Origin of the sequence: Pseudoalteromonas sp. T1lg23B, from assembly GCF_002964665.1 — a bacterium.
GTDB lineage: Bacteria > Pseudomonadota > Gammaproteobacteria > Enterobacterales > Alteromonadaceae > Pseudoalteromonas.
In genome coordinates, this window is sequence record NZ_PQBZ01000042.1 from 230,686 (window position 1) to 288,356 (window position 57,671).

The window sequence follows — 57,671 nt, forward strand, 5'->3', positions numbered from 1 at the left end:
TGTTATCCCATGTAACGTCAGATGAAGTTACATCCGCTAATCTAATCCGCTTGTAATGGCATTTCAACACCCATGATTAGCATCTTAAATTTGAATATGCTCTAATACCCCAAAAATTATTCGTGTCATTTATGCTTTCGCAATTTCAGCAGTTGCTGGACAACAATGTCCTGAGCCAAGATACAGCTCAACTGCACGCTCTTCATGCACTTGCACAGTTGCAAACTCAACTCGCCCAGCAGCAACGTGGCAAGGGTATATATTTACATGGTCCTGTTGGACGCGGCAAAACCATGTTGATGGATTTGTTTTACCGCACCTTGTCTGGAGTCCCAAAACAAAGACTGCATTTTCATCACTTTATGAGCCAGGTACATCACGAACTCAATGCGATACAAGGCCAAGTAAATCCTTTGGCACAGATAGCGCGAAGCTGGGCCGATAAAGTCACAGTACTCTGTTTTGATGAGTTTCATGTGAGTGATATTGGCGATGCCATGATTATGGCAAGGTTATTTGAACACCTGTTCGCATCTGGGGTTACGCTCGTTGCAACTTCTAATTGTCATCCACAAACGCTCTATCGTAATGGCCTACAGCGACAGAGATTTCTGCCGACTATCGATTTACTCGAACAACACTGTGAGGTTATTAACGTGGCGGGCGAAGTCGACCATCGATTCGCCAACGGCTTTGATAGTAAATACTTTTTCGTAGATGAATTGGCGCCATTTGCACGTTTGTTTACACAATCAGGTGGTCAGTTTTTAGAACAGTGCATATCAGTATGTAATAGACCGGTTGCCACAATGGGAGCCGCTAAGCGCGTCATCGCTTTTGATTTTTATGCCCTGTGCTCAGCCCCTAGAGCCACTGCTGATTACATTGCATTGACCGAACAATATCGAGCGATCTTTATTGCTAACGTGCCTGCTATGGGCTCAAAGGCATTGCAGCACGTTACAACTCAAGGGATTGAAGACGGATATCAACGCGACCCACACTTCGACCGTGTACATCAACTCGATGATCACGCACGACGATTTATCGCTCTTATCGATGAATGTTATGAGAAAAAATGTCTGGTTGTAGTACACGCAGACACTCAGTTGCATCTGCTTTATACAGGAAAACAACTCGCTTTTGAGTTCGAACGAACAAAAAGCCGATTGGTTGAAATGCAACAATGGACTGAGCTATTAGTAGACACCATCGCTAATTGCTAATTAGCGATGGTCAAGCGCGGCTTAGATGCGCTCATTGACGTTAAAAATAATGCTGATGTTGGCCTGTTAACTGTAAATGAGGCGGTTGCAAATAGCTGCGATACAAATAACGGTATTCTTTATTAACTGTTGCTCGCTGATTGCGTTGAGGCTGAGGTTCAGCACTTACTAATGTCGCTAAAAACGCCTTAAAGGTATCTTCATGTTGTTCTGCCAATTCAGCTAGCTTATCGTTATATCCCGTATAAGAGTCGTCCCTAAGGCTACGTTGTAATGCTCTCAACCCAGCAAGATCATGTTGCGACAAATACCGAATCGCTAAATATGACCATTGATATATTTGCTCAGTACTTTGCCCGTACTCGGTAGCAAATATATTCTGCAAACTTGGCCATTGTTGCTGTTGTGTCTCTTGTAGTACTTTAATGGCCTTTGGGTTTTCATTACCCTTTGCGATGAGTTCAGCAAGCCCTTCACTCCACCACACTAGCTTTTCTGGAAAGTGTCCAAAGCCACCATATTTGTTAAAACGACCATCGAGATAATGGACATACTCATGGTTTAAGTTCCAAACTTTGAACTTGTCTGCTGTCCAAAACGCCTGAAAACTATAAAATGTGGCTTGATTATTCGGATCACTCGGCGTGCCTTCAATGTACATGCCACCGTTGTCAGTATGAATATCAAATAGCAGCTGCCCATAGCGATTATAATCACTGTAGTCATCAAATATTACCACCTGTAATGCGTGATTGTAGTCATCTGCCACACTGCGCATTTTGGTGGCAAACAATTGATGAAAGTCCTGTTCTTGTGATGTTAGCCTCTTACAGGAATAGGCTAGCTGTTCCTCATCCAATGAAGTGGCGCGGATCCAAAGTCGTGCCGAGCATTGATGCTTAATCGGTAGTACGGTATCCATATCCACACTCATACAACGCCCTAGCTGGCTCTCGTTACATTCGCTTAACCCGCGAAAGCTATTTACTAAATAGTTGCTTGAATACCAGATTTTCTTATCGTCTGTGGTTGCGTTATTGACCTCTTGCAGCTTTGACCACACCCTTTCATCTAGCTGTTGTTGCTGGGTTTGTGGTAGTAGTTGATGAATATAACCAAGGCTCCATAAAGCATGGTCTCGGCGCCATGTTGACTGCGAAATCTCCGCAATCAGTGTATTTATAAGCTCAGGCTGTTCTGAAAATAACTTCGATAAATCAGCTTCTCTGCGTGCCATAAACGCACTAAAACCAATCGCTCTGAATAGCTCCCAGCGTGCGTAGTCATGCGCGATACCCCCAGCACCGCCTATTGCTTTGAACAATGTAACAAGGGATGTCAGTTGCTCAGACCAATCCACCAGCTGCTTTTCTTGAGTAAGCAAACGATACACCAGCACCGCATAATTCTCTACAAATCGCGCTTCGCTCACAGTTGGGCGTTCATGTTTAAGTAACTTTAACAATGTCTGAGATAAAGATTGGTAGTCATCAGCGCTCAGGCTTGTTAGGTCGGCAAAATAGCTAAAGCCCCTCAAGTCATAAAACAGGCCATTTATGGTCGTCCAGTCAGGGCTTTCCAATGATGCTTGATAATCTAGATAAGTGAGAGCTTCATCAAAGTGTTGTTTTTTTACACTCTGATGCCACCAACCTTTGGCAGGGCCAGCAGGTAGCAACTCAGGCCCAGCGGACGAAGGTTTTACACTGTTGCAGGCACTCAATATGGCTAACAGCGAGATAAATATGACTTTTCTTAGCATGGCATGACAGGTTAATTCACCCGCTCCTTATTATTTTTAATATAATATACAATATACCAAAAGTAAGTTTCAATCTTAGTTGTTGCTTTTTACCAATTTAAGGTAAGGTGGGTCGCTTAACAATTGAGGTCATGACATGAAAAAAATCGCTTTGTTTGTCGATGTGCAAAATATCTACTACACCTGCAAACAGTCTTTGGGAAGGAACTTTGATTACAATGCCTTTTGGAAGCAAGCCCAACAACTTGGCACCATTGAGCTTGCTTATGCGTATGCAACCTATAGAGGTGATGATAAGCAGACTCAATTTCAAAACATACTTCGGGCTATTGGTTTTCAAGTAAAACTAAAGCCTTATATACAGCGTGCCGATGGTTCCAAAAAAGGCGATTGGGATGTCGGGATCACAATTGATATGATGGAAGCGGCCAAGCAAGTTGATGAGGTAATATTGCTCTCAGGTGATGGTGACTTTGCAATTTTGCTCGCGCATTTACGTAATCAATACGGCATAACCAGTCGAGTATATGGTGCTTCTAAATTGACCGCTCAATTACTGATTGATAGCTGTGATGTGTTTCAACCCATTGATGATGCATTATTGCTGCGCTGAATTTTGATAAAGCATAGCTTTTTTGTCGCTCACTATTATCTGTATAACAAAAGCGCAAACTAGACGACGAACAAAATGTGTTTAAGTTAAGTTTGGTTCTACATATAATACGTCACGACCTTTATTACTTGAATATTGCCCTTTAATTTTAATTAATATTAGGTTTAAAAAACGCTTTCGATATAATAAATTAACCAACATAAAAATCCTACGCAACACTCAACACAATTAAAAACACAATGCTAGAGATAGCGAACCGACTTTTGCCAAAATAAAGAATCATTTGAATTGGCATCCTGAAAAATGCAAAATACCCTTGGCATGAATAATCTTTTTAAAGACAGAAATATTAATTACTTCATTATTATGCTCCCCCCTTTTATAACTTTAAGGAAATAAAATGAAAAGAGGTTTTCTTTTTACACTTTCAGCTATTAGCTTAAATCTAAGTGCAAATACAGTAGTTGATTTCAATACTCTACAAACAATTGAGCTCGATTTTTTATTAGATGGGCAAATAAATAGCAGCTCAAGTACAAAAGATTATGACCTTAGTGGTAGCAAAAGTCTGTTTATTGGCAAACTTGAGAACACCGTTTTGGCAGGTTCTACTAGCGCAGACGAAAAGTTGATTAAATTCGAACTTTCTCAGCCGGATACAGGTGAAATCCATTATTTTGTTGGCAAGCTGACGATTGATGATAGTTATAAAGGTACTTGGTTCAGCAATAGTGGTGGCGAAGGTGACTGGCAGATAAACATCTCATCTCCAGCTGTTTATCAGTCGTGTAATGAAATTCTGCAAGCTGGGCAAAGTCAAGGAGACGGTGTTTATTCAATTCAGTCGCAAAATGGAACACCTATTTCTGTGTATTGCGATATGACCACAGATGACGGTGGCTGGACATTAGTTGGCAGTTACCCAAAAACCGCCCCTGGTGGACAACTCAGAGTGACTGATTATAGCAATGAGCCAGAAACCAACCCTGATAATCCAACTAGGTTATGGCTTTATCAAGGTAGTTTAAGTCCGTTTTCAGCAGCCCGCGAGCAGATATCATGTGCAGCAGCAAAATGTACTGATGGTAACTATGCCTATGCTGACAATTTAACAGAAGTAGAACTACAAAAAGTACGTTATTCGTGGGGTGCAAACGACCGAGTTGAGCAAATGCCAAGTTATCGTGATATGCCTACGTGCCGCAATGCATATGATCCACAAGCAACAGAGTTTACAGGTTGTGTAAGACCAGAATACCTTGATGTTTATACTACCAACAGTACAGTGGTTGGCTGGCAGACGGCGACAGGTAGCGGCTATTGCTGGGCAGCTAGAGGAACACATAGCTCTGGTTCGCTTGGCTCTGGTCGATGTGGTTATAATCTGGAACCAAATGGTACCAGATGGGCGTTATTGTGGATGCGCTAAGCACCTACATAAGCCAAATACTTAGAAAATCGGAGTGCTTTCATGTAATACGAGCTGCATGAACTTTACCTTTGAGTACCCTCTTAGAGGTAAAGCAATATCGGCTATTAGGAAGCGCTCAGTCATCAAATGGCTCACCTTTTAGTGAGCCATAGCCAAAAAATTCAGGTTATTTATCTAAACCTAACTTTTTACCCTTTATTTGCTTGCGTACATTGGCAATACGGGCTCGATTCTTAGCCCTTGCTTCACCACTAGCTTGATTACTAGGGCGGTTACTACGGGGCTGACGACGCTGGTGTGCAGGCTTTTTAGTCAGCTTTTTGATCAAGGTATCACGACTGCTAACTTCATAGCCCGGTAAGTAGTAACGTTTGATCTGTTGCTCAATCAACTGTTCGATGTGGATAAGCACTTGCTCTTCTTCACGAGAAACAAATGAAATCGCCTGTCCTTGATTACCTGCACGACCTGTACGACCGATACGATGCACATAATCTTCCGCAAGGTATGGCAAATCAAAGTTCACTACGCGAGGTAGGCCTTCAATGTCGATGCCTCGTGCCGCCACTTCAGTGGCTACCAACACACGATATTTACCTTCTTTGAACTCTCTTAGTGCTCTGCGACGAGCGCCTTGCTTTTTGTCGCCATGACAAACAATCGCTGGAATACCATCAAGGTTAAGCTCTTCCACTAGCTCATCAGCCACATCTTTCATATTGACGAATACAAGAACCTGTTGCCAGTTTTTCTTACCAATAAGTTCAGAAAGAAGTTCGGTTTTACGCCCTTGTTCAACAGGATAAACTACGTGGCGTACAGTCTCTGCAGTAGTATTCTCTGGGGATACTTGTACGTACTTTGGATGACGTAGCACGCGGCTCGCAAATTGTTTCATTGCCGGAGGGAAAGTGGCTGAGAACAGTAATAATTGACGCTCATCGTCGACTAAATCTATCACCTGCTGCATGTCGGTAATGAAACCCATATCGAGCATACGATCGGCTTCATCCAACACCAGATGCGTCACTTTAGCTAAACTTAAATTGCCAAGGCGAATATGATCTAATAATCGACCCGGTGTCGCGACCACAATATCAGCCCCCTGAGCAAGTAATTGCGCTTGGCCATCGGCACTCACACCACCGAACAAAGCAACTGTTTTTAATGCTGTGTGTTGACTAAACGCACTACAATTTTGTGCAATTTGTTCAGCAAGTTCACGTGTTGGTGCAACAATCAATGCACGCGGCTGTCGCTCACCTTCGCTTTCATTTTCAAGTAGTTTCTGAATAATTGGCAAAGCAAACGCTGCGGTTTTACCGGTGCCAGTCTGTGCGGTTGCCAGTACATCATGCCCTTTGCGAACCACAGGGATTGCGGCTTGTTGTATTGGAGTTAGGGTATGGAAATTTAATTCGTCTAATGCTTGTAACAGCAAAGGTGAAAAGCTAAAAGATTTAAAGTTCATGGTAAAAAACCTGCGGCCAATACTTAAGGGCCGCAGATTATACGTTATTTGTGCAGACCTAACAAAGCTTTAATAATGTTTCGTCGATCACCTGTGCTTTACCACCAACTATATCCGCTTCATTAAGCTGATTGATGAGCGCGATTCCCTGTGCTTGCTGCTCACTATTTAACGGTACATAGGGCAGTCGAAATACAGGATTAACTGCACCGGTCATGATCAGCGCGGTGTTAATCGCGATAGGATTCGGTTCACAGAACAGCCACTGCATCAATGGTTGTAGCTGAGAATTCAACTCTTTGTTTTCTTTATCCATTAACTGGCGAAATAAGCCTGGGATCAAGTTTGAAGTCACCGATATTACACCGTGAGATTGATAAATATGACGGCTATCATGCGCTTCATCATCATTACCTGACCAACAAGCAATACCTTGTGCTTCATAATGTGCGATGCGCTCGTTACCGCCACATTCTTTCACACCAATGAAATTTTGATGTTTTGCCAGTGGCTCAATAATATCAGGGGTAAGATCTTGGCCAGTACGCCCTGGTACGTTGTAAATAAACGCAGGACCTATGTCGAGCACACGCTGAAAGTGAGTTTTCAAGCCCTCTTCTGAAGTACGGCCATAATATGGGTTTATTTGTAATGCGGCATCCATCCCTGATGCGAATCCATATTCTGTCGCTTTAATGGCTTCACGAGTATTATTACTACCGGTATTACCCACGATAACCAGTCTATCTGAAAACTTATTCACGCTATGGGCAATCAGCATCAAATGCTCTTCCCAGTTCATTAGCTGGCCTTCACCAGTTGTACCGCCAACAATGATACCATCTACGCCTGCTGCTATTTGCGCTTCAACCAAAGCATCATAGGTTTGCAGGTCTATGTCTCCGCCCATAGTGTAAGGCGTTTTAATTGCCGTGATTAGGCTCGCTTGTTTTATCGTTTGAATCGTACGCATTGTGCTCAAATCTTGGTGTTTTCAAAGTTGCGCACTGTTTTACCATAAATGACGAAATGATCCGAGGGGAAAGCCGATTAAATTTGCAAAAACACTAAAATCTAGACATAAAACAAGTTTGTGGAATTAACAGCTAAGCCTGTGTATTGCAAAACAATAAATAAAGCCACAGCGTTAAACTGTGGCTTTAGTGCTTATCACAACGGGGAGCTTGTTTAGAAAGAACGACTCAATCCTACATAATAGAATCGTCCTCTAAATGAATACAGATTGTCGTCGGTTGAAGTACCGTTCGCCTTTAAGAACGGGGGCTCTTTGTCGAATAAATTTTGCACACCAAAATGAACATCTGTTTGTAGCGCATCAATGAAATATCCTAGCTGGATATTATGAAACACAGTAGCGTCCATCACGTCGTCTTCTGCGGCGGTGATCTTAGAGTTATAGGCTGCATCCCATGTTACTCGATAATTGCCCTGCTCCCAGTCTAACTGTAAGTTAGCTTTGTATTCTGGAATACTGCCAAAGGCGCTATCGTAGGTGCCTACCACATCTCTAAATGGCGTATCGCTGGTGTCTTGAACCTGAAAATCTGACATGTATGTCGCGTCTAAATTGAAACGCCAAGTACCGAAATTACTTTCATGTAAATAATTAACGTTTAGATCAAAACCTGACAGATTACGCGCCGCAATGTTGTTAGAAGATGAGAAGATGGTTTGAATATAACCGGTGCCATTATTGCTGCGGATCACCGCGTTGGCAAATTCAGGATTGCCCGCTACGTATTGATCAACAACATAGCGTGAACTTGAGAAAACCACGTTTGATTGTTCAATGTCAAAATAGTCTAGCGTTACCCCAAGCCCATCAAGCGGCTCCATAACAAGACCCAGTGTCATGTTGTCTGCTTCTTCTGGTTTTAAGTTCGGGTTGCCTCCGCCAATAATGTCGTTACTTTGGATTTCATTTTTACTAAACGCCGGGTTAAGTCCAGCACAGCCAGCGATTGACGTATTGAAGTAGTTTGCATCATTGTTTGGGTTACATGGGTCGTACATATTGGTGTTGATGGATGATGTACGTCCTTGATACATCTGCGCCATTGTCGGCGCTCTAAAACCGGTGCTGTAGCTACCTCGAATCTTCACTGACTCAAGTGGACGATAAATGATGCCAAACTTCGGATTCGTTGTTGTTTGATCGATATCGCTATAATCACTGTACCTTACCGCCGCTTCAACATCTAAGTTTTCCAACACAGGTATTGCTAACTCAACATAATACTCAGAGATCTCCCTAACAGGTGAGGTTACTGGCGTAACTGAGCCTCCCCAAGAAACATCAAATGTCGCGGTACGCTGTGCTTGGTCAACAGACAAAGACAGCTGGTCTTCTCGGTATTCTGCTCCTGCCGAGAACATCACTTCGCCCGCTTCTAGCTGCATCACGGGGCCAGCAATACTTGCCTGAATGAATGATAAGTCATTTTTATTGGTTTGCGATGGTGCGGTCGTATTGATGAAATCAAGCATATCTTGAGTAATTGACCCTTCAGGACCAAACACATTAAGTGCTACGCAATCGGGATCCGCAGCCGTTTCACATTCATCAGATAAGGCTCGCTCAATTTGAATAATTGACGGTTGCGCGCCCCCTTCTTGGACCAATTTAGCGCTTTGACTAGAGAACAAGACTTCCCAATCATATTCATCAGCTAGCATACCTTGTAACCCCAATGTGTAACGGGTAATGGTATTATTCGACTGATAGATCCGCGAACCATACTCGCTGAATCGTTTACTGACGTTGCCCGCCTCACCAAACGGGTTATATTTTTGATTCGGTCCAACACCAAAGTTGTTGCCATCGGCATCAGGGTAACGCTTAAATGCGTTGGGCGTGTCTACATTGTCACCGTACCATCCCGTATCTGTGCCAGGAGGTGCCTGATTGCCTTGTACAAAGCCATCATGAAACGACAACTCGGTAAAAAACGTTAGATCGTCTGCCAGTGAATATTCACCAAATACAAACACACTGGTGGTTTTATTATCATTTGCACCAGATTGCGCCGCGCGATAGTTGTAGCCTTCTTTATCATAGTCCCACGCGATAACCTGACTGGGGTTGCTGGCATCTGGTACAGTCCAAGTGCCTTCACCGAGCCCAAAGCCAGTTAATTTTGGGTTTGGTGCCGTGCCCGAACGCCCATTACCGCCCCCTAGATACGTTTGATCAGCATCTTTGGTCATATAGCGGTCTTTTTCTTCCCAACCCGCATTGTTGCTGGTTGATGCAGCGACCATAACACTGGCTCTATCTGTGCTGACCCCAGTCACGAAACCCACTTTTCGCTCATCGGCATCACCACGAGATGAGCGACCATAGTGTGCTGTCACTTTAAACCCTTCAAAATTTTTGCGGGTGATAATGTTGATTACCCCCGCTATAGCATCGGAACCATAAATTGCTGACGCACCGTCTTTGAGCACTTCAATTTGAGAAATCGCTTCGAATGGGATTGACGACAAATCAACCAGCCCATCCTCGTCAGAACCCACTAAGCGGCGACCATTGAGTAGTACTAAAGTGTTGGTCGCTTCAATACCACGTAGTGTGGCTGTTTGAATATTGTTGCTCCCCGCACTACTTTGGTTGTTGGCCGTATTGCCGGTAAGCGCAGGTAATCGGCGTAGCGCTGAACTAACATCGCTAATGCCCAAGTTAGTAAGCGCCTCTTTGCTCACAACCGTTATTGGCGAAGTGGACTCTACCTCAGCTCGAGCGATCCTAGAGCCGGTTACCATAATCTTTTCAACTTCTTTTAGGTTGTCATCTGCCGCATAAACGTTAGCGCTAATGGTGCTTACTGAAGAGATCACTGCCATTGAAAGCGCAGATAATTTGAAGGTTAACTTGGTTGTCATTATAAGCCTCTATTGTTGATGTTATTGTTCAGATTGCTGCACCTCACGCGTTAGCGACATGACGCTGAGTAAAGCGACGTTAATTAGCGTGGTTTGACAAGTGAAAGCCCCTAACTTTCACCCGAACTGCGCTTTGTCCGTAAAATGCACAACAAACATACGATATATTGCATACAATATTCAATAACAATTACCTAAAATCAGTAATTTTATTTTCACTTAGAAGCCACCTGCTCTGTTTTTACCGTGTTCAAAACGAATGAATCACCATGCATTTAACTTTAAGAAACTGAAAAATATACTTATTTATAAATTGAAGTGACAGGCTATTGAGCAATAGACAGAAAAATCATTTTTACAGCTTGTAAAACTTTTAGACTTAGTTCAGAATTTAAAACACTGTACATTCATCCAGTTTATTTTATATGAGCTTACTTAATCACTTGAACACCCATTTTTATCGGACTGAAGAATTATGCCACGCGTTAAAGATCGACACCGATCAACTTGCTCAATGGCAAGACTGTGGTTTGTTCCCAAAACCCAGTTACAGTATTCAAAATCAAATCAAGTGCAGCTCCTTTCTTGGCCTGTATGAGTGTGAAGAGTTCACCGATTATTACCCGCGTGGCTGCGCGCAGTGGGGGGTAGATTTGTCAAAGCATAAAGTCAGTAACGCAGCACAAGCGTATGAGCTTTTCTTCCAGCAATACACCCAGAGTTTAAACAGATGCCAACAACAAGGATTTCACTGTCAAGACGAACGTTTTAGTGACGACCTGTGTGAGCAAATACAAAGTGCATGGCAGCAATATTTATGCAGTAAATACGGTGTGATTAGCCAAAATGGGCTGGTTGAAGAGCTGGTACATATAGAATTGGGCCGCGCCATTGTGGATGAGATCACAGAAGAGCGAACGGCCCCAAGTATCAACCCACAAGACCGCCCCGCTCTGTTACAAGCCCTCAAACTACTAAATAGAGCCTTTAGCCACCCTGTAAAACATGAGCGCAACCACTCATTACGTGAGCGCTATATAGATGCATTGGTGTGTAAGTATGATTTATCGATAAAATAGATGTGCGACATTGCAAACATCACATCGCACACAGTGCTCGTATGGGATGCTGAAGCCAATCAGCTAACTCTGTTGATTGCCGCACCCTTATAGCACTGAAAGTATGCGATGATCTTGAACAATCAACATAGGATAATCTCATCAAGATTTTAAACTCGCTTTGTTTATAATAATGAATCATAGCCTGTTGGCTGGCGAGTACTCCCGAATATAGCGTAATTCAAAATCACTCCGTGCCAGATCTCCACACACATACTGAAAGCCGTAATCTAATGCTCCTTCAATATCCGATATGACAGGCTGTTCCTTAGCTAACCCTTTCATGCTTTCTAATAATTGCATTGCTCTATCATTATCACTTAAACAGCCGAACTCAAAAATTGAATACAATTTGGCATATTCATCTCCTTGCTCCAAAGCACGATTAAGTAACATCCCCACTTTAGCTCCTTCACTTATCCGAGCAAGAATGAAAGTCGAGCGAGGGTCTTGTCGATGCTCTACAAGATAATTCAGGATGGTTTTAGCTTTAAACGGAGAGTGTGGGAACTCACCCTTATACCTTCCTAAAGCGTTAATATGCTGCCCACTATAATAGCTGTAAGCGTAGTAAAGAGCTTCCTTTGTGGAGTAGGCATCAAGACTCTTGGGAGTAACATCAATATTCTTAGCTTCGTGTCGCTCCACTGACTGCACGTAGCTTTCTACTACCTCTTGTTGATAACTATAACTATTAAAGAAATAAACCGAATAAACGGTAACGAGCATGGTTAAAGGTAATAAGATCAACAATATTGGAAATACAACAAACCAGCGATTTTTAAGCTTTAAGCTACTTTCGTGTGCTTGCTGCTCCATCAACACGTAAAAAGCTTTATGTTCAAGCAGTGGAATACCTCTGCGAGCAATAAATGCAGCAGACCATGCACCAAGAATATATAAGCCTATAAGAATCATCGCCCAGTTTGTTCCATAAAGAACAATGCCTGAATTCACAGCAAAAACAATCAAAAATAGGTGGGCTATAAATGCGATAAAGGCGAATCTTCGCCCATAGCCGTCACCACAATACCTCACTACAAAACCTACAGCAGCACCGCTTATCACCAACATAACGGGTGAAAATCTAGGCACAAGCTCAAAGATAACATTCCAAGTCACTAAAATTGGGATACACCAAAATATCACAGCAAACGTGGCCTTTAGTGCATTTTGTTTATTGAGCTTTTTTTCTACTTGCTCGAGTATATGAGGGTCAACTTGCATTGATGTTCATCGCATATGATATAGTTGTGTAACGTACGCAATAGTACCAATAACCTTGAGTCAATAAACAGCATTATTAGCAATAATTATTATCGGTAGCAATATAATAGTATTTCAGCAATTCATGAATAACAGCCCTATGTGGTTATTCACCAAACTATAAAGCCTTAATAGTAGTGCAAACATGAACTCTCTCGCTGGTCTAGCCTCATATCTCAAAGCTAACAACCCTTAACAAGTACAGACTGTTTGGAAAGAATATTGAAGCTAAGCCGCAGACTATTGGTATTCCTGCTCAAAGTGTGCACGCATTACTTCAAATGCTTTTAGCACCTCTAATTGTGGCTTACACAGCTCATCGTACCATGCGTCAAAACGCTCATCGTCATCTTGATCACTCAAAGCTTGATATTGAGCTAATAATTCTATGATGTCTGTATGTGTACATGCTAGTGCATCAAGCCTTTCACTCAATGCTGAGTGATCTTTGTTTTTCAATGTCGCAATGACGCTGTTATCTAATTGTTGGTTCTGCTCCGTCATAGCGGCTCCCTTTTAAACATTACGCTCCTTATTTATAACAGTCTGGTAGCGAATAGCTAGCCCTGATCGTACTAGTTGCGCAACATTCAAGCGGTTCTGTTAAAAAATTAGAATTTTTCAACTAATTTTTTATTCTTTATTTTTGCTATTTACCAAATAATAATTGCCAAATACTAGGTGGTTCATGAAGCTTATGATATTGCTTGCGAAGTTCATCTATTTTTTTAAGCTGTTCTTTGGCTTCTGCCAGTTTTCCTTCTTTAGCTAATTTCTCACTGTTTTCCAATACCTTAGCCACCCTATTCAAGCCCTCTTTTGATTTATCCAGAAGTTTTGCATCAAAATTGTGCTGTTGACTTAGTGATAGATGCTCTCGAAACGCGGCTATGCTCTCAAGTAGCAGCTGTTGAGACTCACTTTTCATGGCATTTTTATAGGCAAGACCCATATTTTTCATGGTAACTTCTAAATCACTGCTTTGCTTAGCAGCTAACGACATAGACACAACAAACAATGTGAATAATAGGGTTTTGAGCATAAATCCTCCGAAAAATTTCCGTGCATTATAGTGACCTTTGAAAGATGAAAAAAGCATTAACGGTCCAACCTGAGTAGGTTGGCCAAATAATTTCAGATTTTTGTGCCATAATAGTTACTTAACTAAATGATTGATGAGGTTAATGTGTTCAAAAAGTTTGCACTTATGTGCATTTTTTTGATGTTCGCCGTCCCTAGCATGGCTGCCCAGCTAAAAGTAACGTTTATTAACCCAGGGTTTTCTGATGACAATCCTTCGGGAAACTTTTGGTTAAACGTCACTGCGTTTATGCAAGCCGCCGCAAAAGATCTTGATATTGATTTAACTGTGATGTACGCAAACCGTAATCATATTGATATGAAGAAAATGGTGGATAAAGCATTGTCCAGAGATAATCATTATTTGATACTAGTAGATGAAAAGTCCGTAGTAACTCAATCTTTGTTAACTTCTCAAAACTTACACAAAAAAATCGTTTTTTTGCTTAACACTCCCACCAAACAAGAGCAAATCAGACTCAAGAGCAGAGGCTTTGGTATTCTAGGAAGCATTGTGCCTGATAACTATCAAGCTGGCCGATTACTGATCCAACAACTTGATAGCCTGATAGTAAGGTCAAAGAAAAACCCCGTAGTAAACACCTTGGCATTGTTGGGAGAAAAAGCAACGGTAGCGGCTCGACAACGTGAACAGGGGTTGCTTAGTCATAGTAATCGCTCCCCAAATCTAAAGCTACAACAACGTGTCGATGCCAATTGGTCACAGCAAGAAGCCTACAGAATAACCAAAGGATTACTTAAGCGCTTTCCAGAAACAAAACTAGTTTGGGCTGCCAATGACGCTATGGCAAAAGGTGCAGCAAAAGCCGCCAGAGAGCTTTCAATACGAGACCAGATGAGAATTGGCGGAGTCAATTGGGATAAGGATCACCATACCCTGTTAGACACATCCGTTGGTGGCCACGTAACGCTTGGGGCCTTAGCGATGGTCAAAATAGCAGATCACTTTAATAATCCAGCTAACGTGATAGGTGACAACGAATTGCCTATTTTTAAGGTCTATGAAGCTAAGTATGAGCCTCTATACAAGGCTATTCACACAAAAACGCTGGATAAAATCGATTTCCGATATTTCTCTGTGGTCCACACTTCACCTGCCCCAAAACCGTTCACAATTGACAATATGACAGCGCTAGTAAAATAAATTTCTATTTAATTATTATAAATAAACAAAATAGAAAATTACATAATAGTTAATTTTAAAAATAACGAATGCACATAATCGAGCTTAGGTAGCTTGTATGTTCCCACCCTTGCCCCCGTACAAAAAACACACTGTTGACACAGATCAATTTACCTGTTTTATTTACAGAGGTTAACAACATGTAATAAAGGTAACTTAAAATGAAAAAATTAGTTTCTAACAGCGTAAAACTCTCCGTTCTTTCAGCCTGTGTTGGTGCAGCTTTAAGCGCAGGACATGTATCTGCTAGCGAAGAGCAACGCGTCATCGTGACACTAAATGACAGCGCTGTAAAAACAGCACCTGTTTTTATGTCCAAAGCTGATGTAGCAAGATTTAAGCAGCAAACTCTTACTACCTTCGCTCAACAATTAAACGTCACACCAATGACAGCGCTGCCAAGTGTAAATGCTGTTGTTATGAACGTGACTCCAGAGAAACTTGCTGAACTCAAAGCAAACCCTCAGGTTGCAAATGTCGAGGTGGACCCAAAACGCTACTTAATGGCAGAATCAACGCCTTACGGTATCAATATGGTTCAAGCTAACCAACTAGCAGATACCATGAGTGGTAATCGTAAAGTATGTATCATGGATACAGGTTATACCCTTAATCACCCAGACTTACCTAGTACCGGTATTACTGGTAATGATGGGCATGGTTCAAATGATACTGGTAACTGGTATAACGATGGCAATGGTCACGGGACTCACGTGGCAGGTACGATCGCAGCAATTGGCGGCAATGGTCAAGGTGTTGTGGGCGTAAACCCATCGGGCCAACTTGGACTGCATATCGTAAAAGTATTTAACGATCAGGGTCAGTGGGCTTATGGCTCAGACCTAATCAAGGCCATCGAGCAATGTGAAGCGTCTGGCGCTAATGTAACCAGCATGAGTTTAGGTGGTAGCGGCAGTTCTAGTGCTGAGCGCAATGCATTCCAACAAAGCTACAATCGCGGCGTTTTGCACATCGCAGCGGCAGGTAATAGCGGTAACAGCAACCTTAGCTACCCTGCATCTTACGATGCTGTAGTCTCCGTTGCAGCAGTAGATAGCTCTGAGAATAAAGCATCATTCTCTCAGTATAATAATCAGGTTGAAATCGCCGCTCCTGGTGTGGGTGTAAACTCTACTTGGAACAACAACGGCTACAAATCTATCAGCGGTACTTCAATGGCAACACCACACGTATCAGGTGTTGCAGCGCTGGTATGGAGTCACTACCCAGAGTGTACCAACGATGATATTCGTAAAGTACTCAATGCAACAGCTAAAGATAAAGGTGCCCCAGGTCGTGATACATCCTATGGTCACGGTATCGTACAAGCAAAAGCTGCGTATGATTACCTAGCGCAAAATGGCTGTAGTGGCGACCCACAGCCGGGCCCAATTGCAAGCTTCAGCTATAGCATAAACGGTAAAACGGTTAAGTTTACAAATACATCTAAAGATGCGCGAAGCTATTCATGGCAATTTGGTGATGGCGCGAGCAGCGCAGAAGCATCACCTAGCCACACTTATGCAGCAGCAGGCAACTACCAAGTTACACTGACCGCTAAAGATGGTGACAAGTCTAACTCGGTCACCAAAACAGTTACTATCGAGGGCGATGATCCTAAAGGATGTGATGGCATAGCAGCTTGGTCATCATCAAAAATGTACTATGCAGGTGACCTCGTTTCATACAAAAACTACAAGTATGAAGCAACATGGTGGTCTCGCTCTGCACAGCCTGACATTTTCAGCAACGTTTGGAAGCGTTTAGGTGCTTGTAACTAAGCCGTGAAGCAACACAGAATTAAACGCCCGCATTAGCGGGCGTTTCTATATGAGTAATATAAGTGTGCTTAGCAGCATAAAAAAAATCGCCACACATTGCTTGTTGGTCAGCTGCTCTTTAAATATCCACGCGCCTACCAACATCGCGCTGATAATGCCGATAGAACGCTTTAACCCTTCGACTATACCTGGCTGCATCAACTCAATTGCCACAAGCTGAAAAATAACCGCACTTGAAAATACTAATGCTGAAACACTCCACCAACCAATGTGCTTTTGAATAGCATCCAACTTTACGCGCACGCCCAATGCCAAAGCTGTAGCGCTTAGTACTATGATCGTTATGTAAGTAGCATGAAACGCTTTATCTGAGTACTGTAAAGCATACTTATCGATAACAATGCTACATCCCCAGCACGCTGAAGTAAGTAGAGCTTGCCAAATACCGCCCTCTGAAGTGTTTAACCGAGCTCCCATTAACCAAAAAGAACCACTGACTATTCCCAAAATTCCAAAAATTTGTACTAATGTCAGTGGCTCTTTGAGCCATAGCCATGCCAGCAAGGCTGAACATACGGGCGTGAAAGATAACATTGATAATACGATGGCTATTTTTCCAATAGCAAGAGCACGAATAAACGCAACGCTGGCTATGGCTGCAAGTAATCCACTGAAGCTTGCTGGCAGAAAGTACTCAATTGACGGCAGCTTAGCACCACCGTACACCCATAACATCAAAAATACTGGCAACACACTCAGACTAAATACCACAGACATAAGTGGGGCATCGTAATAAGCCGCGAGTTTCTTTCGGCAAAAATCAAACCCAGCCCAACATAGCGCACTCAACAATGCAAACAACATAGTTAACCTCTGACAAGTTTCAATGCGTTATGAGACTGCTCGCGCATATAGTTATTGATTTTAAAATGATCGGGTTTCCACCCTAATAGGAAACGATGAAAATCAGCCCAAACGACAGGCCATAATTCACGCCAACTGGTGACGATATCTTGAGTGCGTTGTGTACTGCATGTAGCAGATAAATTATCAGACAACATTGAAAAGTAATATTCGAGCAAGTTGTCAGCATTGGTCTGCAAGCCATCATTATCGAACACACTCGTAAAATACAGCATGACATCTTGTATACCAAGCCCCGAGCCAAGCCATTGAAAGTCATAGCCCAACACCTCTAGTTCGGGGCTAAACGCAAAGTTCGCAGCTTTTGCATCACCATGTATTTGGGTACGATAAGGACAGTCACGGATAAGTTCAGCAATACACTTTGCGTGTGTTTTTAGCTCTCCATGGGCCATTCTTTGCAACTCATCTGGGCGTGTAGCTAGATGCCAATACCCTCCCTCCTGCCAGCCAATATCTGCTCGCAAAACAAAGTAGCTGTGAAACTTTGCCAGCCAATTTAACACTTGGTGATGATGAGCAATTGATAACTCACTTTTCGGATTAAACCCTTCAGGCGCAAAATCGGCTAACACTAAACAAGTGGTATGGTCTCGCTGAATCGCGTGTATTAACTTAGGTACTTTGCAAACCTCGTTAAGCTGCACAGTTTGTTGCTGATAAAACGCCAGCTCAACTTGGTATGACTTTAACTTACGCGCCAACGCAAAATCTGATTGTATTATGTTTCTGTGAGTAAGCTGCGTTGGAACTTGGGCAAACTTGACCACCACATCGACACCATCCAAATGCATTCTATTTACTGAGCCACAACCACTCCAAAGCTGGCTACTACTCTCTTTATCTACAATATCTTTGAACGTTTCACTGAGAATTTCGTAAAGCATATCTGTCAATCACTACCCATTTATATTAAACGCTAACATTTTTTACCAATAAAAAAAGCCCCTGACGTATTGTTCAGGGGCTTTAAATGTAATTAAGTGCCGATACAGCTAGCACTTAAGGCATTGTTGACTGTTAGCTTGCTTGCTGAACTTTTTCAACAGGCTGGGCGTTGTCATCCAGTAAGTTCATATCAAAATCAAACTCATCAACGCGAATCGCTTTTTCACGTTTCCTATTGTAATCAATAAGCTGAGCATATTCCTCTGAACTAATCAGGTTAGCTGTAAGCGCGTTATCCAGCGTCTCTGCAAAACGCACTCCTGGCTTAATTTGCTTACTACGAAGGGCTTTTTTCACTTTAGCTAGTAGGTCTAGACACGCCATCTTAGCTTTATAAGCTTGCTCGTTGATGTCATGACCATCACCAGCCGTAGGCTTGATCAAATGCGTTAGCTGTGCTTTGAACGCTGTATCAAGCTGAGCAGCTTGTGCTAGCTCACGAACTAAATCATCGCTGATTGTTGGCATTCTATGTGTGTAATGCATAGTGATAACACGCATAAACTTACGAGTTCCAGACGCAGGGAAGTTGTCTAAAAACTTATGCAACGCGTTTTCTGCACTTTGTAATGCCCAGCGTGTGGCATAATGGAAATATGGCGCCGCGGCCTGTCTATCAGCAACCGCAACTTTTTGCTCATAATACTTAATCGATGCCATAGCTGCATACAGATAACTCATTACATCGCCTAAACGTGCTGACAACATTTCAGCCTGCTTCAACTTACCACCTAATACCAACAGCGAGAAATCTGCATAAACAGCAAGTTTTGCTGATAGCTGATGCGCAGCCTTCTCATAAGCTTGCACCTCAGGCAATTGTGATTTACTTCCTGCAGTAAACGGTAATAAGCCAAGACGGAACGCTCGAAGACTATTGCCAATGCTGTAGCCTACAGTTTTACGTAGAATCTTATTAAAGGTTTTATCTGCATCCTGTTCCTGACTATGAATAGACTCAACCATAGACTGTAAGTATGGGTGACAGCGCATAACACCTTGACCAAAGATCATTAGGTTTCGAGTTAAAATATTCGCACCTTCAACCGTGATAGCAATTGGTTGCGCAACATAACCACTTGCAAGAGTGTTTTGCGGACCATTTTGAATTGCTTTACCAGCTTGAATATCCATTGCAGAATCTAAAACATCACGGCCAATTTCAGTCATGTGATATTTAGCAATTGCAGTCACTACTGACGGCTTAAGACCCATTCCCAGACCTTCAGTCGTTAAGACTCGCATCGCTTCTTGCAAGTACGTTTTACCCGCGATATCAGCGAGCTTCTCTTGAATACCTTCAAACTGACCAATAGATAGACCAAATTGTTCACGTACCGCGGCGTACTCTGATGCTGACTTAAGTGCAACTTGTGCAGTTGAAACACCCAGCGCAGGTAGAGAAATACCACGTCCTGCTCCCAAACAGCTCACTAGCATCTGCCAGCCACGACCAATGTTTTTCTGACCACCAATGATAAAGTCCATAGGAATGAACACTTTGTTACCACGAGTTGTCCCGTTATAAAAACGAATGCCCATAGGGTCATGACGATTGCCCAGCTCTACACCTGGGTGAGATTTAGGAATTAGCGCACATGTGATGCCCAAGTGTTCTTTACCGCCCAGTAGACCATCAGGGTCTTCTACTTTAAACGCCAAACCAAGTACTGTTGCGATAGGTGCTAAGGTAATGTAGCGTTTGTCCCACGTTACCTCTAAACCAATCACTTCTTCGCCGTTATACTGACCTTTTTTAACGATACCAATATCTGGAATACCGCCGGCATCAGAACCTGCTTCTGGGCTTGTTAGCGCAAAACATGGGATTTCGCGACCGTTTGCAAGACGAGGTAAGTAATGAGCTTGCTGCTCCTCTGTACCGTAATGAAGTAATAATTCACCTGGCCCCAACGAGTTCGGAACCATGACCGTAACAGCAACTGCTGATGATTTCGTTGCGATAGTACCTACGATAGTAGAGTTAGCATAAGGGCTGAACTCAAGACCACCAAAAGATTTAGGGATAATAAGAGAGAAAAAACGCTCTTTTTTCAAAAATTCTAAAATATGCTCTGGCAAATGTTTACTGTTTTGAATAACAGAATCGTCGATCATCGCCATTAATTCTTTTACTGGACCGTCTAAGAACGCTTGCTCATCAGCACTTAGTTTTGCTTCTGGCACAGCTCTTAGCGCGTCAAAATCAGGTTTGCCTTGGTAGATAGACCCTTCAAGCCATACATCACCAGCATCTAATGCTTCTTGCTCAGTTACTGAAATGCTTGGTAATACTTTCTTTAGTTGTGTTCTTAAACTCATAATCAACTCATCCGACCAGATAGATATACCTACATTACGGCACAAAAATCACAATAGATCAATCACTCTAGAAACATTTTTTACGAGTTTTTTACTGCGGTTTCATTTGATTAAGAATATTTATAAGCAAATTAAAAGCTTACACGTGTACGCTGAAACGATACTTTTTTGCAGTCTATTTAGATTAAAGGGAGAAGTTTTATCGGAACTTTAGAAGCTACATCTGAATATCAAATACTCATAGAGTGTATTGTTGACGCCCTGTCATCGTTACCATTCGCTACGGCAACGCTAGTTGAGAATGAGTCTAAAGTCGGTAAGTGTGATGATATCGACAGTATTTGGCATAGCATGTAGAGCGTTAGATAAGCTTAAATGCACTCTAACGCTCGAGCAATTTTGCTTTGCTACCGCTAGATGGGACTAGTCGGTAGCGGTAGCGTGTCCAGCAAACTTATGCAGAGTGGTCTTTTTGAACAGTATCAACTGCATTTCGCTGTTGTTGCACAATTAATGCCTTTAATTGCTGAATTTCGTTATGTAAATCCGCAATTGTAGGGACATTTTGTGCGTCTGCTTTTTCTTTTCTTAGTTTTGATCGTTCATCTTCCATCACATTTACTACAATACCAATCACCATGTTTAAAAATGCAAATGCGGTGAAGAATATAAACGTTAAATAAAATATCCAAGACATCGGATAAACTTCCATTGTTTCATACTGAATATCAGTCCAATCTTCAAATGTCATTATTCTGAAGAGTGTTAGCATGGATATTGCTATATCTCCCCACAATTTTGGATTTATATCTTTGAATACAAAACTACCAATTGCAGCATAAATATAAAAGATTATGAACATCAATAAAATAACGTAACCTAATTGTGGCATCGCTTTTAATAAAGAGTTTATCAATATCCGCAGCTCTGGTACGACGGAGACCATCCGCAACACCCTAAACACTCTAACAAGCCTTGCTAAAAGCGCCATTTCACTATCGTTGATTGGGATAAGGCTAATTGCCACCACTAACGTGTCAAAAATATTCCAGCCTTTGGTAAAGAACCGCTTTTTATCATCATCTGCAATGAAACGCACTGCAAGCTCGAATAGAAAAAACAAAGTAATAAAGATATCGAGCAGGTGAGTAACTGTGATAGCACCACTTGAGAGAGGAAAAGTTTTCGCCCCTATTTCAAGGGCAGAAATGATGATCACTGCAACAACTGACAACTCAAAAGCTTTGTTGTTTTTTAAAGTGTTTAATTTATATTTGATATTTTCGTACATACTCTACCAAAACAGTTAAAAAATAGCTTATATTTAGGAACTTGAAAGATTATATCTGTTAGGTTTCAATCGAGGGAGCTTTTTATTATAAAAATAAATAGAAAAGCGACTAAAAATAACTACTTTATGATCAGGTAAGACGATACATGATATTATTCGATTAGATCTATAAACTCGTTACTCTAATAAATGCCTTCTAACACCTTTTCTATAGTAGCCTTTCAAAACACTGAGTTCTTTAGTTAAAACTGTGCAAATCTAGCATTACACAACCGACTCAAGTCCTCAGGCGCAACTTCAACTTCCAACCCCCTTTTTCCTGCGCTAACGTATATTGTGGTGAATTTTTTCGCGTCATTATGAAGCAATGTGTTAAGGCGTTTCTTCTGTGCAAAAGGGCTGATCCCACCGATTAAATATCCCGTGGTAGTTTGCGCTTTTTTTGCATCAGCCATCATGGCCTTTTTCCCTTTACACGCCTTAGCAAAAGCTTTCAGGTCCACCTGTCGTGTTGCAGGCAAGATAGCCACGTGCAATACACCGTCTACATCCACCAGCAATGTCTTAAATACTTGTTCAGTTAGTAGTCCTAATTTTTCAGCGGCTTCGTTAGCAAAATTATGTTGTGATGGGTCATGTTCAAACTTAAGTATTTGAAACTGTATACCTTGCTGTTCTAGTAAGTTAATTGCTGGTGTCATTGCCCCTCCTTCGTACTGTCAATTAAGTTACATCATAGTAGACAAAACCTCACTCTAGACTAAAGTATTATATTGTCACTAGAAGATAAAAAGATGGGTGTGATGCATAGAAAATATCTTTTTTTCATATTCGCAGTGATTGTTGTTTTGGTACTAGTAAATTTTTTACAGGATGAATATATGATGTGGAGCGACACGCTCGCCTGTGGTACCAAATGTGAATTATTAGGTTGTAAAACAGGACAATTACTCTTGGGTCAGTACGACCAAACGATTGCCTGTAAATGTGAAAGCAAACATGATTACTTGGTGCTGCTAAATTAGCTAAGCACAAACAAAAACGGCGCTTAATGCGCCGTTTTTTACATCCGATTCTTGATTCTACTTTGTTAAATCATCAAAAAACTTTTTTACACCATCGAAGAAGCCTTGCGCTTTGGGGCGGTTTTTACCGTTCATTCCCCCCATGCTCTCTTCAAACTCTTTCAATAGCTCTTTTTGGCGGTCATTAAGGTTTACTGGGGTTTCCAGTACAACTTTACAAATCAAATCGCCTACTGCACCACTGCGTACGGATTTAACACCCTTACCACGCATACGGAACATCTTGCCAGTTTGACTCTCAGCAGGGATCTTCAGGTTCGCTCGTCCATCAAGTGTTGGCACTTCAATTTCACCACCCAATGCCGCAGTACTGAAACTGATTGGTACTTCACAGTACAAATTATTACCATCGCGAGTAAAAATTGGGTGTTCGCGTACCGCGACTTGAACATACAGATCACCCGCTGGTGCTCCGTGCAACCCTGCTTCGCCTTCCCCTGATAGACGAATACGGTCACCTGTATCAACACCTGCTGGGATCTTCACATTCAGTGTTTTAGTCTTTTCTACGCGACCTTGTCCATGACATTTGTTACACGGATCAGAAATGATTGATCCCGTACCTTGACATGTTGGACAAGTTTGCTGCACTGCGAAAAAGCCTTGACGCATCTGTACCTGACCAGCTCCGTGACAGGTAGTACAAGTTTTAGGTTTAGAACCTGCCTTGGCACCACTACCATCACAAGGACTACAACTTACCCAAGTCGGTACTTTAATTTCAGCTTCCTTACCACGAACGGCTTCTTCAAGCGAGAGGTCCATGTTGTAACGAAGATCTGCACCACGCTGTTGACGTGATTGACGACGCCCACCGCCACCAAAAATATCACCGAATACGTCGCCAAAAATATCACCAAAGTCACCATGACCGCCGCCGAAACCACCGTGGCCACCGCCATTCTGATCAAAGGCTGCATGGCCGTATTGGTCATACATCTGACGCTTTTGGCTATCAGTTAGTACTTCGTACGCTTCTTTTACTTCTTTAAACTTAGTTTCTAGCTCAGCATTACCCGCCGTACGGTCTGGGTGATACTTCATCGCCAAGCGTTTGTACGCTTTTTTTATGTCACGTTCGCTGGCATCTTTGCTAACGCCTAGTACTTCGTAATAATCACGTTTTGACATAGTTATCACATTACTCTAGTTAAATGATGTGCCTGAGCTCATCAAACTGGCCTAGGGCCAAAATTTACATACACTAAGGGCGCGACAAGCGAAATTCGCCAGCGCGCCCTTACAAGTCAACAATTACTTGTCGTCTTTAACTTCTTCAAACTCAGCATCAACAACATCGTCGTCTTGCTTTGAAGAACCCTGCGCACCAGCTTCTGGACCTGCTTGGCCAGCTTGCGCTTTAGCCTGAGCAATTTCCATTAGCTTTTGAGATTTCTCTGCTAATGCTTGTACTTTTGCATCGATTTCTTCTTTGCTGTCGCCTTTGATAGCTGTTTCAAGCTCGCTTAATGCAGCTTCAATCGCTTCTTTATCTTCCGCAGGAAGTGCATCACCAGCTTCTTCTACTTGCTTACGCGTACCATGAACCATTGCATCGGCTTGGTTACGTGAAGAAACTAGTTCTTCGAACTTCTTATCTTCTTCTGCATTCGCTTCAGCATCACGTACCATTTTTTCTACTTCTTCATCGCTTAGACCTGAAGAAGCTTGGATGGTGATCTTCTGCTCTTTACCTGTATCTTTGTCTTTTGCAGATACGTGTAAGATACCGTCAGCATCAACATCGAATGTTACTTCGATTTGTGGTACACCGCGCTGAGCTGGGCGAATACCTTCTAGGTTGAATTGACCTAAAGATTTGTTGTCGCTTGAACGTTTACGCTCACCTTGTAGTACGTGGATTGTTACCGCAGACTGATTATCTTCAGCTGTTGAGAATGTTTGCGACTTTTTAGTAGGGATAGTCGTGTTTTTCTCAATCAGTGCAGTCATCACTTGACCCATAGTCTCAATACCTAGAGATAGAGGACATACGTCAAGTAGTAGTACGTCTTTCACGTCACCAGCAAGTACACCACCTTGAACCGCAGCACCTACAGCTACTGCTTCATCAGGGTTAACGTCTTTACGCGGCTCTTTACCGAAGAAGTCTGCAACTGTCTTCTGTACCAGTGGCATACGTGTTTGACCACCAACTAGGATGATGTCGTTTACATCGCTTACAGATAAATCAGCATCAGCAAGTGCTTGTTTAAGCGGCTCGATTGACTTGGTCACTAAATCTTCCACTAGTGATTCAAGTTTTGCACGAGTTAGCTTAACGTTCATGTGCTTAGGACCTGTCGCATCAGCCGTTACATAAGGTAGGTTTACCTCAGTTTGCTGCGCTGAAGAAAGCTCAATTTTTGCTTTCTCTGCTGCTTCTTTAACACGCTGCATTGCTAGCGGGTCAGTTTTAAGGTCGATACCTTGGTCTTTTTTGAACTCTGCAACTAGGTAGTTGATAACACGGTTGTCAAAGTCTTCACCACCTAGGTGAGTGTCACCGTTAGTCGCGAGTACTTCAAACGTGTGCTCGCCATCAACTTCGTCGATTTCGATGATTGAGATATCGAATGTACCACCACCTAAGTCGTATACTGCAACAACGTTATCGCCTTGCTTTTTGTCCATACCGTAGGCTAGAGCAGCCGCTGTAGGCTCGTTGATGATACGCTTAACTTCAAGACCCGCGATACGACCAGCATCTTTAGTTGCTTGGCGCTGTGAGTCATTAAAGTATGCAGGTACTGTGATAACAGCTTCAGTTACTTCTTCACCTAAGAAGTCCTCAGCGGTTTTCTTCATTTTCTTCAGTACTTCTGCTGAAATTTGAGGTGCCGCACGCTTTTCACCACGTACTTCTACCCATGCATCACCATTATCTGCTTTAACGATTTGGAAAGGCATGATACCGATATCGCGCTGTACTTCTTCGTCTTCAAAACGACGACCGATTAGACGCTTAATCGCAAATAGTGTGTTTTGTGGGTTTGTCACCGCTTGGCGCTTAGCCGGCTGACCTACAAGTGTTTCACCTTCAGCTGTATATGCAATAATTGAAGGGGTTGTACGATCACCCTCAGCGTTTTCGATAACGCGTGCTTTATCACCATCAAGTACTGCTACACAAGAGTTAGTAGTACCTAAATCGATTCCAATAATTTTACCCATGAATCTTCTCCGACTTCAAAATTCGTTGTTCTGTTAGATGCTTTTGTAAATAAGGGCGACAAAATTGAATTCAAGCTTAAAAGTGAAAAAAATTTCGTTTTTTTTATTTTTATTCTGTTTTGAGTGCTTTTTGGGCAAAAAATGGCAGTTTTATTATTACTTTTTAATCGCACCAAACTGGTCTGACCTCAGTGGCTGTGATATAAACCAGTTGAACAAAGTCGTCTTTAGGGGATGTTATGCATTTCGATCAATTATTGGCTCAAGCTGCGACACTGGGAAGTGCTGCTATGCAGTTTCCAGCAAACTGGTGTCAGGGCCGTACAGCATTTGGCGGACTTTCTGCCGCACTCATGTATCAAGCTATCAGACAACATGTAGACAGTGAGCGCCGGTTGCTTTCACTTAGTACTAACTTTGTAGGCCCATTATTAGCAGAACATGATTTCACAATTCATGTTGAAGTGCTTCGTACTGGCAAAAATAGTAATCAAGTGATGGCCAAAATCATTCAGAATGAACAGGTTGTTGTGATCACGCAAGCATGCTTTGGCGCTAGGCGCAATTCAAACGTACGTGTTGATGTAGTAAAGAAAATGAGTTTAAAAGCTGTCGATGAGCGTCATATGTTGCCTTATCAAAAAGGTATCATGCCAGAGTTCTTCCAACATGTTGCATTGTGCCCACAACAAGGTGGTATGCCGTTTAGTGGCGTAGAGACTTCTCATCTAGGCGGCTGGATGCGCTTTAAAGACACGCCACAAAGTATGAATGAAGCCCATATCATTGCCCTCACGGATGCGTGGCCCCCTACGTTGCTGCAAATGTATAAACAGCCAGCTCCGGCCAGCAGCATGTCTTGGTATCTGGAGTTTGTTCAAGAACCGCAACTAAAAGCAGATGACTGGTTAGGATTCGAGGCCATTACCCATCATTGTAAAGACGGTTATGGACTTGAGGATGGGTGTATCTGGAGTAGTAGCGGCGAATTGCTGGCCCTTACCCGTCAAACGGTAGCTTTATTCGACTAGCAGTTTTATCTGAGTGTCTCACCATTGTGAGACACTCAGTTCTCACTAACCGATGCCATTATATAACTTTATTTCTCAGACATGATGTTATAGACGTTTGTAGCCTTATTTAGATCAAATTTGCACTCATTTCATATTTGCCGCACACTTAGAGTAAGACTCTGAATTTAGATGACTAGTTTGTGATACTCGCTTGTAAACACTGCGACAAAATAATTAATGTCGGACATATTGGACAGCAACAGCGTGCGCTATGTCCATATTGTGGCTCACAACTGCTCAGTTGCAGAAACAACCAACAACAATGGATCAATGCATTTAGTGTTGCGTCATTGCTGTTTCTCTTTTCAAGCCTCTATCCCTCGTTTATTTCATTTAGTCAACACGGTCTCAAACAGCAAATAAGCCTGTGGGATGCGGCCACGTTATTGAGTGAAACTTATAGTACGATGCTAGCGTTTGTGTTCATTTTTACCATTTTACTCATGCCACTTGCGGTGTGTTCACTTGTGCTTATTACCCAAAGCCCACTGTGGAAGCAGCTCAACCCTCACAATGCTCGATGGATATCAAAATCTTTAAGTTACATTGTCCCCCTCAATTTGGCTGATATTTTTTTAGTGGCAGTATTGGTCAGCGCTTTTAAACTGATGGCATATGCCGATTTGCAGTTGGGCTACGGCTTTTGGTCATACGTGCTATTTGTGTTTTGCTTCATAGAGCTATTAACCCTAATTGATGAGAATGAACTTTGGCAGCGCCAACAGCCCCAGTTTGAGCCAAAGACACTGCTTTGTGGCAAAAGTGCTAAATCGCAAGCTCTCAAGCAATGTAGTGTTTGTGGTCAATTAACATCAAGCACACACTGTCCTCGCTGTTATGCTAAAACGCACTTTCGAAAGCCACAGGCCAATGCCAGAGCGCTCGCTTGGATGGTAACCGCCTTAGTGCTGATGATACCGGCCAACCTGCTACCTATCATGAATACGGTTAACCTTGGTCAGAATACCTTTGCTACAATTTTCTCAGGAATTGTGATCCTTTGGCAGGAAGGTTCATACCCAGTTGCCATTATTATTTTCGCTGCCAGTATTTGTATTCCGATCATCAAAGCGCTAGCACTATTTTATTTGCTTATTGAAACTCAGCGCTGCAAAAGAGTTGAGCAAGCATCCAAGCTTTACAGATGGTTAGAATGGATGGGTAAATGGTCGATGATTGATGTCTTTGTTGTCATCATTCTAGTCTCTTTGGTACAACTGGGGACGGTATTAACCGTAGAGCCGCAAATCGGCATCGTATTTTTCGCAGTTATGGTTCTTTGTCAGATGATGTCTGTACATAGCTTTGATCCAAGAATTTTATGGGATAGATTAAACCCTCATGAGTGAACATGCATATATAGAAACAAAACCTAAGTTCTCTGTTATTTGGTTTGTGCCGATTATTGCCTTATGTGTAACCATCTGGATGTTATACCAGCACCAACTTAATAAAGGTCATACTGTCTTTATAAAGATGTCTAATGCCGACGGTATAATTGCGGGTAAAACTCAAGTCAGAGTACGTAGCGTTAAAATCGGGTTAGTAGAATCTCTTCGTTTACAACTTGAGCAAAATGCCGTCATCGCCAAGGTGCAAATTGATACCATGTATGAACCCTTGTTAACTTCTGACGCGAAAATATGGGTTGTAAAGCCGCGTATTGATGAATCTGGTATCTCTGGAATGAATACGTTGCTCTCTGGTGTATATCTCGAACTTGAGCCTGGTACCAGCAAAATACAATCTTCGCTATTTACCTTGCAAGATGAGCCCGCTCTCATTGGTGCAGATATCGAAGGTAAGCGATATAAACTTAAATCCAGACATGCTGAAGTCTTAGACGTTGGCACAGGCATTTACTTTCGCAATTTCAAAATCGGCCAAATTGAATCAGCCAATTTCAATATCGACAATCTCGCTATGGAATACGGTATTTTTGTGTTCTCTCCCTATGATCAACTCATCGCAGACAATATGATTTTTTGGGTTGCCTCTGGCGTGTCCATTAATTTATCAACCGAAGGCATAGATGTGTCTACAGGCAGTTTATCTAAGCTCATCAAAGGAGGCATTTCGGTAGATTACCCACCGGATCAGGCACCATCTGAAACCGCTGAAGCCCAAATGACCTTTGCTCTACACGAAAATTTTTCAACGGCATTAGAACAGCGCTTTGATGATTTTGATTTTTATTTAATAGAATTTGAACAGTCCATTCGTGGCCTACGCTCCGGTGCCCCTGTAGAATATCGAGGAATGCGTATCGGTACGGTAGAACAAGCCCCCGCGCAATTAAAGCGTAATGGTCAACCTTTGTACTTTCAACAAGATAGTACGTCAATTCCCGTTCTTATTCGCATCGAATATGGTCGTTTATTCGAACGCAGTGCAATTGCAAGAGAATATTGGCAGCAACATATAGAAAAATGGATTAGAAATGGATTGAGAGCTTCATTAAAAAGTGGCAATATGTTAACGGGTGCGATCTATATAGAGCTAGATTTCTACCCTGATGCGCCGGACGCTCGTGTGATGACATCTTCGCTTTATCCAACATTGCCAAGTGTGTCGAGCGGCTTCACCGCATTATCGGAACAGGTCACTAAACTTTTGAATAAGCTCAATGACCTACCTGTAAACAAGACGTTAGAACAACTTGATGGAACGTTAAAAGAATATAGGCAACTGGCAATGGAAATGAATGAATTAGTAGACTCATTTAACCAAACTGGCACTGCAAACAAAGTGAATGAGAACTTAGACAACATCAAAGTTACGTTAACACAGTTAACATCTAGCTTACGACAGTTTGAAAAAACACTCACCCATTATCAGCAAGACTCAACGATGGTTGAACAATTGACGGATACTTTGGAAGAGTTAGAAAGTTTATCAAACACCTTAAAACCTTTTGCAAAAGGGTTGAACGAACAACCAAACATGATAATTTTCAATAAACAAACGCCTGACGATCCAGAACCAAGGAAAAAGTAAATGCGCTATTTTGGGAGCTGCTTTTTTATTTTATTGCTAAGCGCATGTAGTAATCCTACAAGCCAAACGAGTCAATATTATGGCTTTTCTTTAGACTTGTCCCAACAGCAACGTGCTGAGGCAAGTCAACCTGCGCATACACTTAAAGTAAATACTGTCAAAATGAGTGGCACCGCCGATCAACAAGGGATCGTACAGCGGCTAGATGATAACAAGGTATCGGTCGCGCAATATCACTTTTGGGCTGAACATCCCAGATACATGCTTACACGTTCACTCACTCAAGCGCTTACTAGAGACTTATCGCAATGGCAAATTCTAAATGCTGATGTACCTACCACTCCAGCCAACAGCTATGTATTGTCCATTGTTGTGGACGATTTTGCGGGCCATTATAAAGCGGGTTCACTAGTGAGTGGGCGTTGGTTTGTCTATACGCACCGCAATGGCGACACGGAGCTACTCATACATCGCCCCTTTACTTTAACTGAGCCACTCAAAGAAAACGGTTTTTCACCTTTAGTGCAGGCACTACAAGTGTCGTGGCTCAAACTCAGTGCCGATATTTCTTCTCAGCTTGCCACCATTACGCAAAATCCAGACGGTACAAATTAGCTGGTTGCAGATTATCGTCTAGAATCACCTTTTGTTGGTAACTAAACCCACATGCTTGTAGCAGTTTTGCACTGGATGCATTATCTGGCGACGTAATAGCAAGACAGAGGTCAACCCAATCTTGTCACGAGCGAATTCGAGTAGTGCAATAGCAGCCTCGCGCGCATACCCTTGCCCCGTATAACTATCTAAAAACGCATAGCCAAGATCTGGTACGTTAAAGACTGGCCGCTGGTAAAAACCCACAATGCCAATCGGTGTTCCATCGGTCAGTGTAACTATATATGGCGCTTTTTCACTCACCTTGTAAGGCTCAAAAAAAGCATTTTGAATATACTTGTTTGCGCTTTCAATTGTATTCACCTGCTTATCAGCAATGTTATCGATAAAGCTTCGCTGATTGAGTAATTGCAAAATAAAGTTGGCGTCATCAAGAACGGCTCGGCGGATCATCAAGCGTTGTGTGTTTATTATTGTCATTATTAACTGCCTTAATTTAAATCAGGTGGATATGCTCAGCATATCCACCTCTTGCTAACTTACTGTAAAGAGATACTTTTATATAGCTCTTCCAAGGTTGCAAGCTTTGTCTGCTTAGGTAACTGCGCAAATGGTTTATCTTTAAACTTGCTACCACGCATTTGGATATTAAGTCTCGGAGCATCTGGATTTAACATCGTTTGCTGATAGTAGTTTTGAATATCTTTAAGCTCTACCTGCTCCACCGCTTTGATCAATTTTTGCTTCGAGTCATAAGCGAACCTTTCTTTATACCAATCTGCCAGTAATGGCGATAGCTCATCACTTAGGTTTTTTGGCTCCTCATTCAACGACACAAGTGCAGCACTTTTCAGCTGTGCAAATGTCGCTTCGTCTAATTGCAATAAAGTTTTCGCGTACTCTTGCTTGAATGCGTCAAAACGTGCTTGCATCGACTTCACATCCATAACTGGAGATTGGATGAAAAGCCCCAACGCCGAGTAATCTTCGATACTACGCACCGTCGCGCCCACAGCATACGCAAGCTGTTCCTCTGTGCGCAATGTATCAAAAATATTTGTTCTTAAATGATTCTGTAAGATCAATGCAGCAGCCTTTTGTTGATATCCAGGTGTTGGATGAACGTGCATATCAATTATGGCAACATCAGCAACATCAATATCTTGCTGCCATACAAGGGTTTCCCCTAATTTGGGCTGCCAATACTTAGTCATCACATAGTCTGTATGGATTTTTGCAGCCGGTAACGCCTGTGTGATCACTTGCGCAACTTGCGTTAAATCTTCTTGGCTGTAATTACCGTAGCTGAAAACTCTCACTTGATTTTCAGTTAGTATGCTTTCCTGAATAGCGTTAAACTGCTCTAAAGTCAGAGTTTGCGCCGTTTTGATCAAGGCTTGCGTGTCGTACTCTCCCGCTTGAATCATTTTCCCTAACTGACCAAATGCCTGATAAAAAGGAAACTGCTTCCCTTCATTAAGCAACGCCCTTGTGTATCGGTCTACTGCCTGAGCAAATGCGTCTTCTGAAACATTGACACGGATATTTTTCATGCCCTGAGCAAGCAGCACTGGCTGTTTATCAGTAAACCCAGCGACCCTCATCACCATACCGTCACTAGGCGTCAGCGATAACGACATCCCCGCTACGAGTGCCTCTGTTTGTAACTTACTTTGCTCTATTGCAAATAGGTCAGACCAAAGCGCTAGACTTACATCGGTATTTATATCTGTCGTCCGTTGTGGAGAGTTAATATAAATATGCATACTTCCTTTGGGCTGATGTGAAAAACGCTCGCTCGGTGTATGCCAAATCACAAGACCTGGGCGTTCATATACTTTCTGCACACCAAACTTTGCCTGTTCAGCCGTCGTTTTGATTGCAAATTGCTCCGGTAAAAGCCTATTTACACTTGGCAATTGCAGCGCCATCTGGCTTGGCTGAGCCCAACTAGCAATTTCCTGTTCTGGAATATCCGTGATCTTGTACTTGCCATCATAAAAATGGAGCTGACTATCAGTTGGTTCGTCTTTGCTGATATACCAGACGCGTAAATGTTCGCTATCTAGCTGGCTAAGCACCTCTTTTACTGACTTCTTATCAAATTCGGCATAGAAATAATTAGCATTGATGGCATGATTGACGGGGTATTTTTGCATGCTATCAGTCAGATTACTTACATAGCCAAACTCGTCACTTTTTTCTAGGAATAGGAATTGGTTATTCAAAGAAGTGCGGATTTCATCGAAATATTTACTGTCTATTCCTTGCTGTTTGATAAGTTCGATGTACTTCATCACTGTGGCGACAATAAGCTCTCTATTCTGCATCCCTTTGTCTGTTAGGTTTATATCAACACTCAGCACACCATAGTTACCATACAGATCTGGGCTAGCGCCTGCTGTTAGCGATGAGATCAAGCCTTGCTCTTTCAATACCTGTGCTGGGCTACCTTGCATTTCATTGCTCAACAAATAGGTGACAAAGTAGTTGGGCTTAACCGCAAATTGCTCGATGTTATTCTCAATCGTAAAATCCAGTTTTAACTGCTTTACATCTTCATTCGGTTTGTAATGAATACGCTTTTTGCCGACTTTAGAAAAGTCTATTTGCTCTGTAACGGTTGGCTTCTCAATATTTTTGTTTTCGATGGTAGAGAAATGTTTACGCGCCTTTTCGACCATTACATCTAGAGGCTCATTAGAGAGCATAGCGAGCTTCATAATATTGGCCGAATAGTATCGCTGATAGAAAGCTACCGTTTCGGCGTGCAGATTGCTGCCTTCCTTATCGCCCAATGTCTCTAAGTTACCCGGTAAGAAGCGATTAGCTGGGTGTTCACCCATCATGTTTCTAGCTAGTTTGAACTGTCCAAAAAAGTCCATTTCACGTCGCATCGACCATTCAGCGTTCACCGCGTTTTTTTCTTTTTCCGTGTATTCAGGGTAGAGTTTTGGCGATTTAAAGAAATCAGAGAACCTATCTAAAGCTTCATCATAGGCATTATTATTTACCTTAAACATATAGTTAGTGATGTCTAACCAGGTGTATGCATTATGAGCACCACCATTGGCTGTCATAAAATCTGAATAGCCATTAGTATCAGGAAAACGCTCTGTACCCAAAAACAACATGTGCTCTAAATAGTGGGCCATCCCCTGTTGAGTCATCGGGTCGTGTAACAGCCCAACCCCCACACTCAATGCTGCGGCCGACTTATCTACACTTGGATCAGAGACAAGAATAACCTCGATGCCATTGTCTAACGTTAGGGTTTTATAAGCTCGCTCATCATTGGGGCTTACAACCAATTGTTGGCTAAGTAGAGAAGTATTTGAACGCTCAGAGCCTGTGTGATATTGACTACTGCATCCCGTGATCACACAGAGACTTAACACGCTTATTGCAAAAAGCTTTTTCATAACGATTCCATTTTGTATTTGCTTAACGACATCAATAGTCTTTACTATGGTGATGTTTTGCAACTAATTAGCAGACTCGATTGTAACACTCTGTAAACCAAGGACTATATTACTATGCTCATCAATCCCACAAAAATTATAATTATCTCTATGTTTTTACAAACTTTTCTTACTTTTGCAGTGATGGTGATCATGGGCAGACGCCGCTTTGCTGCTGCTCACAAAGGTGATATTCCTCTGGCGGCTTTCAAAACGATGCAGCTAAGCCAAGCCCCTGAAAATGTGCAACTTGCAAGCAGAAATTTTGAAAACCAATTTGAAATTCCAGTGTTGTTTTTTGTGGTTTGCCTATTAGGGCTACATCTACAGGCAACCGGTTGGTTTTTTGCTGTAAATTCCGCACTGTTTGTTATTTCTCGCTTGGCACATAGCTGGGTTCATTTAACAAGCAACCATGTTCTAACCCGTTTTAGGCTGTTTATGCTTGGCTGTTTATTCGTAATTATGCAATGGATAGCATTGGCTGTAACATTTATATAACCAGTCGTTATTAAAAACCCACAGTATGTAACATAAAGTTCTTTATATACTCGCGTATTTTGTTAGCATGTGTCTCCAATAATCATGAGGGTGAACACAATGAATAACGAAATGCCAATATGTGATTTTGGGCTCCATGCAGGGGAACCTTATACTAAACTACCTGCTAGCTTTCTTAACTGGATGGTTGAGGTCAATCATGACAAGTCACAGCTAGCAAAACAAGAGTTGATGCGTCGAGAAGATGCAGTGTTTGCAGCCTGCGCTAACTCTAAAAATTCATAATTTTTATCATTTATATTTAGAGTTTTTAGTTTAAAATGGGCGCATATTTGAATTTACCTGACAAAGGTCTATATGCGCATTTTGCTTTTTGTACTTTTTTGTACGCTTCTGTCTTCGTGTCAGCTCACTTCCAATCACAGCACACAATATTTAACCGTACTTCATACCAATGATAACCACGGTCGTTTTTGGCACAATGAAAAGGGCGAGTATGGTATGGCTGCCCGTAAAACGCTTATTGATCAATTGAGAGATCAAGCTGCGCAAAAGGGCCATGCAGTCGTATTACTTTCTGGTGGTGACATTAACACCGGTATCCCTGAATCAGACTTACAATTTGCAGAGCCCGATTTTAAGGGCATGAGTTTGCTTGGCTATGATGCCATGGCAATTGGTAATCACGAGTTTGACAATCCACTCCACATTTTAGAGAAACAGCAGCAATGGGCGAACTTTCCCCTGCTCTCTGCCAATATTCTGCATACTAAAGATAACACTCACGCTTACCAACCTTATGCGCTGATTAATAAGCATGGTTTGAAGATAGCCGTCGTGGGACTAACAACGCCTGACACAGCGAAAATCGCTAACCCAGAATATTTGGGAGATCTGATTTTCGTTGACCCTGCACAAATTGTTGAGTCTACAGTAACAGCGATTAAAGCATCACATGATGTGGATGTCGTTATTGCGGTCACGCACATGGGTCACTATCACGATGCAAATTTTGGTATTAATGCCCCAGGCGATGTAACGCTTGCACGTAACATCGCACCAGGGACGCTAGACATGATAATTGGCGGACATTCACAGGAACCTGTTTGTGTTGACTCTCAAGGCAACCCAGACACACAATTCGCGCCTGGTAAAGCTTGTGTTCCCGATAAGCAAAACGGCGTATGGATCATGCAAGCACACGAATGGGGGAAATTCGTTGGTAAAGCCGAGTTTAAAATTGAAAACGGCGAAAAAACCCTTATTAGCTACGAGCTGATTCCTGTAAATTTAAAAAATAACCACGACGAATACGTCAATCCATACATAAAGCCTGATGCACAAATGACAACACTGCTACAACCATATCAAGCATTTGGTGAAAAAAAACTGATGGGTAGCGTTGGTTTTGTGGACGGCTACCTTGATGGCAAACGTGACACAGTTCGCTTTAAACCAAGTAAGTTGGCTAGCTTGATTATTAAGGCACAAATGGCCGCAGTAGGTGCTGATTTCGGTTTGATCAGTGGCGGCGGCATTAGACACAGTATTGAAGCGGGAGATGTTAGTTACAAAGACATATTAAAAGTGCACCCCTTTAAAAATCGTATTACGTTAATGCAATGGCAAGGGGGTGAACTATACGAATACTTAAAAACCGTCACTAGTTTCCCAGCAGATTCAGGTGCCTATTTGCAATACTACGGGTTGTCATTCGATTATGTCGATGGCAAGTTGAGCAATGTCATGATTAACTCTCAGCCGCTCGATTTCAATGCAACCTATAAAATGAGCATTAATAGCTACAACGCATCAGGTGGTGATGGTTACCCTAGCCTAGTGAACATGGCCGGGTATAAACCAACAAGCATGACTGATGCTGAAGTCCTCAAGCAGTACTTGCAAACTCACTCTCCAATCAAAGTAAACTTGCTTTGATAAAGATAGGGAGGCAATCCGCCTCCCTTCCTATTTACCTATGACTTGAATATCTTCAAGCTCAATGTGTATCAGCCCATAACTATGTAATTTTGAACGAGACCCTTCACCATACGCCTTTGGCGGATAGTACTTTGCCTTGAGTTCGGAGTGCTCCACGAACACTTCGTCTAACGCGGCGCGAATCTCACTTAAGGTCTTTTCAAGACTATTCGAAAAGTTAGGCTTTTTCCGTACAGTGTGTCCCAATGTTGTTAACCGCTCAAAATACTTGTTAGCAATTGCAATAAGTTCATCGGGTACATCCTTATTTGGGTTAAGAATTACCTCTGGGTTAGCAACACAGTACTCCACTAACGCGATATAGAAACATAAGGGTTTATTCGCCAACTGGATTTGAACCTGATCATCCGTACTCAAACTGACATACTTTGTATTGAGGTCAATTACTAAGTTCGGCACCTCGACCTCTTGCACCAAAGACGTCTCTTTGGTGTGTTTTCGGCTAAATACAAACGCCCATAAATAAACGCCCCAGACGCCAAAAGCCATCGTAATTGGCAGCAAGTAACTTAACCATGAAATATGAGTATTAACCTCGTAGAAAAAACCAATGTGACGGTGCGCTGAGTTAAGCGTATAAACGTTACCTTTACTGGCCTGTTCAATATTACTGGAACTGGTTAACCCCGTCAGCCTGACTCTCGATTTGCTTGCAGCTAACTGCTCATTGATAGACGCGATGTATTGCTCAACCTTTTGTTCATTACCACTATAGTTAAACAATGGGTCGGCGATAGGAAGCATATCTATATCTAATGCGACACGTGTGGCTAATTTACTTATATCTAACTGACTGTTGCTTTTAATCAGTGAATGTTGTGACACGGCAAAAACACTGATGAATATCACTAAAAAAAGCAACAAGCTAGAGAGCATATGGTAATTAGGCTTCATTTCTGTTCACCTCAACAAATCCATAAGGTGGCTTCTCGCATTGCCAATAATGCTTAAGAGAACTGAAGTAGTTTGACTGCATGTCATTGACCACATCATTGACGCTGTTCTGTAATGAGCAAGCCAAGTCTGTGTTTTCATCGCTCATTTTTATATACCACTTGCTACCACTCACATTATCTGCAATCGGGGTAATGTAATTTTTTGAGAAACGCTGCTGATCGTTGTCTTGCCAATATGAAGCAATAATGTCCACTTCTCCTTTTGACAGCAAGTCTCGCAACGCACTATGGGAACTTGCGTAGACGATACTCAACGCAGAGACATCAATATCCAGTTGTTTAAAAACCTGTTTAGGTAAAATATGGCCTGAACGGCTGGTCGGATAATCTACCAAGCCTATTTTCTTGTCTAAGAAATAAGCCTTTTCAATTCTTGGCTTTTCACGGCTGGAGATAAAAAAAGCAGTGTAGCTTGGATAACCAATCAAAGGCATATAATTTTGAGTAGACTCCGCCATCATGGCTTCCATGATGTTGTCTTTGCTCAAAATGAGATCCGCTATGCCCTTCGCTAAAAATTCTATTTGCTCAGCTAAACTGCCTCCCCAATACACCTCTACGGTGCCAAACTGCTTGGCTAATACCTCATTGTCACACAGTGAGCTTTGTAGTCGACTAGCAAGGCTTTGCACTGGCACATGGACTCTAAACACCGAATTATTCACTGCTGAGGGGAATTTACATGTATACGAGTAGGAACTGACAGGTAGCAGTTTATTTAAATCGCTGTTAATCCATAAATTGGGGAGCGACCATGCTCCTATCAAACTGAGTAGTAGCACTAAAAAAAACGCTGTTTTTTTGTTCAGACGGTATCGATTCTTCAAAACGGAAAACTTATTGGCCCAGAAACAAAGCCATTACAACAAGTTCCTTTACTTATTGCAATAGGTAACTTTACTTAAATGATATAACTCACTGTTTATTATGCTTTATTAATAAGAAATTATGAATCTAATTGACTCCTTTTATTTTCTTGAAAAACACGGACAATTGACCTTATTGAAATGGCGGTTGAACACCGCGTTTTACTCAGAGTAAATAAGTCATGTTAATAAAAAATTTGTCAAAATTAGTAGCCGTTGCTGCGATAGTAACTTCATCTCAAGCCATTGCTTGGGGCCAAAATGGTCATCGTATTGTTGGAGAATTAGCTGAGCAGAACCTCACGCCGACAACTAAGCAAGCATTAGTGCCGCTACTTGAAGGTGACTCTCTTGCTAGAGTATCCACTTGGGCAGACGAAATGCGCTCTGACAGCAGCAAGTTCTGGAGCAAAACTTCTTCCAAATGGCACTATATTAACGTTTCAGACGCCGACAACATGCACCAGCATGTTCATCACAACATCTCTTCTAAAGAACAAGTAAAGAATATTCTTGATGGCATCTACTACGGCATCAACACATTAAAATCTGAAAACGCCTCAATTGACGAAAAACGATTCGCACTGCGCTTTTTAGTACACCTAGTTGGTGACAGCCATCAGCCTTTCCATGCTGGCCGTGCTGCAGACCACGGAGGCAACAAAATTGATGTTACTTTCTTCGGTGATAAAACCAATCTACACACCACGTGGGACACTCGCCTGATAGAAAACGAAAGCTTGTCTTACACTGAGTTTACAAATTTCATAAAAACGTCAAATAGCGCTATCATTGAAGACTATTTGAACAGTGAGCCTGCTGACTGGTTGCTAGAGTCTCACCATATTTCTGAAAAAATTTATAACTTAAATGAAACTGACATAAGTTACGGGTACATTTACAAATATATGCCAACAGTTAAGACTCGCTTACAACAAGGCGGCATAAGATTGGCGGGTTTGTTGAACCAGATTTTTGATAAAAAGGCGCAGCCATTAAAAGAAGCGCTTAAGACTTCTAAAACTGCTGATTAACTAACTAGTAAGCTCTAAATTTTACGGGAAACAATATAATGAAAACTCTTTTGCGCAAAACTTCGCTGTCGCTTGCGATTGCAGCAAGTTTAGCTACCAGCGGTGCTGTATTTGCTAATGACACGGCATCAAGCCTAAAAGGACAAGTCGTTGGTCCTCAGGGTAATCCAGCAGCTGGTACCAAAATCACCATTATTCACACCCCTTCTGGCTCAGTTAAAACAGCCGTAGTTAATGAAAGTGGTGTTTTTTCAGCAAAAGGCCTTCGTGTAGGTGGTCCTTACCAAATTATCGTAGACTCAGACAAGTTTGAAGATACGATGCTTGAAGACATTTACCTATCTCTTGGTAAAACCTATCCAGTTTCTGTGCAGTTGAAGTCACAGCAAGATATGGAACAAATTGTGGTAACCGGTCGCCCAATTACAGCTCAGTCTGGCGGTACGGGCCCAGCAACACATTTCTCGTTAGCAGAATTACAAAGCAAACCAGCTATCAACCGCGATATTAAAGACATTGTTCGTACTGACCCTCGCATTTATGTAGACGAGAGTAACTCTGGTGCAATTCAGTGTGCCGGTGGTAACCCACGTTTCAACAGCTTAACTGTTGACGGTATGCGCATGAACGATAACTTTGGTTTGAACAGCAATGGTTACCCTACAGAGCGTATGCCATTTTCGTTTGACTCAATCGCTCAAGTAGCTGTAGAGCTTGCCCCATTTGATGTTCAGTACGGTGGTTTCACTTCTTGTAACATCAATGCTGTAACAAAGTCTGGTACAAACGAATTGACCGGTGGCGTATTCTTTGACTACACCAATGACTCTCTTTCTGGAGATCAAATCGACGGCGAGAAACAAAACATCGGTAATTACACCGAGAAACGCTACGGTTTCAACGTTGGCTTACCACTCATTGAAGATTCATTATTCTTATTCACCAGCTATGAGAAATTAGAAGGGTCTGAAATCTTCGAATATACCCCATATGCTAACGGTAAAATCTCAAAAACTGATATCGATGAAATCGTAGCGATTACCAAAGATCTTTATGGCTACGATGCAGGCTCTATGATCCCAAGCATGCCTGTAGAAGACGAAAAGCTACTCGTTAAACTTGACTGGAACATCAACGACGATCACCGTGCAAGCTTTGTATATAACTACAACGATGGTTTTTCATTGTCACAGTCTGATTCAGGCTCAGATAGATTGTCATTATCAAACCACTTCTATGAGCGTGGCGCCGAGTTACAATCATTTGTGACCTCTATTTACTCAGATTGGACTGATGTATTCACTACAGAAATTCGTATCGGCTACTCTGAGCTTGATAACCGTCAAATCTCTTTAGACCGCGCTTCAGGTTTTGGTGAATTCCAAGTTAACGTTGATGGCGTGAATGTATACCTAGGTCCAGATGATTCTCGTCAGGCTAACAAACTAAAATACGACAACCTGTCACTAAAATTTGCAGGTACTTACTACTTAGACGAGCATGAGCTGTACTTTGGCTATGAGCGTGAAGAATTAGACGTATTCAACATGTTCGTGCAACACAATGAAGGTGAGCACCGCTTTGCTAGCATCGATGCTCTTCGTGAAGGTGTAGCACGTGTGTACTACGGTAATGCTTCTTCTCACAATCCAGCTGATGCTGCAGGTGAGTTCAAATACGCTTTAAACACATTGTATTTCCAGGACAAATTTGATCTTATCGAATACGATATGACCATCACAGCGGGCCTTCGTTATGATTGGTACACCAGTGACGATGTACCGGCTCACAACCCGAACTTTGAAGAACGTTTTGGCTTTTCAAATCAACAAAATCTAGATGGCGTTGACTTGCTACAGCCGCGTTTAGGCATCAACTGGGTGTATAACGATCAGTTAGAACTGCGCGGTGGTATTGGTCTGTATTCTGGCGGCAACCCGAACGTTTGGATCTCAAACAGCTACTCAAACGACGGTATTCGTAATATTCAAGAAAGTGCACGTGATGTTCAGTTACTCGGTCCGGATGCAGTTGCATTCGTAGATGGTGGTAAACCAGGCTATGCGATTCCACAGTCTCTATATGATGCAATCAGTACAGGTAGCGTTGATGATAGCACTAACGTAACTGACCCTAATTTTGAAATTCCTTCAGAGTGGAAGTTCTCATTGGGTGCCACGTACATCACTGAATCTGACTATGTATTCACTGTTGATTACTTGTACACAGACAAACAAGACTCTGCAATCATCAAGAATATTACTCTTGCAACTGACGAAACTGCACCAGACGGTCGTCCAATTTATAATGACTCACTACACTCACGTGAATCAGATTTAATGCTGACTAATGTAAAAGGTGATGATGGTTACAGCCATGTATTGTCATTCGGTATGAACAAGTCATTTGACAATGGTATTGACCTTGCACTTTCTTATGCCTATTCAGTGTCACAAGATGTACACCCAATGGACAGCTCTGTTGCGTTCTCTAACTTCCATAGAATCGCAGCGTATGATCCACAAAACCCAGGTGTATCTAGATCTGACTACGAAGTGCCTCACCGTGCGACTATGTCGTTATCGTACAGTCATGAGTTATTTGACGGCCTAGACACTAAGTTCAGTCTATTTGGTCAAGCAAGCGTAACAAACCCTTACTCGTACACGTTTGAAGGCCAACGTTCTAGCATGTTCGGTTATGCAGACGACAACCGCGACTTGTTATACGTACCAAATGCTGAGGACGGACACGTTGTATATGGCGAAGAGTTCGACAAAGCAGGTTTTGACGCTTGGGTTGAACGTGAGGGCTTGAAACGCGGCTATATTCAAGGTCGTAACTCACAAGAAGGTGAATGGTGGGTAACCTTTGACCTTAAAGTTGAGCAAGAGTTTGGTGGCTTTGCCGAAGGTCATAAAGGTTCAGCATTCTTTGTGATTAAAAACGTAGGTAACCTACTGAACGATGATTGGGGTACGTTAAAAACTGGTAGCTCAATGCAAAACGCTGTTACCGCGTCAATCAATGACAATGGCCAGTATGTATTTGAAAAGTTCAATAACCCATCAGGTACAGACTTTGAAATAAAGCCATCGTTATACGAAATTCGCTTTGGTGTTAAATATAACTTCTAAGCAGTAAATTCTATCGATTGAGCTTTTAATACACGAATCAAGCACGGTTAGCCTCCTCAAAGGAGCTAATCGTGTTTTGTTGTGGTTAATTAGCAGTAATTGATGGGTACAATAGTTTTACGGCTAAATATTTGTTTGTTCAGGGACGCATCGATTTAGCTTTTATTAATTGAAATCAACATAACCTAAACACACGGGAAACAACACAATGAAAAACGTTCGCTTAACTAGAGTGGCAGGCGCTTTAGCATTAGCTCTTGGCGTATCAGCAAGCGCATTCGCTTCTGACACTTCATCAGCAATGCGTGGTAAAATCACTACTCCTACTGGTGATGCAGCCGCTAACGTTAAAGTTACTGTTATTCACGAACCAACAGGCACTGTAAGTACTTTTACTACTAACGAATCTGGTGCGTTTATCGCAAAAGGTCTTCGTGTAGGTGGTCCTTACCGCGTCGTAATTGATTCAGACAAGTATTCTGACGCTCAGCTAGATAACATCTTCCTAGAGCTAGGCGACACGCACCGTATCGTTAACCAGTTAGAGCCACTACAACAAGTAGAAAAAATTGAAGTGACTGGTTATAAAATCGTACAACAAGCTGGCGGTTCAAACAGCGTATTTGGTGCAGATACCATTGAAAATGCACCAAGCTTTAATAACGACATTAAAGATGTAGCGCGTATCAACCCACTAGCAAGCATTAACGGTGATGGCGAATTAACGATTGCAGGTAACAACCCACGTAGTAACAGCCTAACAGTTGATGGCATCGGCCAAAATGATGACTTTGGTCTTGCAAAAGGTGGATACCCGACTGTTCAGCCTCCTGTAGCACTTGATGCGATTGAGCAAATTTCAGTTGACGCTTCACCTTTCTCAGCTAAAAAAGGTAACTTCGGCGGTGGTACAATCAACGCTGTTACTAAGTCAGGTTCTAACGAGTACTCTTTCACAGGTTTTTATGAGCACAGCTCACCAAGCCTTGGTGGTAAAGTTGACAACATCACACAAAATGTTGATGGCCGTGATTCAGTATTAGATGAAGACGGACACAGAACCTACGACTCTAAGAAAGTAAAAACTGAAGTCACTGAAAAGCGCTTAGGTTTCAGTACCGGTGGCGCAATCGTCAAAGACGAGCTTTTCTACTTCGTTAACTACAACGCATGGAGAAAAGAAAAGGAGCTAGGTTATGGTTTTGCAGGCTCAGGTGCAGAAAAAGAGTTTGTCGCTAGCCAAGCTGACTACGACCAATTCATTACCACTTTGAATGACGTTTACGGCATTCAAGACACGGTTGGTGGCAATCCAGATGACAGCAGTGATAGTATCCTTATAAAGCTAAGCTGGAACATCAACGATGCACACCGTGCTGATTTTACTTATCAGTGGCAAAATGAAGAAGAAGTCAGAGATTTCCAAGAAGACGACAATGAAACTGTGCAAATGCAGTCTAGTCTTTACACAATGACTTATAAGTTCAACAACTTTGCAACGAAGATTTACTCTGATTGGTCTGATGACTTCACCACTGAATTTGGCATTGCGTACAAAGATGTAAGCAATGTTAGTCATACAAATTCTGACTTGGGTCAAATCAACGTCTATTTAGATGGTGGTCGTGGTGCTGGTTTTGAGTTTGGTGCAACAGAATACCGCCACAACAACGTTGGTGAAACTGAAACATTAGAGTTGACGTTTGATGCGACTTACCTGCTTGGTGAGCACGAAATAGGTTTTGGTGCTCAGTATAAAGACTTACGTCTTTACAACCTATTTGCAGAGAACTCTCGTGGTTCTTGGACATTTGGCAGCTTAGAAGATTTCGCAAATAAGAAACTACACATTAGCAGAGATGATTATCGATTCAGCTATGGTAATGCGTACACCAACGATGCCAACGATATGGCGTATGACTCAACACGCAACCAATTTGCACTTTACGTTGAAGACAAGTTCTACCCAACTGATGATTTAGAAGTAACAGCAGGTCTTCGTTATGAGCGTTTATCTTCAAGCGATGAAGCTCAGCTAAACGAAAACTTCCTAAGCACTTATGGTTACTCAAACACAGAAAACCTTGATGGTTTGGACATCATCTTGCCACGTGTTGGATTTAAGTACTACGCTACAGAGTCATTAACTATTAATGGTGGTATTGGTCGTTTCCAAGGCGGTATTCCTAACGTTTGGTATAACGCACCATTCCAAAACGATGGTATTACTTATGTAACTGCACCACAAAATGCAATCAACGATTACTTTGCCGGTGTTGAGCAAGTAGATATCACTCGTGTGCCAGATGAAATAAAGGGCTCATTGGTAAAAGGTGCTGGTAGCACAAACTACACAGATCCGAACTTCGAATTACCTTCAAGCGTTCGTGCACAAGTAGGTTTTGAGTATGATTTCGACTCAGAACTACTAGGCGATGGCTACAAATGGACAGCTGAACTTGCTTATCACAAGAAAGAGAACGAAGCGGTATGGCGCAACACGGCAATCACACCAGTGGGCACATCTGCAACGGGTCGTGTTATCTATGAAAGCATCTATGAAGGTGACTTAAAAGATAACTTCGACATCATGATGACTAACTCAAAAGAGAATGGTCGCTCAGTTATCTTTAGTACGTCACTTGCTAAAGAGTTTGAAAATGGTTTATACGTTTCAGCAAGCTATACACATCAGGACGTTGAAGATGTAAACCCAGGAAGCTCATCACGTGCACAAAGTAACTACCAGTACGCGACTGTACACAGCCGTAACGTAGATTTAGTAGGCCGTGGTCACTATGAAGTTGAGCACAACTTCAAGCTTACTATGAGCTACAACACTGAGTTCTTCGACGGTTATGCATCTAAGTTCAACGTATTCTTTGAGCGCCGTTCAGGTCGTCCATTTAGCTATACAATGGGCTCATACCGTGATGGTGATTTAGGTGATACTCGTGACTTTAACAGCACATCTGCTTATTTAGCATACATCCCAACAGGTGCTGATGATGCCAATGTAAACTGGGAAGAGTCAGGCTTATCTTGGGACCAGCTAGAGACGCTGCTAAACCGTGCGGGTATTTCTGAGCGTGGCCAGTTACTTGACCGTAACACTGGTACACAGCCTTGGGTTACTACTATGGATGTCAGCTTCAAGCAAGAAATTCCTGGCTTCTACAAAGATCATAAAGGTGAGTTCTACGTCATGATTGAGAACTTCGCTAACCTGCTGAACAGCGACTGGGGTGTAGAGAAGAAGTTGAAGTTCTCTGACCAAGCTGTTTATGACTTCGGTGGCCTAGACGATGACGGTAAACTTATCATCGAACCTCGTTACAAAGGCGCAGATGTTCGTAACTACACTGAAATCAGTGAAGCATCAGCGTGGAGAGCGAAAATCGGTATTCGTTACACGTTCTAATCTCACTTTGATTAGCGCATAAATTTAAAAGGCCAACATAATGTTGGCCTTTTTATTGGACTCAGCTTCTATCTAGCGCTTCTAACTATAAGTTCGTCGTCATTAATAATGCCAAAAGGACATCGCATGAACTATTATGCAAATAAGATTACCTATATTTGTTTATTGTTTTCTTTAGTATTTATCATAGCGTTCGATTTAATTCTGACGTCGTTTATTGGCAGCGGTATTAATTATCAAGATTCATCTGAATTGCTCACGATCAGTATGCCATTTTTGTTTAACTGCGCTGGAGCTTTGTGTTTAGCGATGTTTTTGGCTGGGAGTTTGAAAGCTTCTAAGCGGCGCTACCGACAATATACAAATTGCTGCTCAATGAGCATTGTGGTTTATTCGGTTGTTGTATCAACTATTTTTGTTTTTGGATTAAGAGACAAAATTACTGGGTTTTCTCTAGATGGGTTTTGGTATGACTACGCTCCTTTCAGCAGTTTATATTTAAACTTCTTGTTCGTCATTTTATTGTATTGGGTATTTAGATTTAGCGCGCCCAGTGAGAAATAAGCCATCACTCACAGTGATCTGATTAAGGCTCTAGGGCTGGTGTTATACATCAGCCCAATACAACCTTAAATTGATTTACTTCTCACTTATGCCCTTTTTACTAATTTTAATGACACAGTAACTGAGCTTATTGCTTATCAACTTGCTGCTCTATCTTATCCATAACATGTCGTAACACCTGCTTTTCATTGTCAGATAGCTCAACTAATAACCCCTGCTCCCACTCAAGGGCTTTAGGCGACAGTTCAGCGTAAAGTACATCACCCATGTGCGTCAAACTCAGCAACTTAGCACGCTTATCGTTGGGGTCTGCACAAAGCTCAATAAGTTGTTTATCCGTTAGCTGCTTAACGGCTCGCGACATGGTTGACTTATCAATCTCAGCCAAGTCACATAATTGCTTTGCAGAGCACTGCTTTTGCTGCGCCAAGTGCGCAATCACGCGCCACTGCGGTACAGTTAACCCAGCCTGCTCAAAGTAAACTTCTGAAAAAGCAGCACTGACTTTATTTGCCAACTTCACCAGTCTATAAGGTAAAAATTCGTCTATTTTTAGTGACATCTCACTCAACTCTTAGCCATACGCCCATACACGCGTAAACAATTATATACAAAAGGATCATTGAAAGACACTTGATAATACTCTCACATGAGAGTATCTTAGACACATCTACTAAGGAGTCAAAGACTATGAGCAACGAATTTCAATATCTAACAGGCTTTGGTAATGAGTTTGAAACCGAAGCATTACCTGGCGCTTTGCCAATTGGCCAGTTTTCTCCACAAAAAGTAAAATATGACCTATACGCGGAGCAATACAACACCACAGCTTTTACAGCGCCGCGTGCAGACAACCGCAGAAACTGGTTCTACCGTATTCGTCCATCTGTAGTACAAGGCGACTATCAGGCTATGGATAACGGCTTAGTGCGTACTGCGCCTATCACAGAAGTCCCTACGCCACCAACTATGCTACGTTGGAACCCAATTGAAATTCCAGCTGAAAAAACCGACTTCATTGATGGTTTAGTCACCATGGCCGCCAACGGCAGTGCCAATGGTCAATCAGGTATTGGTATTCACGTTTACGTGGCGAATGCATCAATGGAAGGCCGCTACTTCTATAACGCTGATGGCGAGTTATTGTTTGTACCTCAACAGGGTGAGCTCGTGTTACACACTGAATGCGGTAAATTAGCTCTTCGCCCTGGTGAAATTGCTGTTATTCCGCGTGGTATTAAATTCTCAGTTGAACTTATTAGCGATCAAGTACGTGGTTATATCTGTGAAAACTACGGTCATCCGCTTATTCTTCCTGAACGTGGCCCTGTAGGTGCAAACGGTTATACCAACGAGCGTGACTTCCAATACCCTGTCGCAGCGTTTGAAGATAAAGAAGGTGATTTTGAGCTGGTTGCTAAGTTTAACGGTAACCTATTCCGTTGTGATATCAGCCATTCACCTCTGGATGTAGTAGCTTGGACGGGTAACAGTGCGCCGTACAAATATGACTTAGCCCGTTTCAACGTAATGAACACCGTAAGCTTTGACCACCCAGACCCGTCAATCTTTACCGTACTTACTTCACCGTCAGGTACTGCTGGTGTAGCAAACGTTGATTTTGTGATTTTCCCACCACGCTGGATGGTGGCAGAGAACACCTTCCGCCCGCCTTATTACCACCGTAATATTATGAGTGAGTTTATGGGCTTGATTGAAGGCGTGTACGACGCAAAAGAACATGGCTTTGTACCAGGTGGCATGAGCTTACATAATTGTATGTCTCCTCATGGTCCTGAAGCTGACGTATTTGAAAAAGCATCAAACGCCGAGTTAGAGCCTCAACGCTACGAAAATACACTCGCGTTTATGTTTGAATCTCGCTACGTTATTTCTCCAACTAAGTATGCCCTTGAAGGTAAAGAGCGTCAGCCAAATTACCTAGATTGTTGGAAAGGTATTAAAAAATACTACAAAGGCGCGTAAGCTAAGCTTAATGCTCTATTTCATAAGGCACTCACAATGAGTGCCTTTTGTCGTGATTAAGGAACAACTAATGAAACTGTATACTTATTTCCGCTCATCCGCAGCATATCGTGTGCGTATCGCACTTAATCTGAAAAACATTCCCCATGAATTAGTCGGCGTAAATCTGCTTAAATCGGAGCAACAAGGTGAAAGTTACACCAGTAAGAATCCGCAAGGCCTGTTACCAGCGCTGGAAACAGATCAAGGAGTATTAGCCCAGTCTCTTGCTATTTTGGAGTGGTTAGAAGAAACCCACACAGACACGCCGCTGTTGCCAAATGATCCATGGCAAAAGGCCCAAGTGCGAAATTTCTGTTACGCCATTGCCTGTGATATCCACCCAATTGATAACTTGCGTGTACTGAAGTATCTAAGCCAAGAGCTACATGTGGACGATGAGCAAAAAAACACGTGGTATCGCCACTGGGTTATCGAAGGATTTAAAAAGCTTGAGCTTATGCTTGGTGATTCACCATTTTGCTTTGGCGATAAGCCAACACTGGCAGATGTGTGTTTGGTCCCACAGGTGTTTAATGCGCTTCGCTTTAAAGTCGATATGACGCCATATCCAAAAATCGCTGCTATCTACGCGCGCTGCAATGAAATGGCGGCATTTAGTGATGCTGCGCCAGAGAATCAACCTGACGCGCAATAGTTTTATTGTAAAGCACAGTGGACCTGATCTAAGTGTGAGATCAGATCCAAGCCCAGATCGGTAAGATAACCGCCATCTGGGCTATCAATTATCCCCTTGTCATAGAGTCTTTGCGCTGCATCACGCAAGCTTTGTTCCGCATTGCTATGTATTTTAATGCCCTGATGCATACTGGTTCTGGGAAACTTAGCCAGTAATGTTAGCTCTGCCATCATATTTTGATCAAACGCCATTGCGATCCCCTTCTTTTCTTTTAATCTTGTTATATAGTTAGCGATATAGTGTTATGCATAACGTACACTTAAATTGCGTCAATTTAAGATTAGCCAACTCTCGGAATTCCGCCATGAAATCACTTATTTATATCGTTTCAATGACTGTATTATTAACTGCGATTAATGCATTTGCTGTTGATACAAATCACAAAAATGTGACTCTCCTAGAAACGCCTTATAACGTATGTTGGTATCAAGGTGTGCAGTACAGTGAAGGGTCGCTCATAAAGCAACTTGAACACACTTTTGTTTGTACACATAAGTATGTAAACCAACCGCAAAGTCAGTTAGTGTGGCTAAAGGCAGATAAAGAAGGACAGCCCATTAGGCTAGACCCAGTAAAGACAATCAGGGTAAAATAGGCGTTTTAAGACTCAGGTGATCTAATGACTCAACCACAGCCCAATAATCCATTACATGGCGTAAAACTAGAAGATATAATTATAAAGCTAGAGAAGGAGTTAGGCTGGCAAGCAATGGGCGAAGCGGTTAACATTCGCTGTTTCACCCATGATCCGAGTGTGAAATCCAGTTTGAAGTTTCTACGCAAAACCCCTTGGGCAAGAGAAAAAGTCGAACAGTTATATTTAGATACCTTTCACGGTTTTGTGTGGCCAACCATAAAAAAATAAAGCTATTTTGGCGATGAGTCTGTGCTCACTGATACAACTCGTTGTGTGCCTGTAGGATCTTATTTTTTATTCGCACAGGCAGCTCCTTATTACATGCAAAGTAAAGTTCAGCACCAAAGTTGGGTAAGGTATAAACCTTTTCCAGCTCTTTTGCTAAAGGCTCGCCCTTACTCTTATAATCAAACTGCACATCACTTAAAATGACTAAATCAAGCAGCCCTTTGCGCGTTTCCAACAGTTCAAACACGTTGTCAAAAGTTGAAATAATCAATAAATGCTGTTCATCTACAAAACCATGTTCTTTTAAATACAAATGACTAAAGTTCTGTCTGATCACTGCGGTTTTATATTGCTTTGCATCTTCCAACGAATTAATTGCGTACTTTCGATTTCGCAAACCATAAAATGACACACTGAATTGACCTAGAGGAAACAACCAGTTAAATAGCTTTTCACGGGACTGTGCCCGAGCAATAGAAAAAATACAGCTATTGGGGTTTCGTTGAGCTGCACTGTAAGTGACAGACCAACGATTGACATTGATGCTGTAATCAAGCTGCGCTTTATCAAGTACTTGTCTCACTTTGTCTGCAGCCGAACCTACAAGGTTTCCATTTGCGTCGGTATATTGAAAGTAGGGAAACTCTTCTGTGAACACATTGAGATCACTTGCACTAGCTGCGTATGAAAATACTCCCAAAATGATTAACCATACATGCATTTAGTAACAACCTGTAACCCTGTGGACTAACAAGAAATATAGCGTACTTACTGGAATTACAACAGAATTGCTAGGGAATGTACTGTTTTGAACAGGTAGTATAAGAAACCTACCTGTTCAGAAGTGATAATGCTGCGATTAAGAGTTATTGATAGCGTCTATGAGAAATGCTGAGATCTTCGCCCCTTCACGCAGGGTTGTCTCAGAGCTAGATTGACCAACTAACGAGCTATCTGTAAACGGCGCGATTTCCATCATATCAGCGCCAGTGATCGGAAACTCTTCACGTAATGCACGCAAAATCGTCATCGCTTCGTCAGGGGTCATACCGTTACCCTCAGGTGTACCTGTAGCCGAAGCAAACTCTTCATCCAGCGCATCAATATCAAAACTTACGTAAAGCTCATCAACGTTATCAGCTTTAAGCTGTGCAATAACTTGCTTTACTATCGCATCAGCACCTTGCTCACGAATCTCATGCGCCCAATGTTGTTTCACACCAAATGTCGATTCCCAATGTGTTTTATCTTTACCACTAGAGCGAATACCAAACTGAATTAAGTGATGAGAAGCCGGCAAGTATTCAAGTATATGTGTACACCAAGAACCAAAGCACAAATCAATACCTAAGCGTTCAACTAGCAAATCTGTGTGTGCATCAAAATGAATGATAGCAGTGCGTTTACCTGCCGCTCTTTTGGCTTTTAAATAAGATTTGGTTAGTGGGTAGCTGATCGAATGATCTCCGCCAATACCAAAAATCCCTTTGTCTGGGTGCTGCTGATAAAAACCATCACACACATCTTCGGTGATAGATAACGGCGAAACGTAATAGTCGCTGTTATCATCTTGATACAATGCCTTTTGGCAGTTGCTTATCGTCGCATCATTTAGATACTTATCGTGTAGCAAGTGAGGAATAACGCGCACATCACCCAAATCAAATGCACTAATGTGAGGGTGTTGTTCAATCAGGGTTGAGCGTAAAAACAGTGGGCCCCAATTAGCACCTCTTAAAATTCCGCCACCACAATCTGAGCTGATCCCCAAAATCGCCGCTTTGTATTCACTGTTTTCAAGCGTGGTGAGTGATTCTTTCCACAATACATCGACACCCTCGGTTTGACCGTACAATTTTGTTCTTAACGCGTCCTTTCTTTCTTTAGCGGTATTGACCGTAAATACGCCGTCCCCAGGAGGACACAAACAGTGCTCGAGTTTCTGTTGGAATTGTTGCTTTGTCATTGTCATTTAAAACCTCCTAAGATAACGATTCTTGCATATTCATGCGTTTAGCTGCGCTGACTAATATTTTTTCTATCTAATGTTGTTTTAGTTTCTACTGTTGGGAACCAAAATAAACTCTCTTCCCATAAAAAAAATAAAGTCATATAAAACAATAAACTAAATAAAATTCACTCAAGTAAAGAATGAAAGAACGCAATGAAAAATGTGAACTTGCAGGAGGTATAACATCGTTGGCGGCAAAGTCAACCACGGGCCAAAACGTCACTTTTGAACCCGTGGTTTTATATTCACAACCGATGAATAGTTAAGGGTTATTCATACCCTCTTGGTTTTTTAGTTTTAATAATCGCAATGTAGCCATGCCAACTTGCGTAACTCAATAGCGGCATAATGACAATAAATCCAGCTGTGCCAGTTAAAAAGCCAACTAATACGAGTGTCACAATGATTGCGCACCAAACAAGCATCGCACCAACATTAGATTTAACTGCGTGAATTGAACTCACCACCGCGGTCATGATGTCTACCCTACGCTCCATCATTATTTGCGGTGTAAAAGCTGAAATGGCGAATACTGAAATCATCAGTATACCTCCCACCAAGGTGCCCAGTGTCAGAAACGCAGATAACTGCTCGAAGGTTGGGTTTGATACATTTGGATATAGGGCGTGGATCAGTGCCGCTAATCGCATCCAAACGATCATAATCACCATCAAAAGCACCGCAAATCCCCATTCGCCAGCAGGATTTCTAAACATGGATTTTAAGCTGTGTGTAAAAGTTGGCGTGTGCCCCTTTTCTAACTCCCATGCCACATCATACAAACCCGCAGCAAAGGCAGGGCCAATCAATGCAAAAGCGACCACTGCAGGCAGAATCACTAAATGAGTGCCTGATTGATATACTAGCCACATAATCGTGGCTGGAATAAGGGTAAATATTAGCCCATAGATTAAACTTAGCACTGGCGCTCTAGCAATATCTTTGAACGCTAAAGCCAACCAATGAAACGGAGAAAATGTACTTATTTTATTACTTTCAAAACAACGCGCGAATTCTGTATGTTTCTCAATCGGTGCAGATGTAGGCATAATGGTTCCTCTTATTATTGCTACACTTTAGGTTTAGAAGATCAGCCATAAAGATGCAAGTAAGCACATGTGTGCATATGCAAAATCGGACATCTGTCCTGTACTTTAGTGCGCTTAATAACAAACATTACGCTTTATACAAAAATAAGGTTTACTATGGACAAGGTATTTCATTTAGGGCTAAACAAACAAGCACTTAACGGTGCAACTTTAGCCATTGTACCGGGCGATCCTGAGAGAGCTAAACGCATAGCTCACAAGCTAAGCGACCCTATCTGTCTAGCACAAACACGTGAGTTTCATGTGTACTTGGCAACACTAAGCAATCAGCCTGTGGTGATTTGTTCAACGGGTATTGGTGGACCTTCTACCTCTATTGCTGTGGAAGAACTGGCACAACTTGGCGTTCGTACATTTTTAAGAGTAGGAACAACCGGAGCCATCCAACCGCATATTAATGAAGGTGATGTGTTAGTCAGCACTGCGTCCGTTAGGTTAGACGGAGCCAGTCAACACTTTGCACCTTTGAGTTACCCTGCTGTATCTGATTTTCACTGTACTCAAGCTATGGTTAACGCATGTATTGAGTTAGGTGTCACTCATCATATTGGCATCACGGCTTCTAGTGATACTTTTTATCCCGGCCAAGAGCGTTATGATACTTACTCAGGCTATGTAAACAAGGCTTTTCAGGGTAGTTGTGAGGAGTGGCAAAAGCTCAATGTAATGAACTACGAGATGGAGTCCGCTACTTTATTTACTATGTGTGCCGCATTGGGACTTAAGGCTGCCTGTGTCGCAGGAGTGCTGGTAAATAGAACCCGTCAGGAAATTCCAACCGTTGACCACGGCAAAGTTGAAAATGATTCGGTCGCAGTAGTTATCAAGGCCGCTGAATTATTATTATAAAATAGACTGACCTATCACTGTCGCCTCAATGCATCTGACCTTGAGGCGACTGTATCTTTTGCTGTTACTTAAATTCCGCTAGCACGTGTGTCAACGTCGCATCAGTGGCATAGCTTTGCAATACGGCATCCGCTACAGCTTTTTGGTTCTCATGCCCTTTGGTTTCTACCAAAGTGATCGCACTTATCACTATTTCATCAAGCTTTAAGCCCGCCAGAGCCAGTTGACTCAATGCCCCTTGCATAGGTGACAAGCTAGGACTGTAGGCCGCGTTTTCAGCATAACGGCCGTAAAATTGGCCATGCGTTTGCGTGCTTATTTCCACTGCTGATAAATTTCCTGAATAAGGCGCATAAGCATTTTGTAGATGTGCTCTGAGTGTCTCGCTCATTTCTTTTGATAAGCGCTCAATACGGCTCTGAGAGCTGGCCATCAGACGCTGCGAGTTGTCTAAATCTTGTGGACCAAAAGCACTGGGCAATAGCTCACCCAGACTGGTATTCAATGTTGGCAGCATTATGGCCAGTTCTGCGGATTTATCGAGTTCATTCATAAATTGACGGCAATAACCGCAAGGCGCGTCACTGATGGCCATACGACTAATTTCATTGGCACCATTTAACCAAGCGTTATTGATAGCTGATTGTTCGGCATGCACCACCAAACTCAACGCCTGATGAGAAAACTCTAAGTTAGCACCTAAATATGCGCTGCCAGTTGTCTTATCAAAAGCTACTGCGCCAACGTTAAAATGAGAAATAGGAGCCTGAGAAAAAGTTGCTGCCACAGGTAGTAGCGCTTTTAGAAGTGTATCTAGATCACAGCCAAGTTGCGATTGTAGCTCATCCAGTTGTGCGTGAGAAAAGTGACCGCGATTGCTTTTTGCTTGCTGTTCTAATTGTTGTAATTGTTGCGGATTAAATACTGCCATTATTAAAACATAATTGATTAATGGCAGCACAGTTTAAGCAGATTCTACAAATTACACAACCATTGCTTTGCAGATTTAAAACATTCAAAGTTTTCTGCATTAACGTTGTAGCGCTTTGCTTTTTGCAAAAATAGATCGTGCATATACCCTTCAAAACCAACGACTCTAGCAACTGTAAAATCACGTAAGTAATGGGCGACTTTTGGCATAAAGTCAACAATATCTATCGCAGCAAAACAATGCTCAACGTCACTTAAGTCGATTAGAATCTTCGAACTGTTATGCGCTTTTGCGTAGTCATTTGCGATTTGATAAACATTCACCACGTCCTCTGCATTAACGCAGCCACGTAGCGTCATTAAGATCAAAGACGTCGTATCATCATAAGTGATACTGGTAGAAAGTGTAGACATTGGACCTCAAGTAAAAAAATACTCCAGCTTCGGAGTAGTAAAAAAGCCATCTGGTATAACCAGTGGGCAATTCTATGTTAGCCAGATGCAATGTCAACAAATTTAACCATAAGAAATGATGGAAACACAAATAAACAACCCAAAAGGATGAGTTTTTACTCACCCTTTTGTCAATGACCGTTAATTATTTGTGATTAGCCAGTGTTGCGCATACCCGCAGCTATCCCTGTCATCGTAATCATCAGCGCATTGTCGATATCAGCACTGTGACCCGCTCGTGCACGGTTCAATAACTCAACTTGAAGCACATTAAGTGGGTCAGTATAGGGGTTTCGCAGCGCAATTGACTCCTTTATCCAAGGTTGTGCTGATAGCAGCGTTGAGTCTGGCGCAAGTCTCTGTACCAAATCTCGTACTTGATCCAACTCATTCCTCAGCTTTTGCCCTAATGGCTTTAATTGTTCATCTACTAGCCCCTGCTCATAATGTTCACTTAGCCAGCTATCCGCTTTGCAGAACACCATTTCCAGCATTTCCAAGCGAGTCCTAAAAAATGGCCAATGTTCACTCATATGTTTTAACGTTTGCTCTCCATAGCGGTCTACAGCAGCTTGCAGACCTTGCAAAGCGCCAAGCCATGCTGGCAGCATCAAGCGGTTTTGGCTCCACGCAAAGATCCAAGGAATTGCTCTGAGACTTTCAACGCCCCCTTGCGGGTTACGCTTCGCAGGCCTTGAACCCAGTGGCAATTTGGCCAGTTCTACTTCTGGTGTTGCCATTCTAAAATAGGGTACAAATTGTGGGTCTTCTCGCACGATACTGCGATAGTGATCACATGATGCTTCAGTAATGAGAGCCATCACCTCTTTCCAGCTACTCTCAGGCTGTGGTGGAGGTAAAAGGTTACTCTCGATAATGGCGCTGCTATATATTGCTAAACTTTGCGCCGCTACTTTTGGCAGGCCAAATTTAAAGCGGATCATTTCGCCTTGCTCAGTAACCCGCAACCCATTTTTCAACGAACCGGGTGGTTGCGAACGCAGCGCCTGTGCTGCAGGTGCCCCACCTCGGCCGATTGTACCACCGCGCCCGTGGAACAAGTTCAGTTCGATGTCCTGTTTATCACACAACTCAACTAACTTTTCCATTGCGCTGTATTGCGCCCATCCAGCCGCCATCATTCCTGCATCTTTTGCAGAATCGGAATAACCAATCATGACAAACTGCTTGCGATTGATGTGTTGACGATACCAAGATTGAGCAAACAGCTCGGTCATAACCTCTGCACTACGATTAAGGTCATCCAGTGTTTCAAACAATGGCGCCACAGGCATTTTAAACGTGCAACCACTTTCTTGAAGCAACAATTCAACGGCCAATACATCGGACGCATTTTGTGCCATGGAAATAATGTAGATACCCAGCGCTTGGGCGTCTTGACTGGCAATAACTTCAAAGGTGTCTAACACTTCTTGTACATTGCTACTTGGGCGCCAATGCTTAGGGATCAAAGGCCGTCTAGAGTTGAGTTCAGCCAGTAAG

General features: G+C 42.3%; 47 protein-coding genes (1 of these 47 running past the window's edge). 21 read left to right on the plus strand and 26 right to left on the minus strand.

From position 1 onward, the window contains the following. The first annotated feature begins 131 nt into the window (after nucleotides 1-131). A complete protein-coding gene (gene zapE / locus C2M32_RS17605) occupies nucleotides 132-1,226 on the plus strand; it encodes a cell division protein ZapE (protein WP_105169622.1) in 1,095 nt (364 codons plus the stop codon). Between the two features lie 40 nt (nucleotides 1,227-1,266). On the opposite strand, the gene C2M32_RS17610 is transcribed toward zapE, so the two are convergent. Then, entirely contained in the window at nucleotides 1,267-2,988 is a 1,722-nt protein-coding gene (locus C2M32_RS17610; protein WP_105169623.1) for a collagenase, read from the minus strand. A gap of 136 nt (nucleotides 2,989-3,124) precedes the next feature. Here C2M32_RS17610 and C2M32_RS17615 point away from each other — a divergent pair, with 136 nt between their 5' ends. Further along, entirely contained in the window at nucleotides 3,125-3,601 is a 477-nt protein-coding gene (locus tag C2M32_RS17615) for a LabA-like NYN domain-containing protein (protein ID WP_105169624.1), read from the plus strand. Between the two features lie 400 nt (nucleotides 3,602-4,001). Then, the gene (locus tag C2M32_RS17620; protein ID WP_105169625.1) at nucleotides 4,002-5,030 is read left to right on the plus strand and encodes a fibrinogen-like YCDxxxxGGGW domain-containing protein; all 1,029 of its coding nucleotides are present in this window, start codon (nucleotides 4,002-4,004) and stop codon (nucleotides 5,028-5,030) included. A 169-nt stretch (nucleotides 5,031-5,199) separates the two neighbouring features. Here the strand turns inward: C2M32_RS17620 and C2M32_RS17625 are convergent, their stop codons facing one another. From C2M32_RS17625 to C2M32_RS17635, 3 genes are all read right to left on the minus strand, one after another. Then, nucleotides 5,200-6,504, minus strand: coding sequence for a DEAD/DEAH box helicase (locus C2M32_RS17625; protein ID WP_105169626.1), 1,305 nt, complete (start codon nucleotides 6,502-6,504; stop codon nucleotides 5,200-5,202). Nucleotides 6,505-6,562: 58 nt separating this feature from the next. Further along, nucleotides 6,563-7,477 (minus strand): 4-hydroxy-tetrahydrodipicolinate synthase, encoded by a 915-nt coding sequence (dapA, locus tag C2M32_RS17630; RefSeq protein ID WP_105169627.1) that lies wholly within the window; start codon nucleotides 7,475-7,477, stop codon nucleotides 6,563-6,565. A gap of 215 nt (nucleotides 7,478-7,692) precedes the next feature. Beyond that, nucleotides 7,693-10,407: a TonB-dependent receptor gene (locus tag C2M32_RS17635; protein ID WP_105169628.1), complete on the minus strand. Its 2,715-nt coding sequence runs from the start codon at nucleotides 10,405-10,407 to the stop codon at nucleotides 7,693-7,695. Nucleotides 10,408-10,832: 425 nt separating this feature from the next. On the opposite strand from C2M32_RS17635, the gene C2M32_RS17640 reads away from it, so the two are divergent. Continuing rightward, nucleotides 10,833-11,486 (plus strand): DUF6058 family natural product biosynthesis protein, encoded by a 654-nt coding sequence (locus tag C2M32_RS17640; protein ID WP_105169629.1) that lies wholly within the window; start codon nucleotides 10,833-10,835, stop codon nucleotides 11,484-11,486. A 177-nt stretch (nucleotides 11,487-11,663) separates the two neighbouring features. Here the strand turns inward: C2M32_RS17640 and C2M32_RS17645 are convergent, their stop codons facing one another. The 3 genes from C2M32_RS17645 to C2M32_RS17655 all read right to left on the minus strand — a co-directional run bounded on the left by C2M32_RS17645 (nucleotide 11,664) and on the right by C2M32_RS17655 (nucleotide 13,833). Beyond that, on the minus strand, nucleotides 11,664-12,752 hold the full coding sequence (locus C2M32_RS17645; protein ID WP_105169630.1) for a hypothetical protein: 1,089 nt from the start codon (nucleotides 12,750-12,752) through the stop codon (nucleotides 11,664-11,666). A 279-nt stretch (nucleotides 12,753-13,031) separates the two neighbouring features. Next, the gene (locus C2M32_RS17650) at nucleotides 13,032-13,295 is read right to left on the minus strand and encodes a hypothetical protein (protein WP_105169631.1); all 264 of its coding nucleotides are present in this window, start codon (nucleotides 13,293-13,295) and stop codon (nucleotides 13,032-13,034) included. A gap of 145 nt (nucleotides 13,296-13,440) precedes the next feature. After that, nucleotides 13,441-13,833, minus strand: a complete 393-nt coding sequence (locus C2M32_RS17655) for a cytochrome b562 (RefSeq protein ID WP_158678264.1) — start codon at nucleotides 13,831-13,833, stop codon at nucleotides 13,441-13,443. 198 nt (nucleotides 13,834-14,031) lie between these two features. Between C2M32_RS17655 and C2M32_RS17660 the strand changes: the two genes are divergently transcribed. Next, nucleotides 14,032-15,036: an ABC transporter substrate-binding protein gene (locus tag C2M32_RS17660; RefSeq protein ID WP_234401333.1), complete on the plus strand. Its 1,005-nt coding sequence runs from the start codon at nucleotides 14,032-14,034 to the stop codon at nucleotides 15,034-15,036. Between the two features lie 200 nt (nucleotides 15,037-15,236). Further along, nucleotides 15,237-16,856 carry a S8 family serine peptidase gene (locus C2M32_RS17665; RefSeq protein WP_105169634.1) on the plus strand — a complete coding sequence of 540 codons (1,620 nt, stop codon included), beginning with the start codon at nucleotides 15,237-15,239 and terminating at the stop codon, nucleotides 16,854-16,856. 45 nt (nucleotides 16,857-16,901) lie between these two features. On the opposite strand, the gene C2M32_RS17670 is transcribed toward C2M32_RS17665, so the two are convergent. The 7 genes from C2M32_RS17670 to dnaK all read right to left on the minus strand — a co-directional run bounded on the left by C2M32_RS17670 (nucleotide 16,902) and on the right by dnaK (nucleotide 26,600). After that, nucleotides 16,902-17,720, minus strand: a complete 819-nt coding sequence (locus C2M32_RS17670) for a DMT family transporter (protein WP_105169635.1) — start codon at nucleotides 17,718-17,720, stop codon at nucleotides 16,902-16,904. A gap of 2 nt (nucleotides 17,721-17,722) precedes the next feature. Further along, nucleotides 17,723-18,667 carry a kinase gene (locus C2M32_RS17675; RefSeq protein ID WP_199886186.1) on the minus strand — a complete coding sequence of 315 codons (945 nt, stop codon included), beginning with the start codon at nucleotides 18,665-18,667 and terminating at the stop codon, nucleotides 17,723-17,725. A 133-nt stretch (nucleotides 18,668-18,800) separates the two neighbouring features. Further along, nucleotides 18,801-21,050: an acyl-CoA dehydrogenase gene (locus C2M32_RS17680; protein WP_105169637.1), complete on the minus strand. Its 2,250-nt coding sequence runs from the start codon at nucleotides 21,048-21,050 to the stop codon at nucleotides 18,801-18,803. A gap of 454 nt (nucleotides 21,051-21,504) precedes the next feature. After that, on the minus strand, nucleotides 21,505-22,341 hold the full coding sequence (locus C2M32_RS17685) for an ion transporter (protein ID WP_105169638.1): 837 nt from the start codon (nucleotides 22,339-22,341) through the stop codon (nucleotides 21,505-21,507). Nucleotides 22,342-22,583: 242 nt separating this feature from the next. Then, nucleotides 22,584-23,042 carry a Cys-tRNA(Pro) deacylase gene (ybaK, locus tag C2M32_RS17690; protein ID WP_105169639.1) on the minus strand — a complete coding sequence of 153 codons (459 nt, stop codon included), beginning with the start codon at nucleotides 23,040-23,042 and terminating at the stop codon, nucleotides 22,584-22,586. Nucleotides 23,043-23,423: 381 nt separating this feature from the next. Then, nucleotides 23,424-24,557 (minus strand): molecular chaperone DnaJ, encoded by a 1,134-nt coding sequence (gene dnaJ, locus C2M32_RS17700; RefSeq protein ID WP_105169641.1) that lies wholly within the window; start codon nucleotides 24,555-24,557, stop codon nucleotides 23,424-23,426. 123 nt (nucleotides 24,558-24,680) lie between these two features. After that, nucleotides 24,681-26,600, minus strand: coding sequence for a molecular chaperone DnaK (dnaK, locus tag C2M32_RS17705; RefSeq protein WP_105169642.1), 1,920 nt, complete (start codon nucleotides 26,598-26,600; stop codon nucleotides 24,681-24,683). A 239-nt stretch (nucleotides 26,601-26,839) separates the two neighbouring features. Between dnaK and C2M32_RS17710 the strand changes: the two genes are divergently transcribed. The 4 genes from C2M32_RS17710 (at nucleotide 26,840) to C2M32_RS17725 (ending at nucleotide 31,285) form a co-directional block, all read left to right on the plus strand. Beyond that, nucleotides 26,840-27,631 (plus strand): thioesterase family protein, encoded by a 792-nt coding sequence (locus tag C2M32_RS17710; RefSeq protein ID WP_105169643.1) that lies wholly within the window; start codon nucleotides 26,840-26,842, stop codon nucleotides 27,629-27,631. A 182-nt stretch (nucleotides 27,632-27,813) separates the two neighbouring features. Next, nucleotides 27,814-29,022, plus strand: coding sequence for a paraquat-inducible protein A (locus tag C2M32_RS17715; RefSeq protein ID WP_105169644.1), 1,209 nt, complete (start codon nucleotides 27,814-27,816; stop codon nucleotides 29,020-29,022). Further along, a complete protein-coding gene (pqiB, locus tag C2M32_RS17720; RefSeq protein ID WP_105169645.1) occupies nucleotides 29,015-30,670 on the plus strand; it encodes an intermembrane transport protein PqiB in 1,656 nt (551 codons plus the stop codon). Before C2M32_RS17715 ends, pqiB begins: the two co-directional genes overlap by 8 nt. Continuing rightward, a complete protein-coding gene (locus C2M32_RS17725; protein WP_105169646.1) occupies nucleotides 30,671-31,285 on the plus strand; it encodes a PqiC family protein in 615 nt (204 codons plus the stop codon). A 24-nt stretch (nucleotides 31,286-31,309) separates the two neighbouring features. Here C2M32_RS17725 and C2M32_RS17730 read toward each other — a convergent pair whose 3' ends face one another. Further along, nucleotides 31,310-31,765, minus strand: a complete 456-nt coding sequence (locus tag C2M32_RS17730) for a GNAT family N-acetyltransferase (protein ID WP_105169647.1) — start codon at nucleotides 31,763-31,765, stop codon at nucleotides 31,310-31,312. Nucleotides 31,766-31,824: 59 nt separating this feature from the next. Beyond that, nucleotides 31,825-34,707: an insulinase family protein gene (locus tag C2M32_RS17735; protein WP_105169648.1), complete on the minus strand. Its 2,883-nt coding sequence runs from the start codon at nucleotides 34,705-34,707 to the stop codon at nucleotides 31,825-31,827. Between the two features lie 150 nt (nucleotides 34,708-34,857). Between C2M32_RS17735 and C2M32_RS17740 the strand changes: the two genes are divergently transcribed. The 3 genes from C2M32_RS17740 to ushA all read left to right on the plus strand — a co-directional run bounded on the left by C2M32_RS17740 (nucleotide 34,858) and on the right by ushA (nucleotide 37,185). Next, a complete protein-coding gene (locus tag C2M32_RS17740) occupies nucleotides 34,858-35,247 on the plus strand; it encodes an MAPEG family protein (protein ID WP_234401334.1) in 390 nt (129 codons plus the stop codon). Nucleotides 35,248-35,346: 99 nt separating this feature from the next. Continuing rightward, on the plus strand, nucleotides 35,347-35,532 hold the full coding sequence (locus C2M32_RS17745) for a hypothetical protein (protein WP_105169650.1): 186 nt from the start codon (nucleotides 35,347-35,349) through the stop codon (nucleotides 35,530-35,532). Between the two features lie 72 nt (nucleotides 35,533-35,604). Continuing rightward, nucleotides 35,605-37,185 carry a bifunctional UDP-sugar hydrolase/5'-nucleotidase UshA gene (gene ushA, locus C2M32_RS17750; RefSeq protein WP_105169651.1) on the plus strand — a complete coding sequence of 527 codons (1,581 nt, stop codon included), beginning with the start codon at nucleotides 35,605-35,607 and terminating at the stop codon, nucleotides 37,183-37,185. A gap of 30 nt (nucleotides 37,186-37,215) precedes the next feature. Here the strand turns inward: ushA and C2M32_RS17755 are convergent, their stop codons facing one another. Beyond that, nucleotides 37,216-38,142 carry a hypothetical protein gene (locus C2M32_RS17755; protein ID WP_234401335.1) on the minus strand — a complete coding sequence of 309 codons (927 nt, stop codon included), beginning with the start codon at nucleotides 38,140-38,142 and terminating at the stop codon, nucleotides 37,216-37,218. After that, nucleotides 38,132-38,842, minus strand: coding sequence for a PhnD/SsuA/transferrin family substrate-binding protein (locus C2M32_RS17760; RefSeq protein WP_234401336.1), 711 nt, complete (start codon nucleotides 38,840-38,842; stop codon nucleotides 38,132-38,134). The genes C2M32_RS17755 and C2M32_RS17760 overlap by 11 nt, the downstream gene beginning before the upstream one ends. Before the next feature lie 410 nt (nucleotides 38,843-39,252). Between C2M32_RS17760 and C2M32_RS17765 the strand changes: the two genes are divergently transcribed. From C2M32_RS17765 to C2M32_RS17775, 3 genes are all read left to right on the plus strand, one after another. Continuing rightward, nucleotides 39,253-40,104 (plus strand): S1/P1 nuclease, encoded by an 852-nt coding sequence (locus C2M32_RS17765; RefSeq protein ID WP_105169652.1) that lies wholly within the window; start codon nucleotides 39,253-39,255, stop codon nucleotides 40,102-40,104. Between the two features lie 38 nt (nucleotides 40,105-40,142). Further along, nucleotides 40,143-43,241, plus strand: a complete 3,099-nt coding sequence (locus C2M32_RS17770; protein WP_105169653.1) for a TonB-dependent receptor — start codon at nucleotides 40,143-40,145, stop codon at nucleotides 43,239-43,241. A gap of 208 nt (nucleotides 43,242-43,449) precedes the next feature. Beyond that, nucleotides 43,450-46,662 carry a TonB-dependent receptor gene (locus tag C2M32_RS17775; protein ID WP_105169654.1) on the plus strand — a complete coding sequence of 1,071 codons (3,213 nt, stop codon included), beginning with the start codon at nucleotides 43,450-43,452 and terminating at the stop codon, nucleotides 46,660-46,662. 691 nt (nucleotides 46,663-47,353) lie between these two features. Here the strand turns inward: C2M32_RS17775 and C2M32_RS17785 are convergent. Continuing rightward, nucleotides 47,354-47,788 (minus strand): MarR family winged helix-turn-helix transcriptional regulator, encoded by a 435-nt coding sequence (locus tag C2M32_RS17785; protein ID WP_105169656.1) that lies wholly within the window; start codon nucleotides 47,786-47,788, stop codon nucleotides 47,354-47,356. Between the two features lie 128 nt (nucleotides 47,789-47,916). Between C2M32_RS17785 and hmgA the strand changes: the two genes are divergently transcribed. Both hmgA and maiA read left to right on the plus strand, forming a co-directional pair. Further along, nucleotides 47,917-49,212, plus strand: coding sequence for a homogentisate 1,2-dioxygenase (gene hmgA / locus C2M32_RS17790; RefSeq protein WP_105169657.1), 1,296 nt, complete (start codon nucleotides 47,917-47,919; stop codon nucleotides 49,210-49,212). Nucleotides 49,213-49,282: 70 nt separating this feature from the next. Then, complete coding sequence (gene maiA / locus C2M32_RS17795; protein ID WP_105169658.1) at nucleotides 49,283-49,909, plus strand: maleylacetoacetate isomerase; 627 nt, start codon at nucleotides 49,283-49,285, stop codon at nucleotides 49,907-49,909. A gap of 2 nt (nucleotides 49,910-49,911) precedes the next feature. Here the strand turns inward: maiA and C2M32_RS17800 are convergent, their stop codons facing one another. Further along, the gene (locus C2M32_RS17800; RefSeq protein WP_070983036.1) at nucleotides 49,912-50,142 is read right to left on the minus strand and encodes a TIGR02647 family protein; all 231 of its coding nucleotides are present in this window, start codon (nucleotides 50,140-50,142) and stop codon (nucleotides 49,912-49,914) included. A 113-nt stretch (nucleotides 50,143-50,255) separates the two neighbouring features. On the opposite strand from C2M32_RS17800, the gene C2M32_RS17805 reads away from it, so the two are divergent. Together C2M32_RS17805 and C2M32_RS17810 are read left to right on the plus strand one after the other, a co-directional pair. Next, nucleotides 50,256-50,546: a DUF1496 domain-containing protein gene (locus tag C2M32_RS17805; protein WP_158678266.1), complete on the plus strand. Its 291-nt coding sequence runs from the start codon at nucleotides 50,256-50,258 to the stop codon at nucleotides 50,544-50,546. Between the two features lie 24 nt (nucleotides 50,547-50,570). Further along, nucleotides 50,571-50,816: a VF530 family DNA-binding protein gene (locus C2M32_RS17810; RefSeq protein ID WP_105169660.1), complete on the plus strand. Its 246-nt coding sequence runs from the start codon at nucleotides 50,571-50,573 to the stop codon at nucleotides 50,814-50,816. Nucleotides 50,817-50,841: 25 nt separating this feature from the next. On the opposite strand, the gene C2M32_RS17815 is transcribed toward C2M32_RS17810, so the two are convergent. The 3 genes from C2M32_RS17815 to C2M32_RS17825 all read right to left on the minus strand — a co-directional run bounded on the left by C2M32_RS17815 (nucleotide 50,842) and on the right by C2M32_RS17825 (nucleotide 53,876). Further along, entirely contained in the window at nucleotides 50,842-51,537 is a 696-nt protein-coding gene (locus C2M32_RS17815; RefSeq protein WP_105169661.1) for a substrate-binding periplasmic protein, read from the minus strand. A 138-nt stretch (nucleotides 51,538-51,675) separates the two neighbouring features. Continuing rightward, a complete protein-coding gene (locus tag C2M32_RS17820) occupies nucleotides 51,676-52,788 on the minus strand; it encodes an arginase family protein (RefSeq protein WP_105169662.1) in 1,113 nt (370 codons plus the stop codon). Nucleotides 52,789-53,096: 308 nt separating this feature from the next. Continuing rightward, the gene (locus C2M32_RS17825) at nucleotides 53,097-53,876 is read right to left on the minus strand and encodes a DUF2189 domain-containing protein (protein ID WP_105169663.1); all 780 of its coding nucleotides are present in this window, start codon (nucleotides 53,874-53,876) and stop codon (nucleotides 53,097-53,099) included. 156 nt (nucleotides 53,877-54,032) lie between these two features. On the opposite strand from C2M32_RS17825, the gene udp reads away from it, so the two are divergent. Beyond that, nucleotides 54,033-54,785: a uridine phosphorylase gene (gene udp, locus C2M32_RS17830; RefSeq protein ID WP_105169664.1), complete on the plus strand. Its 753-nt coding sequence runs from the start codon at nucleotides 54,033-54,035 to the stop codon at nucleotides 54,783-54,785. Nucleotides 54,786-54,849: 64 nt separating this feature from the next. Here udp and cdd read toward each other — a convergent pair whose 3' ends face one another. From cdd to ppc, 3 genes are all read right to left on the minus strand, one after another. Next, nucleotides 54,850-55,716 carry a cytidine deaminase gene (gene cdd / locus C2M32_RS17835; protein ID WP_105169665.1) on the minus strand — a complete coding sequence of 289 codons (867 nt, stop codon included), beginning with the start codon at nucleotides 55,714-55,716 and terminating at the stop codon, nucleotides 54,850-54,852. 44 nt (nucleotides 55,717-55,760) lie between these two features. Then, nucleotides 55,761-56,129, minus strand: a complete 369-nt coding sequence (locus C2M32_RS17840) for a hypothetical protein (RefSeq protein ID WP_105169666.1) — start codon at nucleotides 56,127-56,129, stop codon at nucleotides 55,761-55,763. Between the two features lie 194 nt (nucleotides 56,130-56,323). Continuing rightward, nucleotides 56,324-57,671 carry the 3' portion of a phosphoenolpyruvate carboxylase gene (ppc, locus tag C2M32_RS17845; RefSeq protein WP_105169667.1) on the minus strand. It continues 1,286 nt past the right edge of the window, so the window shows 1,348 of its 2,634 coding nt (coding positions 1,287-2,634); the start codon falls outside the window, past its right edge; the stop codon is at nucleotides 56,324-56,326.

What these genes read in the sequence shown, in the direction of transcription:
- C2M32_RS17660 (WP_234401333.1), top strand. Translation starts at nt 14,032, where the DNA reads ATGGCTGCCCAGCTAAAAGTAACGTTTATTAACCCAGGGTTTTCTGAT.
- C2M32_RS17745 (WP_105169650.1), top strand. Translation starts at nt 35,347, where the DNA reads ATGAATAACGAAATGCCAATATGTGATTTTGGGCTCCATGCAGGGGAA.
- C2M32_RS17825 (WP_105169663.1), bottom strand. Translation starts at nt 53,876, where the DNA reads ATGCCTACATCTGCACCGATTGAGAAACATACAGAATTCGCGCGTTGT.
- cdd (WP_105169665.1), bottom strand. Translation starts at nt 55,716, where the DNA reads ATGGCAGTATTTAATCCGCAACAATTACAACAATTAGAACAGCAAGCA.
- pqiB (WP_105169645.1), top strand. Translation starts at nt 29,015, where the DNA reads ATGAGTGAACATGCATATATAGAAACAAAACCTAAGTTCTCTGTTATT.
- C2M32_RS17680 (WP_105169637.1), bottom strand. Translation starts at nt 21,050, where the DNA reads ATGAGTTTAAGAACACAACTAAAGAAAGTATTACCAAGCATTTCAGTA.
- dnaK (WP_105169642.1), bottom strand. Translation starts at nt 26,600, where the DNA reads ATGGGTAAAATTATTGGAATCGATTTAGGTACTACTAACTCTTGTGTA.
- C2M32_RS17685 (WP_105169638.1), bottom strand. Translation starts at nt 22,341, where the DNA reads ATGTACGAAAATATCAAATATAAATTAAACACTTTAAAAAACAACAAA.
- C2M32_RS17770 (WP_105169653.1), top strand. Translation starts at nt 40,143, where the DNA reads ATGAAAACTCTTTTGCGCAAAACTTCGCTGTCGCTTGCGATTGCAGCA.
- C2M32_RS17655 (WP_158678264.1), bottom strand. Translation starts at nt 13,833, where the DNA reads ATGCTCAAAACCCTATTATTCACATTGTTTGTTGTGTCTATGTCGTTA.
- C2M32_RS17730 (WP_105169647.1), bottom strand. Translation starts at nt 31,765, where the DNA reads ATGACAATAATAAACACACAACGCTTGATGATCCGCCGAGCCGTTCTT.
- hmgA (WP_105169657.1), top strand. Translation starts at nt 47,917, where the DNA reads ATGAGCAACGAATTTCAATATCTAACAGGCTTTGGTAATGAGTTTGAA.
- C2M32_RS17635 (WP_105169628.1), bottom strand. Translation starts at nt 10,407, where the DNA reads ATGACAACCAAGTTAACCTTCAAATTATCTGCGCTTTCAATGGCAGTG.
- maiA (WP_105169658.1), top strand. Translation starts at nt 49,283, where the DNA reads ATGAAACTGTATACTTATTTCCGCTCATCCGCAGCATATCGTGTGCGT.
- C2M32_RS17755 (WP_234401335.1), bottom strand. Translation starts at nt 38,142, where the DNA reads ATGAAGCCTAATTACCATATGCTCTCTAGCTTGTTGCTTTTTTTAGTG.
- C2M32_RS17785 (WP_105169656.1), bottom strand. Translation starts at nt 47,788, where the DNA reads ATGTCACTAAAAATAGACGAATTTTTACCTTATAGACTGGTGAAGTTG.
- C2M32_RS17650 (WP_105169631.1), bottom strand. Translation starts at nt 13,295, where the DNA reads ATGACGGAGCAGAACCAACAATTAGATAACAGCGTCATTGCGACATTG.
- C2M32_RS17640 (WP_105169629.1), top strand. Translation starts at nt 10,833, where the DNA reads ATGAGCTTACTTAATCACTTGAACACCCATTTTTATCGGACTGAAGAA.
- ushA (WP_105169651.1), top strand. Translation starts at nt 35,605, where the DNA reads ATGCGCATTTTGCTTTTTGTACTTTTTTGTACGCTTCTGTCTTCGTGT.
- C2M32_RS17810 (WP_105169660.1), top strand. Translation starts at nt 50,571, where the DNA reads ATGACTCAACCACAGCCCAATAATCCATTACATGGCGTAAAACTAGAA.
- C2M32_RS17675 (WP_199886186.1), bottom strand. Translation starts at nt 18,667, where the DNA reads ATGCTTTACGAAATTCTCAGTGAAACGTTCAAAGATATTGTAGATAAA.
- C2M32_RS17620 (WP_105169625.1), top strand. Translation starts at nt 4,002, where the DNA reads ATGAAAAGAGGTTTTCTTTTTACACTTTCAGCTATTAGCTTAAATCTA.
- C2M32_RS17815 (WP_105169661.1), bottom strand. Translation starts at nt 51,537, where the DNA reads ATGCATGTATGGTTAATCATTTTGGGAGTATTTTCATACGCAGCTAGT.
- zapE (WP_105169622.1), top strand. Translation starts at nt 132, where the DNA reads ATGCTTTCGCAATTTCAGCAGTTGCTGGACAACAATGTCCTGAGCCAA.
- udp (WP_105169664.1), top strand. Translation starts at nt 54,033, where the DNA reads ATGGACAAGGTATTTCATTTAGGGCTAAACAAACAAGCACTTAACGGT.
- C2M32_RS17805 (WP_158678266.1), top strand. Translation starts at nt 50,256, where the DNA reads ATGAAATCACTTATTTATATCGTTTCAATGACTGTATTATTAACTGCG.
- C2M32_RS17765 (WP_105169652.1), top strand. Translation starts at nt 39,253, where the DNA reads ATGTTAATAAAAAATTTGTCAAAATTAGTAGCCGTTGCTGCGATAGTA.
- C2M32_RS17710 (WP_105169643.1), top strand. Translation starts at nt 26,840, where the DNA reads ATGCATTTCGATCAATTATTGGCTCAAGCTGCGACACTGGGAAGTGCT.
- C2M32_RS17645 (WP_105169630.1), bottom strand. Translation starts at nt 12,752, where the DNA reads ATGCAAGTTGACCCTCATATACTCGAGCAAGTAGAAAAAAAGCTCAAT.
- C2M32_RS17735 (WP_105169648.1), bottom strand. Translation starts at nt 34,707, where the DNA reads ATGAAAAAGCTTTTTGCAATAAGCGTGTTAAGTCTCTGTGTGATCACG.
- C2M32_RS17625 (WP_105169626.1), bottom strand. Translation starts at nt 6,504, where the DNA reads ATGAACTTTAAATCTTTTAGCTTTTCACCTTTGCTGTTACAAGCATTA.
- dnaJ (WP_105169641.1), bottom strand. Translation starts at nt 24,557, where the DNA reads ATGTCAAAACGTGATTATTACGAAGTACTAGGCGTTAGCAAAGATGCC.
- C2M32_RS17610 (WP_105169623.1), bottom strand. Translation starts at nt 2,988, where the DNA reads ATGCTAAGAAAAGTCATATTTATCTCGCTGTTAGCCATATTGAGTGCC.
- C2M32_RS17800 (WP_070983036.1), bottom strand. Translation starts at nt 50,142, where the DNA reads ATGGCGTTTGATCAAAATATGATGGCAGAGCTAACATTACTGGCTAAG.
- C2M32_RS17840 (WP_105169666.1), bottom strand. Translation starts at nt 56,129, where the DNA reads ATGTCTACACTTTCTACCAGTATCACTTATGATGATACGACGTCTTTG.
- C2M32_RS17615 (WP_105169624.1), top strand. Translation starts at nt 3,125, where the DNA reads ATGAAAAAAATCGCTTTGTTTGTCGATGTGCAAAATATCTACTACACC.
- ybaK (WP_105169639.1), bottom strand. Translation starts at nt 23,042, where the DNA reads ATGACACCAGCAATTAACTTACTAGAACAGCAAGGTATACAGTTTCAA.
- C2M32_RS17740 (WP_234401334.1), top strand. Translation starts at nt 34,858, where the DNA reads ATGTTTTTACAAACTTTTCTTACTTTTGCAGTGATGGTGATCATGGGC.
- C2M32_RS17670 (WP_105169635.1), bottom strand. Translation starts at nt 17,720, where the DNA reads ATGTTGTTTGCATTGTTGAGTGCGCTATGTTGGGCTGGGTTTGATTTT.
- C2M32_RS17775 (WP_105169654.1), top strand. Translation starts at nt 43,450, where the DNA reads ATGAAAAACGTTCGCTTAACTAGAGTGGCAGGCGCTTTAGCATTAGCT.
- C2M32_RS17820 (WP_105169662.1), bottom strand. Translation starts at nt 52,788, where the DNA reads ATGACAATGACAAAGCAACAATTCCAACAGAAACTCGAGCACTGTTTG.
- C2M32_RS17665 (WP_105169634.1), top strand. Translation starts at nt 15,237, where the DNA reads ATGAAAAAATTAGTTTCTAACAGCGTAAAACTCTCCGTTCTTTCAGCC.
- dapA (WP_105169627.1), bottom strand. Translation starts at nt 7,477, where the DNA reads ATGCGTACGATTCAAACGATAAAACAAGCGAGCCTAATCACGGCAATT.
- C2M32_RS17725 (WP_105169646.1), top strand. Translation starts at nt 30,671, where the DNA reads ATGCGCTATTTTGGGAGCTGCTTTTTTATTTTATTGCTAAGCGCATGT.